General features: G+C 71.7%; 54 protein-coding genes (2 of these 54 only partly in view). 17 read left to right on the forward strand and 37 right to left on the reverse strand.

The features are described from left to right. The 6 genes from ACQPX6_RS16870 to ACQPX6_RS16895 all read right to left on the reverse strand — a co-directional run. Window positions 1-112, reverse strand: the beginning of a protein-coding gene (locus ACQPX6_RS16870; protein WP_433781415.1) for a hypothetical protein. 209 nt of this gene lie to the left of the window's left edge; 112 of the gene's 321 nt are visible here — the first part of the coding sequence; its start codon is at window positions 110-112; its stop codon lies off the left edge, out of view. A gap of 395 nt (window positions 113-507) precedes the next feature. Next, window positions 508-828 (reverse strand): GNAT family N-acetyltransferase, encoded by a 321-nt coding sequence (locus tag ACQPX6_RS16875; protein ID WP_433781417.1) that lies wholly within the window; start codon window positions 826-828, stop codon window positions 508-510. A gap of 1,112 nt (window positions 829-1,940) precedes the next feature. Continuing rightward, window positions 1,941-2,267: an ANTAR domain-containing protein gene (locus ACQPX6_RS16880; protein WP_433781418.1), complete on the reverse strand. Its 327-nt coding sequence runs from the start codon at window positions 2,265-2,267 to the stop codon at window positions 1,941-1,943. Between the two features lie 209 nt (window positions 2,268-2,476). Further along, window positions 2,477-2,878, reverse strand: coding sequence for an ATP-binding protein (locus ACQPX6_RS16885; RefSeq protein ID WP_433781419.1), 402 nt, complete (start codon window positions 2,876-2,878; stop codon window positions 2,477-2,479). Further along, window positions 2,875-4,467: a PP2C family protein-serine/threonine phosphatase gene (locus ACQPX6_RS16890; RefSeq protein WP_433781420.1), complete on the reverse strand. Its 1,593-nt coding sequence runs from the start codon at window positions 4,465-4,467 to the stop codon at window positions 2,875-2,877. The genes ACQPX6_RS16885 and ACQPX6_RS16890 overlap by 4 nt, the downstream gene beginning before the upstream one ends. Before the next feature lie 7 nt (window positions 4,468-4,474). Next, entirely contained in the window at window positions 4,475-4,876 is a 402-nt protein-coding gene (locus ACQPX6_RS16895) for an STAS domain-containing protein (protein WP_433781422.1), read from the reverse strand. Window positions 4,877-4,998: 122 nt separating this feature from the next. Here ACQPX6_RS16895 and ACQPX6_RS16900 point away from each other — a divergent pair, with 122 nt between their 5' ends. Next, window positions 4,999-5,772, forward strand: coding sequence for a hypothetical protein (locus ACQPX6_RS16900; protein ID WP_433781423.1), 774 nt, complete (start codon window positions 4,999-5,001; stop codon window positions 5,770-5,772). A gap of 209 nt (window positions 5,773-5,981) precedes the next feature. On the opposite strand, the gene ACQPX6_RS16905 is transcribed toward ACQPX6_RS16900, so the two are convergent. Next, window positions 5,982-6,422 carry an STAS domain-containing protein gene (locus ACQPX6_RS16905; protein WP_433781424.1) on the reverse strand — a complete coding sequence of 147 codons (441 nt, stop codon included), beginning with the start codon at window positions 6,420-6,422 and terminating at the stop codon, window positions 5,982-5,984. A gap of 1,064 nt (window positions 6,423-7,486) precedes the next feature. On the opposite strand from ACQPX6_RS16905, the gene ACQPX6_RS16910 reads away from it, so the two are divergent. Continuing rightward, entirely contained in the window at window positions 7,487-7,987 is a 501-nt protein-coding gene (locus ACQPX6_RS16910; RefSeq protein WP_433781425.1) for a MarR family winged helix-turn-helix transcriptional regulator, read from the forward strand. A 104-nt stretch (window positions 7,988-8,091) separates the two neighbouring features. Here ACQPX6_RS16910 and ACQPX6_RS16915 read toward each other — a convergent pair whose 3' ends face one another. Then, complete coding sequence (locus ACQPX6_RS16915; protein ID WP_433781427.1) at window positions 8,092-8,586, reverse strand: Clp protease N-terminal domain-containing protein; 495 nt, start codon at window positions 8,584-8,586, stop codon at window positions 8,092-8,094. 277 nt (window positions 8,587-8,863) lie between these two features. On the opposite strand from ACQPX6_RS16915, the gene ACQPX6_RS16920 reads away from it, so the two are divergent. After that, a complete protein-coding gene (locus ACQPX6_RS16920; RefSeq protein ID WP_433781428.1) occupies window positions 8,864-11,719 on the forward strand; it encodes an ATP-binding protein in 2,856 nt (951 codons plus the stop codon). A 100-nt stretch (window positions 11,720-11,819) separates the two neighbouring features. After that, window positions 11,820-13,508, forward strand: a complete 1,689-nt coding sequence (locus ACQPX6_RS16925; RefSeq protein WP_433781429.1) for a PEP-utilizing enzyme — start codon at window positions 11,820-11,822, stop codon at window positions 13,506-13,508. On the opposite strand, the gene ACQPX6_RS16930 is transcribed toward ACQPX6_RS16925, so the two are convergent. Then, a complete protein-coding gene (locus tag ACQPX6_RS16930; RefSeq protein WP_433781431.1) occupies window positions 13,483-13,938 on the reverse strand; it encodes a nuclear transport factor 2 family protein in 456 nt (151 codons plus the stop codon). The two genes, ACQPX6_RS16925 and ACQPX6_RS16930, sit on opposite strands and share 26 nt — an antisense overlap. Window positions 13,939-14,520: 582 nt before the next feature. Between ACQPX6_RS16930 and ACQPX6_RS16935 the strand changes: the two genes are divergently transcribed. Then, entirely contained in the window at window positions 14,521-15,117 is a 597-nt protein-coding gene (locus ACQPX6_RS16935; RefSeq protein ID WP_433788287.1) for an STAS domain-containing protein, read from the forward strand. 152 nt (window positions 15,118-15,269) lie between these two features. On the opposite strand, the gene ACQPX6_RS16940 is transcribed toward ACQPX6_RS16935, so the two are convergent. The 5 genes from ACQPX6_RS16940 to ACQPX6_RS16960 form a co-directional block, all read right to left on the reverse strand. Further along, complete coding sequence (locus ACQPX6_RS16940; RefSeq protein ID WP_433781432.1) at window positions 15,270-15,536, reverse strand: hypothetical protein; 267 nt, start codon at window positions 15,534-15,536, stop codon at window positions 15,270-15,272. Window positions 15,537-15,741: 205 nt separating this feature from the next. After that, on the reverse strand, window positions 15,742-15,936 hold the full coding sequence (locus ACQPX6_RS16945; protein WP_433781433.1) for an ANTAR domain-containing protein: 195 nt from the start codon (window positions 15,934-15,936) through the stop codon (window positions 15,742-15,744). Between the two features lie 57 nt (window positions 15,937-15,993). Then, on the reverse strand, window positions 15,994-16,737 hold the full coding sequence (locus ACQPX6_RS16950; RefSeq protein ID WP_433781434.1) for a GAF and ANTAR domain-containing protein: 744 nt from the start codon (window positions 16,735-16,737) through the stop codon (window positions 15,994-15,996). Between the two features lie 303 nt (window positions 16,738-17,040). Next, the gene (locus tag ACQPX6_RS16955; RefSeq protein ID WP_433781435.1) at window positions 17,041-17,241 is read right to left on the reverse strand and encodes a hypothetical protein; all 201 of its coding nucleotides are present in this window, start codon (window positions 17,239-17,241) and stop codon (window positions 17,041-17,043) included. A 208-nt stretch (window positions 17,242-17,449) separates the two neighbouring features. Next, window positions 17,450-18,205, reverse strand: coding sequence for an ANTAR domain-containing protein (locus ACQPX6_RS16960; RefSeq protein WP_433781436.1), 756 nt, complete (start codon window positions 18,203-18,205; stop codon window positions 17,450-17,452). A 623-nt stretch (window positions 18,206-18,828) separates the two neighbouring features. Between ACQPX6_RS16960 and ACQPX6_RS16965 the strand changes: the two genes are divergently transcribed. Then, the gene (locus ACQPX6_RS16965; protein WP_433781437.1) at window positions 18,829-19,638 is read left to right on the forward strand and encodes a maleylpyruvate isomerase family mycothiol-dependent enzyme; all 810 of its coding nucleotides are present in this window, start codon (window positions 18,829-18,831) and stop codon (window positions 19,636-19,638) included. 91 nt (window positions 19,639-19,729) lie between these two features. Here the strand turns inward: ACQPX6_RS16965 and ACQPX6_RS16970 are convergent, their stop codons facing one another. Beyond that, window positions 19,730-20,056: a hypothetical protein gene (locus ACQPX6_RS16970; protein WP_433781439.1), complete on the reverse strand. Its 327-nt coding sequence runs from the start codon at window positions 20,054-20,056 to the stop codon at window positions 19,730-19,732. 845 nt (window positions 20,057-20,901) lie between these two features. On the opposite strand from ACQPX6_RS16970, the gene ACQPX6_RS16975 reads away from it, so the two are divergent. Beyond that, complete coding sequence (locus ACQPX6_RS16975) at window positions 20,902-21,471, forward strand: dihydrofolate reductase family protein (protein WP_433781441.1); 570 nt, start codon at window positions 20,902-20,904, stop codon at window positions 21,469-21,471. Window positions 21,472-21,937: 466 nt separating this feature from the next. Next, window positions 21,938-22,777: an alpha/beta fold hydrolase gene (locus tag ACQPX6_RS16980; RefSeq protein ID WP_433781442.1), complete on the forward strand. Its 840-nt coding sequence runs from the start codon at window positions 21,938-21,940 to the stop codon at window positions 22,775-22,777. Between the two features lie 464 nt (window positions 22,778-23,241). Here the strand turns inward: ACQPX6_RS16980 and ACQPX6_RS16985 are convergent, their stop codons facing one another. Continuing rightward, a complete protein-coding gene (locus ACQPX6_RS16985) occupies window positions 23,242-24,060 on the reverse strand; it encodes an SAM-dependent methyltransferase (RefSeq protein ID WP_433781443.1) in 819 nt (272 codons plus the stop codon). Window positions 24,061-24,063: 3 nt separating this feature from the next. Next, window positions 24,064-24,570, reverse strand: a complete 507-nt coding sequence (locus ACQPX6_RS16990; protein ID WP_433781444.1) for a MarR family winged helix-turn-helix transcriptional regulator — start codon at window positions 24,568-24,570, stop codon at window positions 24,064-24,066. Between ACQPX6_RS16990 and ACQPX6_RS16995 the strand changes: the two genes are divergently transcribed. After that, window positions 24,569-25,351 carry a DUF3159 domain-containing protein gene (locus ACQPX6_RS16995; protein ID WP_433781446.1) on the forward strand — a complete coding sequence of 261 codons (783 nt, stop codon included), beginning with the start codon at window positions 24,569-24,571 and terminating at the stop codon, window positions 25,349-25,351. The two genes, ACQPX6_RS16990 and ACQPX6_RS16995, sit on opposite strands and share 2 nt — an antisense overlap. Window positions 25,352-25,386: 35 nt before the next feature. Further along, the gene (locus ACQPX6_RS17000; RefSeq protein WP_433781448.1) at window positions 25,387-26,640 is read left to right on the forward strand and encodes an FAD-dependent oxidoreductase; all 1,254 of its coding nucleotides are present in this window, start codon (window positions 25,387-25,389) and stop codon (window positions 26,638-26,640) included. A gap of 17 nt (window positions 26,641-26,657) precedes the next feature. On the opposite strand, the gene ACQPX6_RS17005 is transcribed toward ACQPX6_RS17000, so the two are convergent. Further along, window positions 26,658-26,897: a hypothetical protein gene (locus ACQPX6_RS17005; protein WP_433781450.1), complete on the reverse strand. Its 240-nt coding sequence runs from the start codon at window positions 26,895-26,897 to the stop codon at window positions 26,658-26,660. 700 nt (window positions 26,898-27,597) lie between these two features. On the opposite strand from ACQPX6_RS17005, the gene ACQPX6_RS17010 reads away from it, so the two are divergent. After that, window positions 27,598-28,140 (forward strand): hypothetical protein, encoded by a 543-nt coding sequence (locus ACQPX6_RS17010; RefSeq protein WP_433781451.1) that lies wholly within the window; start codon window positions 27,598-27,600, stop codon window positions 28,138-28,140. A gap of 75 nt (window positions 28,141-28,215) precedes the next feature. Here ACQPX6_RS17010 and ACQPX6_RS17015 read toward each other — a convergent pair whose 3' ends face one another. Further along, window positions 28,216-30,018, reverse strand: a complete 1,803-nt coding sequence (locus ACQPX6_RS17015) for an AMP-binding protein (protein WP_433781453.1) — start codon at window positions 30,016-30,018, stop codon at window positions 28,216-28,218. 484 nt (window positions 30,019-30,502) lie between these two features. Between ACQPX6_RS17015 and ACQPX6_RS17020 the strand changes: the two genes are divergently transcribed. Both ACQPX6_RS17020 and ACQPX6_RS17025 read left to right on the forward strand, forming a co-directional pair. Next, the gene (locus ACQPX6_RS17020; RefSeq protein WP_433781454.1) at window positions 30,503-31,900 is read left to right on the forward strand and encodes an MFS transporter; all 1,398 of its coding nucleotides are present in this window, start codon (window positions 30,503-30,505) and stop codon (window positions 31,898-31,900) included. Between the two features lie 24 nt (window positions 31,901-31,924). Next, on the forward strand, window positions 31,925-33,154 hold the full coding sequence (locus ACQPX6_RS17025) for a cytochrome P450 (protein ID WP_433781455.1): 1,230 nt from the start codon (window positions 31,925-31,927) through the stop codon (window positions 33,152-33,154). Between the two features lie 45 nt (window positions 33,155-33,199). Here ACQPX6_RS17025 and ACQPX6_RS17030 read toward each other — a convergent pair whose 3' ends face one another. The 7 genes from ACQPX6_RS17030 to ACQPX6_RS17060 form a co-directional block, all read right to left on the reverse strand. Continuing rightward, a complete protein-coding gene (locus ACQPX6_RS17030; RefSeq protein WP_433781456.1) occupies window positions 33,200-34,069 on the reverse strand; it encodes an SGNH/GDSL hydrolase family protein in 870 nt (289 codons plus the stop codon). A gap of 921 nt (window positions 34,070-34,990) precedes the next feature. Continuing rightward, window positions 34,991-36,643 (reverse strand): AMP-binding protein, encoded by a 1,653-nt coding sequence (locus ACQPX6_RS17035; protein WP_433781457.1) that lies wholly within the window; start codon window positions 36,641-36,643, stop codon window positions 34,991-34,993. A 15-nt stretch (window positions 36,644-36,658) separates the two neighbouring features. Beyond that, a complete protein-coding gene (locus ACQPX6_RS17040) occupies window positions 36,659-37,279 on the reverse strand; it encodes a TetR/AcrR family transcriptional regulator (RefSeq protein ID WP_433781458.1) in 621 nt (206 codons plus the stop codon). Then, complete coding sequence (locus ACQPX6_RS17045; protein WP_433781459.1) at window positions 37,276-38,052, reverse strand: SDR family NAD(P)-dependent oxidoreductase; 777 nt, start codon at window positions 38,050-38,052, stop codon at window positions 37,276-37,278. Before ACQPX6_RS17045 ends, ACQPX6_RS17040 begins: the two co-directional genes overlap by 4 nt. Next, window positions 38,049-38,939, reverse strand: coding sequence for an acyl-CoA dehydratase activase (locus tag ACQPX6_RS17050; protein WP_433781460.1), 891 nt, complete (start codon window positions 38,937-38,939; stop codon window positions 38,049-38,051). Before ACQPX6_RS17050 ends, ACQPX6_RS17045 begins: the two co-directional genes overlap by 4 nt. After that, complete coding sequence (locus ACQPX6_RS17055) at window positions 38,936-40,276, reverse strand: 2-hydroxyacyl-CoA dehydratase subunit D (RefSeq protein ID WP_433781461.1); 1,341 nt, start codon at window positions 40,274-40,276, stop codon at window positions 38,936-38,938. Before ACQPX6_RS17055 ends, ACQPX6_RS17050 begins: the two co-directional genes overlap by 4 nt. After that, window positions 40,273-41,460, reverse strand: coding sequence for a 2-hydroxyacyl-CoA dehydratase subunit D (locus tag ACQPX6_RS17060; protein ID WP_433781462.1), 1,188 nt, complete (start codon window positions 41,458-41,460; stop codon window positions 40,273-40,275). Before ACQPX6_RS17060 ends, ACQPX6_RS17055 begins: the two co-directional genes overlap by 4 nt. Window positions 41,461-41,676: 216 nt before the next feature. Here ACQPX6_RS17060 and ACQPX6_RS17065 point away from each other — a divergent pair, with 216 nt between their 5' ends. Genes ACQPX6_RS17065 through ACQPX6_RS17075 form a run of 3 tightly spaced genes read left to right on the forward strand, consistent with a single transcriptional unit; the run spans window position 41,677 to window position 44,518 of the window. Next, window positions 41,677-42,477: an enoyl-CoA hydratase-related protein gene (locus ACQPX6_RS17065; RefSeq protein ID WP_433781463.1), complete on the forward strand. Its 801-nt coding sequence runs from the start codon at window positions 41,677-41,679 to the stop codon at window positions 42,475-42,477. 8 nt (window positions 42,478-42,485) lie between these two features. Then, window positions 42,486-43,622 carry an acyl-CoA dehydrogenase family protein gene (locus ACQPX6_RS17070; protein ID WP_433781464.1) on the forward strand — a complete coding sequence of 379 codons (1,137 nt, stop codon included), beginning with the start codon at window positions 42,486-42,488 and terminating at the stop codon, window positions 43,620-43,622. Next, window positions 43,619-44,518: an SDR family oxidoreductase gene (locus tag ACQPX6_RS17075; protein ID WP_433781465.1), complete on the forward strand. Its 900-nt coding sequence runs from the start codon at window positions 43,619-43,621 to the stop codon at window positions 44,516-44,518. The genes ACQPX6_RS17070 and ACQPX6_RS17075 overlap by 4 nt, the downstream gene beginning before the upstream one ends. Here the strand turns inward: ACQPX6_RS17075 and ACQPX6_RS17080 are convergent, their stop codons facing one another. Genes ACQPX6_RS17080 through ACQPX6_RS17120 form a run of 9 tightly spaced genes read right to left on the reverse strand, consistent with a single transcriptional unit; the run spans window position 44,519 to window position 53,437 of the window. Beyond that, a complete protein-coding gene (locus tag ACQPX6_RS17080) occupies window positions 44,519-45,325 on the reverse strand; it encodes an enoyl-CoA hydratase/isomerase family protein (protein WP_433781466.1) in 807 nt (268 codons plus the stop codon). Beyond that, on the reverse strand, window positions 45,322-46,380 hold the full coding sequence (locus ACQPX6_RS17085) for an LLM class flavin-dependent oxidoreductase (protein ID WP_433781467.1): 1,059 nt from the start codon (window positions 46,378-46,380) through the stop codon (window positions 45,322-45,324). The genes ACQPX6_RS17080 and ACQPX6_RS17085 overlap by 4 nt, the downstream gene beginning before the upstream one ends. Window positions 46,381-46,406: 26 nt before the next feature. Next, window positions 46,407-47,183 (reverse strand): enoyl-CoA hydratase/isomerase family protein, encoded by a 777-nt coding sequence (locus ACQPX6_RS17090; RefSeq protein ID WP_433781468.1) that lies wholly within the window; start codon window positions 47,181-47,183, stop codon window positions 46,407-46,409. 10 nt (window positions 47,184-47,193) lie between these two features. Then, the gene (locus ACQPX6_RS17095; RefSeq protein ID WP_433781470.1) at window positions 47,194-47,952 is read right to left on the reverse strand and encodes an SDR family NAD(P)-dependent oxidoreductase; all 759 of its coding nucleotides are present in this window, start codon (window positions 47,950-47,952) and stop codon (window positions 47,194-47,196) included. Then, window positions 47,949-49,169, reverse strand: a complete 1,221-nt coding sequence (locus ACQPX6_RS17100; RefSeq protein ID WP_433781471.1) for an acetyl-CoA hydrolase/transferase family protein — start codon at window positions 49,167-49,169, stop codon at window positions 47,949-47,951. Before ACQPX6_RS17100 ends, ACQPX6_RS17095 begins: the two co-directional genes overlap by 4 nt. An 8-nt stretch (window positions 49,170-49,177) precedes the next feature. Continuing rightward, complete coding sequence (locus tag ACQPX6_RS17105) at window positions 49,178-50,353, reverse strand: thiolase family protein (protein ID WP_433781472.1); 1,176 nt, start codon at window positions 50,351-50,353, stop codon at window positions 49,178-49,180. Continuing rightward, complete coding sequence (locus ACQPX6_RS17110) at window positions 50,353-51,108, reverse strand: SDR family NAD(P)-dependent oxidoreductase (RefSeq protein ID WP_433781474.1); 756 nt, start codon at window positions 51,106-51,108, stop codon at window positions 50,353-50,355. The genes ACQPX6_RS17105 and ACQPX6_RS17110 overlap by 1 nt, the downstream gene beginning before the upstream one ends. Window positions 51,109-51,121: 13 nt before the next feature. Further along, the gene (locus ACQPX6_RS17115) at window positions 51,122-52,288 is read right to left on the reverse strand and encodes an acyl-CoA dehydrogenase family protein (RefSeq protein ID WP_433781475.1); all 1,167 of its coding nucleotides are present in this window, start codon (window positions 52,286-52,288) and stop codon (window positions 51,122-51,124) included. Between the two features lie 48 nt (window positions 52,289-52,336). Beyond that, entirely contained in the window at window positions 52,337-53,437 is a 1,101-nt protein-coding gene (locus ACQPX6_RS17120) for an acyl-CoA dehydrogenase family protein (RefSeq protein ID WP_433781476.1), read from the reverse strand. A 77-nt stretch (window positions 53,438-53,514) separates the two neighbouring features. Here ACQPX6_RS17120 and ACQPX6_RS17125 point away from each other — a divergent pair, with 77 nt between their 5' ends. Continuing rightward, on the forward strand, window positions 53,515-54,273 hold the full coding sequence (locus ACQPX6_RS17125; RefSeq protein WP_433781477.1) for a FadR/GntR family transcriptional regulator: 759 nt from the start codon (window positions 53,515-53,517) through the stop codon (window positions 54,271-54,273). A 17-nt stretch (window positions 54,274-54,290) separates the two neighbouring features. Here the strand turns inward: ACQPX6_RS17125 and ACQPX6_RS17130 are convergent, their stop codons facing one another. Beyond that, window positions 54,291-55,472, reverse strand: a complete 1,182-nt coding sequence (locus tag ACQPX6_RS17130; protein ID WP_433781478.1) for an acyl-CoA dehydrogenase family protein — start codon at window positions 55,470-55,472, stop codon at window positions 54,291-54,293. A 5-nt stretch (window positions 55,473-55,477) separates the two neighbouring features. Beyond that, window positions 55,478-56,019: the end of an acyclic terpene utilization AtuA family protein gene (locus tag ACQPX6_RS17135; RefSeq protein ID WP_433781479.1), read on the reverse strand. The gene runs 1,204 nt beyond the window's last position; 542 of the gene's 1,746 nt are visible here — the last part of the coding sequence; the start codon falls outside the window, past its right edge — the gene reads right to left on this strand; its stop codon occupies window positions 55,478-55,480.

The raw sequence follows: 56,019 nt of genomic DNA on the forward strand, positions 1-56,019 counted from the left end.
CGACGGACGAGCCGTTGACCTGCTTGACCTCGAGGACGGAGAACCGTCCGCCGTCGCCTGGTGCGGAACCGTCGGCCAGCCCCAGGCGCTCGTCGCCCTCGGTGACGGACATGTCGACGTCCGCCCCCGACCTCGGCCTGGGCCCGGACGAACACGGTGCGACCCGGGAAGAAGATCCCCCGTTGGGGAGTCGTGCGCGAGCATGGGCGCGACCTCGCGGTGGGCGCATCGCCCGTCGGTGAGCTGCACAGCTTGGACGTCACCGATCCCGACCAGATCACGACGGAGACGTTCCCCGAGTTCGGCGAAGACTGGCTGATGGGCTTCGACGTGGCGCCCTACGCCGACCCGGAACTGAGGACCGTCGACTTCACCTACCGTCCACGACCGAAGCGCCACACACCATCCGACGCCACGGACGACACGACGGACCATGAGGTGCCAGGACGGACGGGGCTGGGCGCAGCCTCCGCAGCGCGTGGAGACAGACGCCCGCCAGGCACTCTCTCAACTGCGGGTATCGCTCGGCAGGAGGGAGTACATGAACATGTCTTTCGGCTCGTCGTCGACCGCTTCCCAGCGCCGCATCAGACCCTCGCGCACGAACCCGACACGTTCGGCGGTTCGCCAGGAGCACTCGTTCCACGGTTCGACGTAGAGCTCGAGCCGGTGGACGCCTGGATGGTCGACGCCCCAGGCGCTGATCAACCTGAGCGCCTCGGTCGCGGCGCCGGCACCTCGAAACCGTGCTGCGAGCCAGTAGCCGATCGTGGCGCCCCCGTCCGTGGCGATGCGGCCAGAAGCCGATCTGGCCGAGGGCACGGTCATCCGCGGCCCTCGCGATGCAGAACGAGTAGCCGAGATTGTCGCTCCGGCGTCGATGCTGGCGTTCGACATAGGCCAGTGCGTCCTCGGCGCTGCCCGCGGCAGGCACGGTCGTGATCAAGGGAATCAAGGGGTCCCTGCCGGCGTCCACCACCACAGGTACATCGCAGCGGTCGAACTCCCGCAACACGATCTTCCCGCTCTCGAGCCGCGGCATCGGTAAGAGCACACTCATCCCGCCGAGCATGGCGAACGGGCATCACGAAGACGATCGGGATCCCGGCTTTCCCAGCCCGGCCACGACGGGCACGAGGGCAGGAATTCGTCGAGCAGCACAGAGCTGGCGAACAATGCGGTGAGGGCCCAGCGCGTCTGTCGCGCTGGTGGAGGTCGGGCCGAAGAGCCCGCCGCTCCCTCGTGGCGATGCGGTTTCGGATGCAGTGCGGCCGTGGCTGTAGTGGGCTGAGGCGTCGAACCCGGGAACCGACCCTCCGCGGGGAACGACCGCCTACCGTGTCGATCACGCCACCTGCGCCCGAATGTGCTCGGGGAGGCTCGCGATCAGGTGCTCGCGGCCGCGGGCAGGGTCAGCGGGCCGGCCGCCGGCGTGGTGAGCGACGACGAACCCGACCAGGGTCTCGCGTCTTGCGTCGAAGACCTCGAGGACGTGGGGCAGGCAGTGACACCATCCGCCCTCGCCGTCGTGCTCATCTCCCGGCGCTCCGGGGACGACGTGGGCGGTGTTGTGTCGGGGGTCGAGCCTCACGGGCATCCTCGTGGTCGGTCGCGCAGGACGACGGATGCCCGTTCTCGAATTCGGTGTACCACGGCCTGGCTCAGCGACGCAGCCTGGCTCGGACCGACGCATTCGGGCGCGCCACCGACGGTACGGGCGCGTGCCCGTGCGAACCGCGCACGGCAGCGAGGTCCGCTTCGCGGGTGAGGCAGGCGCAGGTGCGGCCCAGCGCGCCCTCGACGCCGGACCACGACGAGAGCGATGTCGTCCTCGGGACCGCGTCTTGGTCGACGCCGCCGTGGAGTGCGGTGACGCGGCCGGTGTCGGTGCGCGCGATCTCGTAGCTGATACGAGCGCACCCTCCGCGGCGCGGGTCGGCTCAGCGCGCTGGCCTGGCTGCTTCGTCGATCACCTCGGTGGCGATCTCAGCCGGTGTCAGCGCCGCATCCTCAGCACGTCGCTGGATGGCGTTCACGGCCTCCTCGACGCTGGTGTCGAGCCTGGCCGCGAGCATGCCCTCGGCCTGGTGGAGCTCGTCGTCCTCGTGCCGGCTTGGGCCATCGAGATGCCGCCGGCGTCCGCCCCGGGGACGACGTCGCGCCGTCGCCACGATCTGGGTCAGGGTCGCGTCGAGGTCGCGGACGCTGCGCTTGCCGACCAACTGTTCGCTCGCTGCTCGCAAGGATGCCGCGAGTTCGTCGTGCACGGGCGCCTGTCCTCTCGCTCCTCGCCGACGACGATCGGCTACACGCGCCGACTCCCGCGATGTTCGACGAGCGAACGAGCGGGCCTGCTCCGGCTCGGTGTGCTGGCAGATCGCTGAGACACCGGGCCACTGGTCGACCGCACGCGGAGGTTGATGGTTTCGAGCCCATGTCCTTGCGCGGCGACCACGCCCCCAGCCGACGGAGCGAGCTAGACCGGCGCGAGTCGGAACCGCATCTCGACGGTAGTGCCGTCGTCGTGGTGGACCGTCGTGCTCGAGTCGGCGAGGAACCCGATCATCGAGCGGCCGCGGCCCCGGATCGTCTCGTGGGGGTCCGGTGGTTTCCAGCGCCCCTCGTCGGCCACGACCACCATCAGCTCGTCCGCCTCGCAGCGGGCCGTGACCTGCACTGGGCCGCCCTCGCCGTCGGGGTAAGCGTGCTCGGCGGCGTTCGCCATGGCTTCGTACGCGGCGAGTACGACGTCCTCCTGCCGTTCCTCCGGCAGCGGTGTCGCGGCCGCCCACCGCACGAGCTCCTTCCGCAGCTCGGCCAAACGGTCGGCCGTCGCCCAGAGCCGCAGGTGCAGTTCCTCGCCGCCCGTCGACCTCATCGGGTTTCCTCGACGGCGTGGTGCACGTAGACGAGGGCGATGTCGTCGTCGTGGGTGCCGCCGGTCAAGGTCTCGACGAGGCCGTCGCAGGCCTCGGAGGTGAGGGGGCGGGGTAGTCGTGCGAACTCCTCGAGCAGCCGATCGAGGCCCTCGGTGAGGTCGCGGCTGCCGCTCTCGACCAGCCCGTCGGTGTAGAGCAGCAGGTCATCGCCGGGCGGGAAGGTGGTCGTGCTCTCGGGGAACTCGCGCCCGACGCCGAGCGGTTGTGCCACCGCTTCGCCGAGCCGTTCGATCGTGCCGTCGGCGCGCCGCAGCAGCGCCGGCAGGTGCCCGGCGTTGGCGTAGGCCAGCCCCTCCCCCGCGGTGTGCACGGCGTAGAAGCAGGTGACGAAGGTCGGCTCAGCGAAGCCGTCGACCAGGGTCGCGACGTGCCGCAAGACCTCTGACGGGGCCAGCTCGAGCAGCGCGTACGAGCGGATCGCGGTGCGGACCTGGCCCATGACCGTGGCGGCCGGCACCCCGTGCCCGACGACGTCGCCGATGACGAAGGCCGTCGCGCCGGAGTCAAGGGGGATGACGTCGAACCAGTCACCGCCGATCTTCGGTCCCGTCGACGCGGGCAGGTAGCGGGTGACGAGGTCCAGGCCGGGCACCGGGGGCGCGTCGGGGAGCATGCTGCGCGAGAGCTCGCGGGTGAAGTTCCGCTCGCGCTCGTAGAGCCGGGCGTTGTCGAGCGCGATGGCGGAGTACCCGGCGATGCCCTCGGCCAGGTACTCGTGCCGGTCGGTGAACCGGCCGGGTTCGGGGTGGCCGAAGAAGAAGCCTCCGAGCACCTCACCGTTGCTGGGGCTGATCACCGACACCGCGAGGTAGCTGCGCACCGGCAGGTGTCCCGCCGGCATGCCGTGGTACGGCGCGTTGTGACCGAAGCGCCGGTCGACGGTGATGTCGTCGCTGCGGAGCGTGCCCTCCCCGTCGAAGGTGGGCGCGAACACCTGCGTGTTGCGCGGCATCGGGAACCGCGAGAACGCCTCGCGGGGCACGCCGGACAGCGTGTAGAGGGTGTAGGACTCGCCGAACTGGTTGACCAGGTTGTAGAAGAACGCGCCGAACGCCGCCCCGACGGCTGTGGTCGCGGCGTCGGTGGCGTCTTGCACGAGGTTGTCGAGGTCGAGGTGGGCGGTCAGGCGGCGGCCCACGCCCTGCAGGGCGTCGATCACCGCGGCCTCGATGCGCAGGGCGCCGACGGCACGGCGGAGCCCGCCGGTCGCCGCGGCCACGGCCTCGGCCGCGACCACGTGCGTCCGGCTCACCGCAGTGCGGGCCACCAAGGCGGTCGCACCGTCGCTGTCGAGGACGACGAGCGCGGCCGTGGCGTCCGGGTCCAGCGCGGCGAGCTGTGTGTCGTCGGGAACCAGGATTCCGACCCCGTCGGTGGACGGCAGGCCAGCGACCTGCTCCGCGGCGAGCGGCAGCCGCTCGACCGGCGCGGGGCGCCCGTCCGGAGCGGTGAACGTCGAGGCGAGCGCGGTCAGCAGGGCGTCGGCCTCTTGGCGGGGGCGGTCGCTGCTGGGCGGCGCGGAGGTCATGTCGGGCTCATCCCGCGGCGAGGGCGTCGGCCAGGGTGGAGTGGATCGCGAGCTCGTCGGTGAGCCGGGTCAGCTCGAGCGGGCGCAGGACCAGCCGTCCGCTCGCCACGACGTGGACCGAGCACGTCCCCCTCAGATCCCGGTTCGCGCGGACGAGCTCGGCCATGCCGACCGAGGCCAGGAAGGTCACCTCGGTCAGGTCGATGACCAGGAGCGCCGGCCGCAACCGCGCGGCCCGCTCGACGGTGCGCCGCAACTTGGGCGCGCCCGCGAGATCGAGCGGCCCGGTCACGGCGAGCACGACGCCCTCCGGCACCTCCACGAGCGCCACAGAACCCGCAGACTCCCCGTCGAGACCCGCAGGCTCGTCGTCGAACGGGCCCCCGCCGACCCGCTCGGGCTCAGTCATGACGCCATCCTCGCGTGCCCGGTCGAGTGCGTCAGCACCGGACGCGGATTCCAGCCCTGCCCTCGGAGACCGAGCCCCTGGGGTGCACGGCACGTATCCCCCTTCCGAGGGGGACGAGGTGCATGGCGACCCTCGGGCGTGATGAGGCGGTCCGCGCCCGGTTCGGCGTCCCGCCCGGCGAGCGCCTCCGGGCACTGGCCGGCCAGACCGGTGGGGTGCCCGTCCGCCTCACCGTCCTGCTCGACGGCCTCGACCGCCGGGGCCGGGTGCGGGTCGACGAGGTCGCGGAGCTGGTCGATCCCGCGGAGTCGGGCGCCGCGGCCGGCGCGCACCTCGGCCTGCTCGACACGGTCTGTCTCGAGCTGCTCCGCGTGCTCGCCGCCGGTGGCGGCACGGCCGCGCCGAGGACGCTCGCCGCCGTCCTCGACACGACGCCGGCTCCTGTGGACCCATGTGAACCGCGGGAGGTCCCCCGACGTGCACGGAGCGCAGTGCGCACTCGCTTGGGTCGTGGCGTACATCCGACCGCGCCGGCGACGGCTGACACGGCAGCTCCGAAGCAATGGCGTGCGACGGGCGAACTGATCGTCTGCGGCGCATTGTCGCGCAGTGACGCGTACCCCGAGTCCGACTGGTGGCGTGAAGCCGGCATCGCGCGCCTCGACGGTCCAGAGCGGCGCCGCTGGTGGGGACAACGGTCGGCCTACGGATGGACGACGGCCATCCCTGACGGAGCGGCGCTCGCGCTGAGCTGGGCGATGGGCTTCATCGACGACATGCCGCCGGTACTTCCACGCCACCTCGAGGACGGGTCCCGCGCGACGAGCACCCTCCGCCAGGAGTGCAGGACGATCATCGGAGAGGCGTTGGCCCGCCCGCGTTCCCAGGCGGCGTGAGCGATGCCCGCGAGCTCGGCGACGCCGCCGCGACACTGGCCCCCGATCCTCGCCCACCACGTCGAGGCGACCGCCGCGGCCATGCGTGCGATCGGGCTCGAGGACGAGGTCACGGGGAGCTGACGCAAAGCCGGCGGTCCAGGAGGTAGCGGGACCGTCGACCTCCGCCCAGCACCGCCCCGCCTACTCAGAGCTGACCCCCGGCCTGCTCATCCCAGTCCTGATTCGGTGAGCCAGCGGCGCGCGTCCGGCGCACCGAGATGCACGAGATGCATGGTGACATCCCTGAGCCGGGCTCGGTGCCGAGCGCTCGCGAGGATCTCGACTCCGATGGGTTCACAGGTCGGGACGTGCGAGAGATCGACGACGATCACGCTCAACCCGCGATCGAGCTCCGCCCCGAGGTGCTTCCCCAGCGCGGCGGCGCCGACTGACTCGAGCGGCCCCGCCACGGTGATGATGACTCCGTGCGCCGCATCGACCTGTCGGACCTCGATGTCGGCGTAGGCCCCTCGATCTCCCGAGCGAGCGTCCGACTCGCCCCTCGGTCCCGATCGCGCTCGCCGTGACGGCGTCCTGTCCAGGAGGAGCCCGGGACCCGGCGGTGGTGTGGGGTGTGGCCCGACGTGCTCGGGCTCGCCAGCGGTCATCTGTCTCCGCCCAGCGTGGTCTCGATGGGACTCGGCTGGGGGTTCAACCGCGACGTGCGAGCCTCCGGTACCCACCCGTTGACCCGGGTGCACGCCGCTCCGCGCGATAGGTCCGTTCGGCGGCGCGCGACACGACCGGCTGGCCCACGCTTCTCGTGCATTGCACACATGTTGGTCGTGAGCGATAACGAGTCCGAGCGCGGCGCCGATCCTGCGGCGGAGTTCGTCGGGGTGACCGACGCGTGGTCGCTGCGCCGCCGGGTCGCACGGCGTGGTTCACGGCGTCGCTCTCACCACCGGCGCACCACCTTGTGTTCCGGTCCGACGGGGGCGCGCATGGATCACCCGACAGCATCGCTGTACGACGGAGGCGACGGAGGCGACGACGAGCGACACGCGCGCTCGCCGGCACTCGGCGATCACCTGGTGTGGAACCAGGAGCTGATCTGTCCGGGTGACCCGTGTCGCGGTCGCCTCCGGTCGTTCCCGCCGGGGATCCTCGTCGACGGAGGCCGAGGCGAGCGTCGCTCCTGCCCGGCCTGCGGGGCCGGCGTCACGGCGCCGGCGTTCTACGTCGGGGAATCGGCTCGCGCCCGGTGGGCGCACCGGGAGTCGGAGAACGGGCGCCGCGAGTCGCGGCACCCTCGCTTCGGTGACGGGGATGGCTGATGAGGCGCGCTCTGACCGCCTCCGTGGACTTCGTCCCGCATGCGCTGGGCGGACGGTCACGGTGAGCGAGGCCGTCACCGGGGTCGGGTGGTCACGGTCACCGGACCTGTGGACCGCGAGCTGATCCGTTGGTTCCGTGAGCAATCGAAGCCCTGGCGCGGTGGAGCCCTCGACCGGTCGTGTCGGATCCGCGTGCAGTGGACGCCTGGTCAGCGATCGATCACACCGAGACGGTCGTGTACCCGACCTTGAGTGCCGCGCTGGAGCCGCGAGCCTGACCCGCGTCGATGTGCGAGTCGGATCGCGATGGGTCCCGACAAGCTGCGTCTCGGCTCGGCGTGGAGCCCCGCGCGGTGATTGAAACGCATCGTGACCACTCGCCCTACCATCGCGTCGTGGCATCTGCGGAGCTCCTGGCGCTCGACGCGGCGATGATGCGACTGCGTCGGGTGTGGGCCGTGCCTCCGGCCCGGTCACCCAAGGTGCCCGACGGGATGGGTCACGTCGACCTGTCCACCGTCCTCGTCGTGGAGGCCTGCGCCCGTGGGAGTGAGGAAGCCACGACGACCGTCGCGGACGTCGCCACGTTCGCCGGCGTCGCCCCGAGCACGGCGAGCCGGTTCGTGACCAGGGCCGTCGAGGCCGGGATGGTGACGCGCGAGCAGCAAGCCACCGACGGTCGGCGCGCGGCTGTCGGGCTCACCGACGCCGGCCGAGCGCTCCACGGGCGTGGCCTGGCCGTCCGCCTCGAGCGGCTGCGATCCACCCTCGAGGGCTGGACCGACGCCGAGGTCCTGGTGTTCGTCGACCTGCTCGGCCGCTTCGCGGAGGCGGCCGTGGACCCGGCCCGAGGGGCGCCTCTCGTGCCGTCGTACGACGACGGTGACGACGCCTAGGGGCGCGCTGCGCGTCGACCACGATCAGTGTACGGTACATAGACCTTGGTCGGCAGCGAGGCGCACCGGCATGTCCCCAGCGATATCGCGGACTTCGCCCGTGACTACGTCGCGGAGTGGCGGCCGGTCTGATCCAGCAGTGAGCGCTCGATGGCGTCGACCGCCTCGTGCTGTTCGAGGACCAGCCGGGCCAGGCCGGGCTCCGCTGAGGTGACGAGCGCGAGCAGGACGTCCACGTCGTCGGGCGTCGCCGCGCCGGCCGCGGTCGAGGGCTGACCGATGCCGACCCGTCGACCCTCGGCGAGGACCACCGCCCGGCCCAGGATCACCCGAGCGCGATCACCGGGCACGACCCCGTCGAGGGGCAGCGGCTTCGACGGCGCCGAATCGGGGCCCGCGATCGCCGCCAAGGCGCGCCGGACGACCCCGAGGACGAGGCCCGCGGACGTCAGCGCCTCGCGGGCGGGACCGGCCGGGCCGTCGGCCAGGGCCAGCAGCAGGTGCTCCGTCCCCGCCCGCTCACGGCCCTGGGCTCCCGCGAGGCCGGCCGCGCGGACCCACCCCGGCCAGGCGCACGCGTCCTTGCCTCGGTGGCGCATGCCCAGGGCTCGACCCTCTCCCGCCTTGCCAGGAACGACGGACTGGGGCACGAGGGCGAGGCGTCCGACGAGAAGGCGCAGGGGCACCACGTGCACGATCGTGTGCACCCTACATGCCGTCCTGAAGCGCTGACCGCGGTCGTCGTCGAGGGCTTCGATCGGGTGCGTCGGCAGCTCCTCCACCGACAGCGCGGCGTGTCAGACCCCCAGCCGTCACGTTCTTCCCGAGGACGGAGGCTCTGTCCTAGTGTCCGATCGCGTCGGAGGGGGAGACCGCATGCCCGGGCTGCTTCGTGCTCGCGGCCGCATCGTGGGGCGGGACGACGAGCGAGCCCAGCTGCTCTCCCTGGTCAGTGGGTTGTCGCGCGGCATCGGAGGCGCCGGGCTCGTCGTCGGGTCGGCCGGCGTGGGCAAGTCGCGCCTGGTGAACGACGTGGTCGCGCGGGCCGGCGACGTCACCGTGCTGCGTGTCCAGTCCGCGGAGGATGCGGTCGAGGTGCCGTTCTCCGGACTCGTCGGCGCGCTGACCCTCGTACGACGCTCGCCGGGGTGGCCGGCCCTGGTCGAGGGGTTGCCGCGCCTGCACGCACTGTGGCCCGGGGACGTCGCGCCGCCGTCGGCGGTGGCCGATCCGGAGCTGGAGCGGGCGGCTCTCGTCTACGCCCTGGTGGATCTGATCCGCCGCCTCGCCGATCGCGAACCGGTGCTCCTGGTCGTCGACGACGCCCAGTGGGTGGACCGCGCGACGCTCGAGGTCCTGCGGCACCTGGCTCCGGCCGCCGAGGACCATCCCGTCGCGGTCCTCGCCACTCGGCGCACCGATCTGGTGGGGAACGGTGACGATGGGCCCACGCCCGGCTCCGTCACCGGTTGGCTCGACGCCTGGCCTCGATCGCGACGGCTGGAGTTGACCCGCCTGTCTGACGAGCAGACCAACACCATGCTGCACGACCTGATCGACGATCACCCGCCCGCGGACCTCGTGCGCCTCGTTCGCGACCACGCGGCCGGCGTGCCTCTGTACGTGCGGGCGTTGGTCCTGGCGCTGATCGAGACCGACGGTCTGCACCACGACGGTCGGGCGTGGGTCCTGACGAGGGACCCCTCCGCGGAAACGCCCGCGACCGTGCGCCTCCTCGTGCTCGACCGCCTGGCTCTGCGGGACGAAGCCGACCGCGTCGTGCTACGGACCCTCTCCCTGGGTGTTTCGGGCGTGCCGTACGACGTGCTCGCCCACGCGCTCGACCTCTCGCCGGAGGATCTGCTCGCCGCCCTGGCCCGGCTCACGGCAGCCGGGCTGGTCGACGAAGAGGCCGACGACGAGGTCGTCTACCGGGTGGAGCATCCGCTGGTGCGCCGCGCGGTCGCCGACGATCTCGGCGTCCTCGTGCGCCGGCGCCTGCACGCCCGGCTCTTCCAGGGCTTCGTCGACCTGCACCCGGAAGCCGTCCACGACCAGGCGTCCCACGCGGTCGCCGCCGGCACGGAGGTCGATCCCTCCCGAGCGCTGTCCGTGGTCCTGGACGTGTTGCGCTCGACGGCGGCGCTCGACGACGTCGTCGAACTCGCCCTCGCGGCGCGTCGCCTCGCGCAACGCTCCCGGGCCCACATCGGCGAACTCGTCGAAGCCCTCGAGCTCCTCGGCCAGGCCCTCGAGTACCGCGGTGAGCGCTTCCGCGCCGGCGCGGCCTGGGACGAGGCGCTCCGGCACGCAGAGGGGATCGCGCCGAGCACAGCGGCGCGCCTGCACCGGCGACGGGCCCTGCTGGCCTGGGATCGCCTCGACGTCGACACGGCCCGCGACCACCTGCAACGAGCGCTGGCCGTCGCTGCGGACGACGGCCCGGAACGTGCCGCCGCCCTGCACACGCGGCTGATGTTCGCAGATCCAGGGGCGAGTCCGGCGACGGTGGCGGACGACGTCGCGGAGCTCCGTCGTCTGCGGGGTGACCCGCAGCGCGACCCGGTCGAGGGCCTCCTGGGGCAGTGCTGGTCTGAGCTCAACGGCGGCCGCTTCCACACGGCGCGTCTGGCCGCGGAGTCCGTGCTGTCCTCGCGCACTGCTCGGGACGATTCCGCGATCGCCCGTCGGGCTCACCTGGAGACCACGCTGGCCTGCTGGATGCTGGGCGACCACCGTGGACTCCTGGCCCACGCGCAGCAGGCGACGGCGGACGATCGCGTCACGGATCCGGCGCTGCGAGCCCAGGCGGAGTTCCGGGTCGGCATCGCGGAGATCATGGCGGGCGACATCGAGCACGCCACCGAACGGCTCCGACCGGCGGTCGCCGCGGCCGAGCACGCGGGCTCCGGCCGGATCCTCGTGGCCTGCGCGGGGGTGCTCTCCGCGGGCCTCAGCCTCGCGGGAGATACCGCAGCGGCGAGAAAGGAACTGCACCGCGCTCAGAGGCTCGCCCGGGACGTCCCAGGCTCTCGAGCCATGCTCCTCGTCGACTGGGCCGCAGCCATCCTCGCGGTCGACGGCGACCGGGCCGGGCGGAGTGAGGACTCCGTCCAGGCCGAGGAGGTCGTTCCGCGGGGCTGGGAGCATTTCCCGCCGTTCGCGGTACTGGCCGTTCGCCACGCTCACCGTCGCGGCGACAGAACGGCGCTGCGCCGGCTGGAAGGCACGGTCGGGGCCAGTGACGGTCCCTACGCGGCCGGGGTGGCGCGCCTCGCGGCCGGGCTCGTGGCGGATCTGGACGGCGCGCCGGAGTCCGTCGCGATCACGAAAGAGGCAGCCGCCGGGTTCGAGGCCCTGGAGCTGCCCCGGGAGACCGCCATTGCTCGGTTCCACGCCGGCGACGTCGAGTCGCTCTTCGCCGCCTGGGAGGGCTTCCGGCGTCTGGGCGACCGCTGGTGGGCAGCACGGTGCCGGTCGGCGCTTCGGGCCCTGGGAGTTCCCGCAGCACGACTGCGGACACCCGGGCGAACCGGCGACGCGCTCAGCCCGCGGGATCTGGAGGTCGCTCGACTGGTGGCCGCCGGGCACACGAACGCCGCCGTGGCCCGAGAGTTGACGGTCAGTGTCCGCACGGTGACGTCCCACCTCGAGCACATCTACCGCCGGCTGGGCCTGCCGTCCCGCACCGCGCTCGCCTCCTGGCTCCACGACCACGACGACGATCCGTGAGACACCGCGCTCCGGCACATGTCGGTAGATCTACCGATGCCGACCGGCGGGGCAGGTGCCCACGATCCACGTCACTCCCGTCGAGCCCGAGGAGGCGACGTTGGCCGAAGCCGAGCCGACCGTGCCGGAGGGCTTCTGGCAACGCGACGTCGCCCATTGCCCCCGGCCGCTGAGCACCTTGATGGCGACGGCCGTGCTGCCGCTGGTCGGAGAGGCGTCCCGGTGGTGGTTCGCCGGAGTCGGCGCCCTCCCCGAGCGACTCGACTGGCGCGAGATCGGTGGATGGACCTACCTCCGCCGCGTCGACGCGGCCGGTACCGCCGCCCGCGCCGCCGCCGCCGTCACACGCGGGGACGAGGTCCTCGCCGAGGACCTGGCGGGCGCAGGCCTTCGGTCATGGCGGCAGGCCTGGCGTCCTGCGCTCGAGGCCCGGAGCCGGGCGTTGCGGGCGATCGACCGCACGCGCCTCCCCGACGACGCCCTCGCCGAGCACCTCGCGGCAACCGTGACCCACCAGAGCCGCGCACTCGAGGTCCACTTCCAGGTCCACGCAGTGATCACGGCAGCCCTCGCGGAGCTGCGGCACACCGCCCGCGAGGTGCTCGGCGACGACAACGACGTGATCCGCCTCCTCGGGGGCAGCGCGCCGGCACTCCTCGAGGTCCCTGCCGCACTCGATCACCTCGTTCGACTCGCCGGTCGCGAGCCGGTCCGGGCCCTCCTCGACCAGAGGCTGGGGGCGGACGTCGAGCCACCGGCAGGAGATCCGCCCGCTCGGGCCGATCTCGTCGAGAACCCCGACGTCACGGCCTTCCTCACGGCGCTCGACGCGTATCTCGAGCGCTACGGACACCGCACTCCGGGCTACGAACTCATACACCCCACCGCTGCGGAGGCACCCACGACGGTGCTGCGGGCGGTGCACGCACGCCTCGACGCCGGGTCGCCGACGGCGGTGCCGGTCCCGTCATCACGGGTGCTCGTGAGTCAGGAGGGGCCGGCTCCGGTCCCCGACGCCGTGGACGGGCCGGCGCGGGTGCGGCTCCAGCGAGCCCGGGCGCGGGCCGCCGCTGCCTATCCCCTGCGCGAGGAGTCGGGTCCCGTCACGTGGACCGAGCCACTCGCCCTCATCCGGTACGCCGCGCTGGAGGTCGGGCGACGGGCCCGTTCCCGGGGCACGCTCGACAGCATCGAAGACGTGTTCTGGCTCGACCACGACGAGATCCGCGCGCTGGCTTCGGGGATGACGGTGGACCGTCGCGTCCCGGCCACACGCCGGCACGACGCCACCCTGGCCGAGCACTCCACCCCGCCCCCGCTCCTCGGCCAGAACCCGGGCCCGCCCCGGATCGACGACCTCCCGAACCCGGCCCGCTGGCTCAACGAGGGGATGGTCTGGCTCGTCGGGCGGATGCTCGAGCCCTCACGACTGGCGGCGCGAGCCGTGGTCGACCGCGACGTCGACGGCGTGGCAGCGGCCCGCGGCCGCGCCACGGGGACCGTTCGCGTCGTCCGTCACGACCGGGACCTCGAAGAACTGCGACCAGGCGACGTCCTGGTGTGCCCGACGTTCGCCTCCGCGTGGACCGTCGTCCTCTCCACCGTCGGCGCGCTCGTCACGGACAGCGGCGGCGTCCTGTCGCACTCGGCGATCATGGCCCGCGAGTTCGGCGTGCCCGCCGTCGTCGCCACCGGCGACGCCAGCCGGGTGTTGATCGACGGCCAACTGGTGGAGGTCGACGGCGACGCCGGGCTCGTGAGGGTCACGGGATCGATGGCTGCGCCGTGATGAGCGACGCCAGCAGCCGGGAGGAGTCGACGATCTCCTCGTGGCTGGTCACCCGGCCGTCCCGCACGCTCCAGACCTGGGCGAACCTGGCCTCGACCGAGCGCCCGGTGGACGCCGCCCGCCCTCGGTACGTGCCGACGACCAGTCCCTGGTGAGCGGCGCTCGCGATCACGTCGACATCGACCTCCCACGCCGGCCAGGTCTCGGCCATGCGGCGCAGGAGCACGCTCACCTCGTCCGGCCCCCGATAGCTTCCCGCGTACGGGCTGCCGACGGCGGCGCGCCAGAGCACGTCGGGGTCGAGGTGCTCATGCAGGGCCTCCTCGTCCCGGTCGGCCCAGGCGCGACAGGCCGCACGGACGACGTCTGTGGTCGCAGCATCAGTGGTGAAGGGTGCGTCGACCGCGATGGACGCGGTGGGCAGGGACATCGGGACTCCTGGGTGGAACGGCGGCTGATGCCCGTGACCGTTCTCCCCTGCGGCAGCTGCGACATCGGAACAATTGCCGATGCCACACCCAGGGACCGCGCCGGCCGCTGAGGTGGCCGCCTGCGTCACCCACCAGTGGTCATCGCGTGACGGCCGATGATCGACACAACGACGAGCGTCCCCCCGGACGTGCCCCCATCGACGTGACCCACGAGCTGAACGACGTACAGCCGCCTCGATCGAACCGTGCCCTGGCGCTTCAGCCGTGGCCCGCACGCCCGCAACGTCGAGGTCGCCGCCGGCCACTCGGGCTGCTCACCGAGCCGGCGGCCTTCCACGAGGTGACCACTGCACTGACCCGATCAATGACCGGGTCGGTCCGGCCTCCTCGTCACGCCGTCGTCGTCTGACCACATCCAGGTGGAGGACGGACCCGAAGTGCCTCGCCGTACCGGGTCCATTTTCTCGGCTTCCCGTCCGAAGTCTTCGATTGCGCCCAACCGATCGGTATGCTCCCGGGTGGGCGGGTCCACCAGCGAGCTCGCCGCCGTCAGTTCCCCTCGGAACGCAGAGGCCGTCCCCATGCTGGAGCTTCCTGTCCCGCTGTTCACCGCCCCGACTCGCGAGAGCCAGCCGGCCCGCCCGCGCCGGAGCGCAGCCGGCGAATGCCTCACGCGCGATCGGGGCTCTTCGTCGAGGCCCGGATCACCAGCACCCACGGCCGCGAGCCCGGTCGGCGAGGACATCAGGGCTGGCGCGCACGCCCGGCACACCAGAGCCGATGCGGCCGGCGGGTTGATCGTGGCCCCGGTCCAGCCACGGCGAGGTGAGATCATCGTGCGGGCGCACGGCGAGGTCGACCTGGCCACCACCTCGCGTCTGCAGGCAGTACTCGAGCAGGCCGTCACCGCGGTGGCCTCCGAGAGCCGGGTCGACGCCTCACAGCGGCGAGGCGCCGCCCCGCCCCGCGTCGTGTGCGATCTCGACGCAGTGACCTTTCTGTCCGCGGCCGGGCTCACCGTCCTGCTGCGGATCACGGAGTTGGCCGCAGCCCACGGCGTGGGCTGGATGGTGATCGCCAGTTGCCGCCCGGTCTGCCGCGTGGTCGAGCTCACCAACCTCGACCAGCTGCTGCCGCTGCGGCCAGCCGACCGAGGATGCTCGCGCCCGACCGCGTGACACCGCTGACCACAGGGCCCCGCACGGCATCGACTACGGCTCAGGAGACGGCGATCCCGCGGACGCGAGCGACGCGCTCGGACCCAGAACAGATCGGTCCGAGAGAGCTGTCACAGGGCCTGCTGTCGCTGTAGCCGATGTTGCCGTGGAGCTCAGCGATCGCCACTGTCGGGGCCGGACGGCCGGGGCTGCGGCACCCTCTCCACGCCGCCCAGGTGCTGCTGGAGAACGGCCTCGGTGGCCGGGTCGATCTCCATCGGCCCGGGGTGCTCCCGCTTCAGCGGCGCGTGCAGCGCGATCTCGTCGTCCGGCTCCGGGATGACGTGCTCGGCGACGATCCCACCGGCACTGACGTCGACGATGGCGGCGTGCGCCTGTTCCAGGACTCTCTCGACGTCGATCGACCCGTTGCCGGGCATCGGTCACCTCCGAGTGTGCGGGCTGCTGGTCGGACCAGAAGTCGGCACCGTGGTGGACCGTTCCGCGTACCTTGTCCGATCGGGCGCGACGTCAACACACCCCGGGCGGCGTCCCGTGGAGTTGACCCTCCGCGGTCCACGCTCTGTCGTTGCTGGCAGCCCGTGCAGGTGTGGCCGGGCCCGACCCGGGACTCGACGGTCGAACTCAGCGCGCTCCACCGCCTCGGGGAGAGCACCCGAGGCGTCGGCGTTGTCGAGGAGCCACTGGGGCGACGGCGGTCAGCTCCACGTTGGTGTTCTGGGAGGACTTGACCAGCATGCGGAACGCGTCCTCGTCGTCGACCTCGAACCGCTCCCGGAGCAGACCCTTGGCCTGCCCGATCAGGTCGCGGTGCGGCACGCGCGGGGCTGCCCGACGAGGCATTCGCTGTCCACCGAACGCGTGCGCGACGGCGAGTCAGCCGGGCGTCTCGGAGTTGATTCCGGTCCCGGTCGAGCCGGGCTTCCGGCTGGTGAGCCACCCCGCGACGGCGGTGAGCTTCATGTTGGTGTCCTGGGAGGACTTGACCAGCATCTGGAATGCGGCCTCGCCGTCGATGCTGAAGCGCTCCATGAGGATGCCCTTGGCCTGCCCGATCAGGTCGCGGCTGTCCACCGCCTTCTGCAGGTGCGTGGCCTGGCCGGCGCCGTAGAGCAGCAACGCCGCCTGGACCCCGAACAGCCCGGCCATCGTGCGGCTGTGCTCGTCGAACGCGTCCGGGGCGTGGGAGTAGAGGTTCAGCGCCGCCCGGGGTCCGCCGTTGGTGGACAGCTGCGTGGAGAGCAGGGCCCGGAAGCCGGCGTCCACCGCGCGCGGCGCGAACCGTGGCCAGAGCTCGGCGTCGGTGCCGGCGAAGTCCTGGGCGACGACGATCCCGCTCTCGGGCGGGTCCTCGATCGCCTCGATGCAGGGGCCCTGGCGCAGCTCGCTCTGGGTCTCGTCGAGCTTGCGGATGACCTCGCTGGTGGGGTGGCGGGTCTCGATGCGCCCGTGCTCGGTGATGGAGATGCTGCCCGCGTCCACTCCGGGGACGGTGTGGACAGCGGAGGTCACGATCTCCTGCAGCGTTTGCTCCAGGTCGCGGATGCTGCGGCGCTGGGCGAGTTCGCGGGAGGCGTGGCGCAGGGCGATGAGGAGCTGGTCGTTCTGACGGGGGTCCATGGGGGTCCCACCTCGTACTTCGCGGCGGGGACGAACACAGCACCTCGACGAGGCGGTTGCGCCGAGCAGAGCCGAAGCGCCATGGCTGCGTTCTGCCCGCCACCCGGAGGCCGGTCGGGACGCGCATGAACAACGGGACCACCGGGAGCGCTCGTGCCGAGCGGAGCGCTCCGCGTCCGGTCAGCGCCCGTCACGTCGACCGCTGTGACCGTCACCGTACAGAGCCCGGACGATCCGTGCGGGGGCTGGCCCCGATCGACGGGGCTGCACGTACCCGGCACGGCGGGATTCGGGGAGACGCTCTCAACGTGTTGGTCTGGGCGCTTCGTCGAGCATCTGGGTGGCGATCTCCGCCCGGGTGAGCGCCGACGCCTGCGCCCGGCGGTGGATGGTGTGCACGGCCTGCTCGATGCTGATACCGAGTCGCACCGCAACCCGGCCCTCGGCCTGGTGGAGCTCGTCGTCCTCGTGCCAGGTGAACTCGTAGCCGTCGGACGTGTCCATCGGTCCACCTTCCGTCGCAGCTGCGTTGACACAGCGGGCGGCGGGGTCCGGGCCGGGGCTGACCACCCCACCGTGACTGACACATCGCGATCCGTCCAACAACGGACAACGGCCGGCTACGGGGTCTTCCCCTCGGCGGCGCGGGCTGTGTGCCGGGCCGCTGGTGCTCGGGCTCGTCGGCTCCACCGGACCAGGACCAGCGCGACGATCAGAGCTCGCGGTGGCGACGCGCGAGCGTGTCAGCGATGTCCCGCAACTTGACGTTGAGCTGTTGGGAGGCGCGTGTCAGGGCGTCGAAAGCTCTGTCGGCGTCATAGCCATGACGCTCCATGAGGATGCCCTTGGCCTGCCCGATCACGTCTCGGCTCGACAACGCCGCGCGCAGGTGGGCGGCCTCGAGCTCCGCAGCGGTGCGTGCGGCGGTGTGGTGTAGCGCCACCCCGGCGAAGGAAGCGAGCAGCAGGGCCGTGTCACGGTCGGCGTGATCGAGTGCGTGGGGCAGCGACGAGTAACAGTTGAGCGCCGCCTGTCGGGGCGGCTCCCCGTCGGGGAAGATGCCGGTGGAGAGCACACACCGCACCCCGAGCGCGACGGCTCGCGGCCCCCAGGTCGGCCAGGGCACGCCGTCGCCCTCTCCGGGGGCGGCCTCAGCGTCCACCGGGTGATCGGGGACGGCGAGGTCAGGGTGATAGGCAAGCCCCAGACCCGAAGTGATCGTCGCCGCGAGGCACGGTCCTTCCCCTGCCTCGTACTGGGCTTGGTCGAGCTGTCCGGCCACGACGTCGGTCCGCGCAGGCGTGGTGAAGGCACCGTCGTCGAGGCGCAGACTCACGCTGACCATCTCGGCGCCATCGATCATCTTCAGCGCGGCGTGAGCGACTCGGTCGAGCACATCGACAACGCCGCCGGTCTCGCCGACGGGGGCGCTGAGCATCCGGGCGACCGCCGAGAACTCCCGCGCCACAGGACCGACGGTCGGGTCTGCTGCTTCCCTGGCGGGCGCCGTCGCGGGATCGCCTCGTCCATCGCGAGACGGAAGGTGCTCGGCGAGCCACCGACGGGGCCGCAGCCCTGTCCTGTTCTGGGCGGGCCTGGTCGTGTCGGGGCCCGCGCCGTGCTCGTCCACCGCCACCTCCAGCTGATCGCCTGCGTTCCCGCGAGCATCAAGCTCCACGACGCCCGCTGGAGCTCCTGGTCCCGGTCCCGGAAGGGGCGGGCGAACCGCTCACGGCGACCTTACGTGTACTGCACAGGCTCGCCTACGCCAGACGAAGGACCTCGACGCCCCCGAGTACGGCCGTCGGGGCTCTTCACGGCGTCGTCAGCAGGTCTTCGGCGAACCCGCTCTACGACACGCCGAGGGCCCGAGCATCGGCACGGATCTTCGCTCCTCGTCGTCGCATTCGTGCTGGACGTGCTCGGCCATCGGGGCTCCTCGGCGACGCGCTCCGCGTTCTCGAGGTCGGTCCCGAGAGGCCCAGGTCGACGAGACGCACCTGGTGGCGGGGGCGGACTCGATGGCTTCCGCCGCACAAGCGGGTCTGGCCTACTGACCGCACTCCGCCACGAGACGAGAGGTTGCGGGCGATGACCGAACTGACGCTGGAACGGTACGGGCAGGAGTTGGTGGACCAGACCGCTCAGTTCGCCGCCACCGCGCGTCGCGCCGTGGCAGATGCACCCGTGCCGACGTGCCCGGGATGGAGCTTGCGCGAGCTCGTCGAGCATCTCGGTCAGACCCAGTACTGGGTGGGCTCGATCGTGGAGGACCGGGTGTCCGACCCCTCACAGCTGCCCTCATCGGTCGCGGAACTGCCAGCTGACCAGGACGCCTGGGCGTCGTGGCTGGCCGAGGCCGCATCGCGGCTGGCTACCGCCGGCATCGACGCCGACCCGGACGCGCCGGTGTGGAACCCGGCGGGGGACGATCGGTCGGGGATCCAGTTCTGGCTGCGCCGCGTGCTGTGCGAGACGATCATCCACCGCGCCGACGCGGCGGCCGCCGCGGGTGTCACCTACCGGCTCGACGCCGAGCTCGCCGCCGAGGCGATCACCGACCACCTGGCGATGATGACCTCGCCGGGATGGGCGGCACAGCGGCCGGACTCCGCTGAGGCACTCCGCGGCAGCGGGCAGACACTGCACCTGCACGCCGGCGACGAGCCGAGTCTCGGCGAGGCCGGCGAATGGTTGGTCGAACGCAGCGCCGAGGGAGCGACGTGGCAGCACCGGCACGCCGACGCCGACGTCACGGTCCGCGGGCCGGCGACCTCGTTGCTGCTCGTGCTGACCAGGCGTCGGTCGATCTCGGCCGCGACGGACGACGGCGTGCAGGTCTCGGGCGACCTGGACCTCTTGACCCATTGGATCGACCACACCGCCCACCAAGCCGGCTGAGTCGAGGAACCCGGCCGCGAGCACGGTTGCACGTACGTCGGCTCTGCGGGCCTGCATTTCTGCCCCCATCAGCGTCTGGAGGTCGGGCGGCTCACGATGAGGTCTCCCGACGGCGGCAACCGTTCTCCTCTGGAACTGTGGCCGGGCTCGCGAGAACAAGGTCGAGACGCGGCTGCCGATTGAGGGCCCGGAGGACACCTACCAGCACGCCGAGTCCCGTGATCTTGCCGCGCTCACCCTGGTAGAGCAATCGGTTCAGGTCGCGCCCCGTGACCCCGAAGAGCTCGTCGAGCAGCGACGAGCCGGGCAGCGGGAGGCTGGTCGGGGTGACGACGTCGCTGAGGAGATGCCGGCACAACAGCACCGCCGCCTCCACCACGGTGGCCACCGGGACGGCGGCCTCCGCGTCGCGGAACACCCGAGCTGTGTGGCCCAGATCGATGCCTCGAAACTCACCCTTGAGCAGCTGGAGAATCGTCTCGACGAACCTCGCGACGTCGTGGGCGGGATTGCGCGCCCGATGGTGCGGGCCCCCGAAGCCTTGCTTCTGGTAGTCGATGACCCCGTTCTTCGCGGCCTTCTCGAGGTTCTTGAAGAACGATCACCGCCCGCAGGCGAGGAACGTACTCCTCGGCGTTGGGGCAGCCGTCGAAGTAGAGCACCTCAATGTCCACGCCCAAGGATCACCGACGTCGTCGTAGCACGCACACGGTGCGATCAAGACGGCGACGTCTTCCCGTCCCGGCGCGGCTTGGTCGGCCTGATCTCTGTCCGCCGACGGGGTCGGCCGAGGGCCGCAGCACGACCAAGCGCCCGCGGCCGAGGCTCTCGTGACCTCACGCTGGTGCTCGCGCTAGGGCGTCGTCGCCGACGGCGCCGAGGTCATACAGGAGCGAGCGAGAACCGGGCAGCGGGATTAATATGGAATAGAGGCCTCATAACACGCAACCGGAACAAGCGCTCAGCGTCTCGGTCGGGTGAAAGGCTGAGCCGGCCCGCAGCGACGTCATTGTCGGCGTGTGGCAGGGATGTGGTCCGGCTCTTGCTGGTGAGAGATGGACGGATCACGCTCACGGGCTCTCAACATCACCGCATGCCGGAGACGGGTCCAACAGACCTGTCGACCGTATGGTCACCAGCCGCAGTCAGATTCCCAGGACTCGCTCAGAAGACCTCCCAGGACGGAGCCGGAGGCGCGCTCGATCGAGCTGACCGACATGGTCTCGTCCCTGGAACGACATCGCCGACCCTGAAGGACAACTGATGCGCAGGCTCGTGGTCTGCTCGATCGTCTCCCTCGACGGGTTCTCGGCCGGCCCCGGCGGAGACGTCACCGCGCTCCCGTTCGACGACGGCTTCGACCTCTACTGCGCCGAACGACTCCGCGCCGCCGACATCGTGCTGACCGGACGCTCGTCGTACGAGCTGTTGCGCAGCTACTGGCCCGGCGTGGCCGACGACCCGAACGCCTCCGACAGTGAGCGCGAGGTCTCTCGGCAGCACAACGCAGCCCGCCAGGTCGTGGTCTCCGACTCGCTCACCATCGGCGAGGACGAACCGTGGTCGGCCACCACGACCGTGGTTCGACGGGCCGACGCCCACGCGACGGTGCGGGAACTGCTCGCCGCCAACGAGATCCTGGTGTTCGGCAGCGGGACCGTCTGGAACGACCTGCTCACCGCGGGCCTGGTCGGCGAGTTGCACCTGCTCGTCGGGCCGACGCTTCTCGGCGCCGGCATCCCGGTGTTCCGCGGACCCCCGACACCGCTGCGGCTCCTCGAGGCGCGTCAGCTCGACGGATCATCGCTGGTACTGCACCGCTACAGCGCATAGAGCACCCCGCAGCACCTGGGGGCCATGACGCCGCAGCCCCAGAGCCGACCGGGACGCTGGCCGCCAGGAGCTTGACAGTCCTGGGCGCTCTCGGGTCACAGATCCTGCGTCGAGGGCCTCCGCCGCTGACGTCAGCGCCCGGCGCTGCGCATGGTCTGGCGGAGCTCGGCGACGAACGCGCTGGGCTACTCGAGAGCTGCGAAGTGGCCGCCGACGTCGAGGACGCCGTAGTGCACCAGGCGCTCGTAGCGCGCCTCGAGCCATCGGCGTGACGCTTGCGGGTTCGCGAGGAAAATGCTCACCCCGGTCGGCGTCCGGTTCCGTCCCTCGGGAGCCGACGCTCAGGCCCCTTCCCAGTAGAGGAGGCGCGGTGAGCAGAACATCCGGGGGCCCGGGGCGATCCGCAGGCAAGCACCAGTGTGGTGATGCTGTCGCCGGCCAGCGTCGAGGTGGATACCGTCGCCGCATGGAGCCCTCGCGCAGAGGTCATCTGCCGATCAACGGCCTCCAGCTGTACTACGAAGTGCACGGCGATCTCGCAGCCTCGGGGGCCGTGCCCCTGCTGCTCGTTCCCGGCGCCTTCCAGTCGACCGAGTTCGTGGAGCGGTGGGTGGCGGCCTTCGCTGCCGAGCGCCCCGTCATCGTCTTCGACCAACAGGGACACGGCCGCACGCCCGACACGCCGCGCGCCATGTCGTACGAGCAGTTCAGCGACGACGCCGCATCGTTGCTGCACGCGTTGGAGGTCGAGCGCTGCGAGGTGATGGGCTACTCGCAGGGCGGCGCCGTGGCGTTGCAGCTGGCGGTGCGTCACCCGCAGCTCTGCCGCAAGCTCGTCATCGTGTCCGCCACCTACCGCCCCGACGGCTGGTACCCGTCGGTCCCCCGGGCGATCGCAGGTCTCACCGGCGACGACTTGGCGGACACCCCGATCGGCGAGACCTTCCGCCGGCACACCGTCGATCCTCGCGCGTTCGACGCCTACGTCGAGAAGATGAAGGTGCTGGGCATCGAGGACCACGACATCAGCGACGCCCAGATGCGGTCGATCCAGGCCCCGGCGATGGTCATCGTCGGAGACGCCGACGGCCTGAAGCCCGAGCACGCCGTGGCGATGTTCGAGCTGCTCGGTGGCGGCGACGAGGAGGCGGCCGCGACGGGAACGATCGCCTCGGTCCCGCGGGCCAGACTCGTCGTCCTTCCTGCGACGTCGCACATCTCGATCTTCGGTGGTGTGCAGGTCCTCGAACCGATGATCACCGCCTTCCTCGACGACGTGCCTCCGGCCACCTCGTCGCTGTGGTGATCCGATCGCGATGTCGCGGCCACCCGAACATCGTCGATCTCCCGACGCGCCACCCTTCGACGTTTCGCGCGCTTGTCGCGCTCAACCGGAGCTCGAGACCGGCCCTGCTCGTGGGCGCACAAATCGACCCGAGCGAGCAAGAGAGCGTCGTGATGCGTCCGGACCTTGAAGACCAGGTTCCGTAGCCCACAGGTCCGCCAGCACCCGGGTCCTCGGACGCGGAGTTGCCCGCGACGGTAGGCGCTTGGTCGACCTCGCCCCTGCCTCGGCTCCTGCGCCGGGGCATCCCACTCGGCCGGCGAGGACGGACCCTTCCTCCTCGACCGCATGCGGCGCCGAACTCTGCTCCGGGAGACACCACGACGCGGAGGCGCTGCCGTCGACGGCCACGCCCGCCTCGACCCCGACCCGCCGAGAAGCGGACGACCCCCCAGGGCACCGGCTCGCGCCGCGTACCGGGCGGCTCAGAGAGTGGCGGTCACGAGCCAGTTGTGGGTGCTGTCGGCCCGGCCGGGGTCGAAGCTGGGGTGGACCGAGCGGCCGTGGTCGGCCGCGATGTCGGCGAGTTCGTGGACCTCGGGGTTCCAGCCGTGTCGGGAGAGCCATTGGCCGGGATCTCCGGGCCCGCCGCGCCAGAGCGCGTCGAGCGCCGGGTCGATCTCACGCAAGGCCGTCCGGAAGCTCGGCGAGGCTTCGAGGTGGTCGAAGGCGATCGTGCTGCCCGGAGCGCTGGCGGTGGTGATGCGATCGAGCAGGGTGTCCGCCGCGGGCTCGTCGAGGGCGTAGAGCAGTCCCTCGGTGAGCCACGCGGCGGGACGGGAGGCGTCGAAGCCTGCCGTCAGGAGTGCACCGACCCAGTCATCACGCAGGTCGACACCCACGGTCCGGCGCCGCGCGTGGGGTGTGGCCGCCGCGGCCGCGAGGACGACGTCCTTGAACGCGAGCACCGGGGCCTGGTCCACCTCGAACACGGTGAGCTCGGTGGTTCCTCCGGCCGGCCAGTCGAGACGGAAGACCCGGCTGTCCATGCCGCAGGCCACCAGCACGACCTGATCGCGACCGCCGGCCGCGGCCTCCAGCAGGGCGTCGTCGAGGAAGCGGGTGCGCACCGCGACCTGCTCGGCCATGTGCTCGACGAACCCGTCCGCGTGCGGCGGCAGGCCGTGCCCCACGGCCCGGATGAAGCTCACCGCGTAGGGATCGGCGCAGATTCGGTCGGGCCGATCGGTCTCGCGAGCGCGGAGCGCGGCGGTCATCAGTGATGTCGCACCGATCTGGTCCATGGTTCAGCCCTCCGGAGGAGGCGGGTACGTGAAGCGCGTGAGCACGTCCATGAGCTGGTCGTACTCACCGTCGCCGAGGTGCTCGACAAGGCCCTGGAAGATGGCCTGCCCGTTGTCGTGAGCCGCGTCGAACACCTCGAGACCTCGCGGAGTGATCTCGACCTCGCGCACCCGCCGGTCACCGGGGATCGGCTTGCGGACGGCCATGCCCCACTTCTCGAGGTCGTCGACGACACGCACGACCATCGCCTTGTCCATTCCGATGGTGGCGCCGAGATCCCGCTGGTTGATCGGTCCGGACTGGTGGAGCTCGATGAGGACCGCGAAGTGCCGCAGCTCGACACCGAGCGGCCTCAGGGCACCGGAGAGCGCCGCCGCCGCGTGGTCGTGCGCACGACGCAGCAACAGGCCGATGGCGAAGGGCGAGGTGTCTCCGGGCCGGTCGGTGGCGCGTGGGGTCCGAGCTGGCCGGCCGGTCGCCGGCCCGTCCTGCTTCGAGGAGACAGTCATGCGCTCGATCCCGTCCTGGTGCGAACAGCTCGACGGTGGTCTCGATCGAGACGGTAACACTCGAGAACACACAGTGTCGACAGAGTTAGTATCATATGAGACTGTCTTATTCATGACCACTCTGCCGCGTCCGTTGTCCCCTGAGGTCTCCCCGCCCCCGCGGGACGAGCCCCTCACCGTCGGGGATGCGGCCCGACGCGCCCTCGAGAGCTCCGGCGGCCTCCCCGGCATCGCCGTCACCGCCGCCCCGACCGTCGCCTTCGTGATCGCCAACGCGCTCGGCGGACTGACACCGGCGCTGATCAGCCTGGCGGGCACGGCATCGGCCGCGTTCGTCCTCCGGATCGTTCGCCGCGAGCGGCTCACGGCGGCGCTCGTCGGCCTGGTGATCGCGGCAGTGAGCGCGCTCGTGGCCGCCGTCACCGGCGAGGCCCGCGCCTTCTTCCTCCTCCCGATGCTGCTTCCGGTCGCCGTCCTGGTGGGCTGTCTCGGGTCGGTCCTGATCCGACGCCCGCTCACCGGGCTGCTGCTCAACCGCGTGGTGGGCGGCCCGAGCCAGTGGCGCCGACATCGGGGCCTCATGCGGGTCTACATCGTCACGACGCTGATCGCGGTGGCCGTGAACGTCGTCAACGTCGGCGTCCAGGCCGTGTTCTACCTGGCCGACCGGCCCGCGGTGCTGGCCGCCGCACACGTCGCCACAGGGCCCGTGTTCGCCGCTCTGGTCGCCGCCACCGTCATCGCCGCCCGACGACAGCTCACACCCGAGCCCACCGTCTGAGCGTCCACGAACCTCACGCTCCACCGGGAGAGACCATGCGAGTCATCATCATCGGCGCCGGGCTCGGAGGGCTCACGCTCGCCCACGGCCTCCGAGGCGCCGGCATCGAGGTCGCGGTCTACGAGCGCAACCTCCGCGCAGGCCCCCAGCCGGCCAGCTACGGAATCCACATCAACGGTCATGGCAACCGGGCCCTGCACGCCTGCCTCCCCGCGGAGAACTGGGACCGCTACGATTGCGGTGCCGTGCCCGCGCCGGACGTCGTCCGGTTCCGTGCACCCACCCTGGCCACGTTGACCGCCCTCGAGCTCAGCTCCCTCACCGAGAACGCCGACCCGATCGGGCACCGCCGCGCCGTTCGGCGTCAACCCCTGCACCAGGCGCTGCTCCACGGGCTCGAGGACGTCGTGGAGTGGGACAAGACCTTCTCGTCGTTCACCCGGCACGTCGGTCGACGGGTCCAGGTCCAGTTCGCCGACGGCACCACCACCGAGGGCGACCTGCTGGTCGGGGCCGACGGCAGCAACTCGCGGGTCCGCCACAAATACCTGCCCGCACTGGTGCGCCACGAGCTGGGGATCCTCAACGTCGCCGGCCGACTCCCCCTGAGCCATCCCGCCGCCCGAGCCTTGCCCCGCGACATGACCGACGGCTCGGTCAACAACGTGGTCCCCCGACGGGCGGGCTGGCTGTTCGCCTCCACCTGGCCCGCATCTCCCCGCGACACCGCCGCCGCCGCGCCCGACGAGGACTTCCTGGTCTGGGCCTACGCCGCCGGCCGCCGCGCCTACCCCGACGACGTGGACTCCCTCGGGCCCCGCGAACTGCAGCGCTGGGTCGCCACACGCGTCAGCGACTGGGACCCGCGGGTGACCGCGATGATCTCCGCCAGCTCCCCGGACACCATCGCCCCGGTGCCGCTGCGCAGCATGACCACGCTTCCCGACTGGTCTCCCTCGCAGATCACCCTGCTCGGTGACGCCATCCACAACATGACGCCGATGGCCGGGATCGGCGCCAACACCGCGCTCCGTGACGCCGACGCCCTGCGCCGCTCCCTCACCGGCGCCGAGCCGGTGAGCCTCGTCGAGCGCGTCGCACGCTACGAGGACGAGATGCGCGCCTACGCCAACGAGGCCCTCACGCTCTCGACCCGCAACGCCCGCAACGCTGCCTCCGACAAGCGTCTGCCGCGCCTCGCGTTCCGCACGCTGCTCAAGGTCACCGATTCCGTCGCGCCCATCAAGCGGAGGGTCTTCCCCGGCGCTGTCCCCACCTCGACGGCCTAGCGAGCTCACCGGGGTCCTCAGTCGCGGTCACGATGCTTCGGAGCCTTCCTCCGACCCCAGAAATCGAAGCAGGCCACGCCGATGCCGATGAGCCCGATGAGCCCGAGAACCATCGCCAGGCCTGCCAACCACCGGATGACGCCGCCGCCAGTGCTGACGCCGAGAACGAGCACGGCGCCGACCACCGTGATGAATACCGTGCTCCCGATCTGGCCGACGTCCCGCCAACCCAGGCGCTTCGGGTAAGGGGAATCCACCATCGGAATCGGCGGCGTCCCCGATAACCGGCTGTTGATGTCGACATCGTCGTCACCTGTCTGATCGTGCGTCCTCGCCGGTCACCCCGGCCCAGTCCGCGCCGAACACCGCGACCTGGCGCCATCCCCCAGAGAGGGGCTGGCGTGACCAATGGCCCTCGTCGACAGCGCCCGCGTACCAGTACGGATTGCCGCCCAACGCATAGGTCTCCAGGCGGTGCCGTGTCGAACTCGGCCGGCCGCAGTCGCGGAGCGCTGAAGGCGCCGATTACGAACTCCACGGCCTCGGCCGCTTCGGACTGCCCGTCCAAGTCGTCGCCAGCGAAACGACCGTCTTCTGCGCCATGGCCGAGATCATCCGCACCCGCCGCACACAACGTCTCGGGTCACGACAGCTAACCGCTTCTGCGGAGGATAAGTCCGCCGAGCGGGACCACTACCAACCCCTGCGCGACGCATGCTGGCGTCACGCGCACCGCACACTTCATCGCCGAACGGGAGTCGGTGGGACCGGGTGATGTTCGCTCGCCTGCCCTGATCGCGGTGTCGCGGGGCACTGATTGTTGGAGACCTACGCCCGTCGCCACGTCGTCATCGGCGGCAACCGGCCGATCATAGCCCTGACGCGGGGCTTCGGACGCAGCTCTCGTGCAAGATGGTATTGACTGAATTGAATTGTTGGTGTCGAGGAGCACTCGCCATGTCGTTCATCTCTCCGTCGAGCGCCGAGGTCCGCGCCACCCTGCCCGGTGATGACCTCGTACCCGATGCACAGGTCACCATGGACCGCGCCTTCGACCTTCCGGTGCCACCGAGGTTGGCTTGGCCGTGGCTGTCCCAGCTCGGTAAGAACCGCGCCGGGTGGTACTTCCCGCACTGGATCGAGCGCTTCCTCCCGCCCGGCGGACGCGGACTCCGCCACGTCGACCCCGCGCTGCAGCACCTGGCCGTCGGGGATGTCGTCGACGACTGGGGCGGCGCAGACGCCACCTTCGAGATTGTGGTGCACGAGCCGCCGAGCACCCTGGTCCACTGGTCCCGTCGCGGCGACGCCCGAATCAGCTGGACGATCGTGGTCTCGTCGGCGACCGGAGAGACATCGCGCGTGCACCTGCGATTCCGCATCGCCGGCGTTCGGCGTGTGTGGCTGGTCCGCACCGGTGGGGAGCTGATCGACGGATTGACCGTGGCGAGCCTGGCCGCTGGGCTGCGTGAACGCGTCGTCGAGGCCCGATGCGTCTGACGACACTTCCGAGCCGGAAGCGTTTCCAATCCTGCCGCGCCCATCAGGGGTTAGGCCTATCCGTACTCGGTCATGTCATGCAACCTCGCGGCCCGTCGAGAGGCGCGGGGGGATGTCGTCGAAACCGCTGAGCAGGTGCAGATCGGCCTCCGCGCGGCGGTCGCCGTCAGGGCCGCGGCGAACAACCGACCCGCCGCGTCCCGGCCTGTACCGCCTTGGTTTCCCTGAGCGCTCGCGACATCGTGCGTGAGGCAACGGCGATGGTGTTCTGGGGTCACGCTGGTCTGACGCAGCCCGAGCACGCGAGGTTCCACCCGCATGTTCGGGTGGGAGCCCGGCGGCGACCTCACCGCCCGGCGTCGTCCTTCCCGTCCTGCGCAAGTGCCCGTGTCCGAGCCGGTCGAGGTGGGCGCGGATCGTGCCGTGGGCCCGGTGGGCGCGGGACTTGACGGTCCCCCCCCCCCCCCGACCCCGACCCCGAGCAGCTGCGCGGCTTCGGCGTGGGTGAGGTCCTAATCGTCGCCGCGGAGGCGGCGAGGCCCAAGCCCGCATGCCCAGCCGTCCACGTTTCCGAGGACGGATGCTTTGTCCTAGTGTCCGGTCGGGTCGGAGGGGGGACCGCATGCCCGGGCTGCTTCGTGCTCGCGGCCGCATCGTGGGGCGGGACGACGAGCGAGCCCAGCTGCTCTCCCTGGTCAGTGGGCCGACGTCCCGGCCCTCGTCGTCGACCAGCCGCATCTCCATGCCGGCCACCGGCGTGCCGATCGAGCCGGGCTTGCGCTCGGCGTGCGGGTGGTTGAACGAGGCGACCGGCGAGGTCTCGGATAGCCCGTATCCCTCGAGGATGATGCAGTCGAAGGCCTCCTCGAACGAGCGCAGCACCTCCACCGGCATCGCCGAGCCGCCCGAGCAGGAGGTTCGCAGCGACGACACGTCGTACTGGTCGCGGTCGGAGGCGTGCAGCATCCCGGAGTACATCGTTGGGACGCGCGGCGACCCTGCCTCTGTTGCACTCGGCCGCGTCTGACTCGTAGTCAGATTCGTAGTTATGGAGGCGATCGTGCATCGACCGCGCACCTCATCAGGCAACGCGCACTGACGCGGCCCGCAAGCCCGGAATGTGTTCGAAGGAGCCGCAAGCGCGACCGCCGGATGGGCCGTCCTCCGCTCACACTGCCTCGAGCAGCAACTCTGATGACGATGGAGAGCCGGCGACGACCGCCGTCGCGTCGCGCGACGCCAATGCCGCCAGCTGTACATCCCAACCGTCGGGCGATTCTCCCAGTCCGAGAGCGCGTCGATCACGCCCGCATCGAGGTCCTCGCCGCAGACCAACGGTAACGACGACGGCGCGGAAGTCGATCGAGAGGGGTAAACATCTCGAGGGGAAGTGGAACTTGTTTGGCAGGAAGTCACGGCCAGCAGCCGAGTCCGCCCCGACTCAGGCAATGATGATCGATATCTACCAGTACAGCGGCATGGGTTATACGTCGTTGTGCACGTTCGGTATGCAATGTCCGTTGTCGCTCCAACGGGGTCAGCTTGTCGGAATCCTGCCCGGGTACACCTCGCGGGAAGACGCAGGCTCAGCCATGGTCGAACATCTCGCGAACGATCACGGAGTCGATCCCTCGGTCCCCCGTTGGGCGCCGGACTGAGCGGTGCGCCGCTCAGCGGTCCTCGCCGAACCGGTTGCGCTTCAAGATTCGGCGTCCTGCTCGCCCTATGCTCGCGATGAGAGTAGGCCTTCAGGGTGGGTGATCTGTCACGACGCGGGTATCGGACTCTCGGATCGATCTCGAACGGGCTTGCCACCCCCAGACTAGGAGCAGCGCCACCAGTTCGGCCCGCGTCGTGCAGTGTGTCGACCGGGTTCATCTCGGCGGTTTCGGCGATCGCATGTACTGGGACCTGACGAGACCCCCCCCCCCCGGGCCGACGCGATCACCATGTCAGCCACCCGTGCTGGGTGAAGCACATCGCCGTGGATGACGGCGACCTGCAAGGTGTTCACCCACCTGCAGATCGATCCCCGCCTGAGCGACCACCGGGGTCGCCGCGATCGCACCGGCCACGATCATCTCGGCGGCATGCTCCTGCGCGCCAGGGGTGGAGCAACTGCTGCGCTGCGGCATCCATCGCCGTGACCAGGTCCTCCCCCGAGTACGACGACCCGCTCACACCGTGTCCCCGCGCCACCTTCGCCCACCTCTCCTCGGCCCGTCACCGCGGCGGGGACGCAGAGCAGGCCATCCTGCCCAGCTCGAGGGCGGACGGCGGGACCGGACGGACCCGTGCCGTCATTGCTCCTTGGTGCTGGGCGCTGCAACAATCGCCGCGTTCCTGCGTCCGAAGGGACCACATGGCCGGGACGGTGAGTACAGCTCGGCTCGTCGCTCGGTTCCTGCCCGTCGGTGCGGCGCTGTTCTGCATCCAGCTGGACTTCTTCTCGCTGAGCCTGGCGCTGCCCTCGATCGCGGCCGACCTCGGGACCTCGACGACAAACCTGCAGTGGCTGATGAGTGGCTACATGATCGCGGTCGGCGCGCTGCTGATCCCCGGGGGACGGCTCGGAGACGTGGTGGGGCGGCGCGCGGTGCTGCTCGGTGGCATCGCGACGTTCGGGGTGACGTCGCTGGTGTGCGGCCTGGCCTCGTCGGTGCCGGTGCTCGTCGCAGCGCGCATCGTGCAGGGCGCGGGCGCTGCGGTGGTGCTGCCCACCGCGTTCGCGCTGGTCACGAACGCTACGACCGAGGAGGTGCGCCCGCGCGTCATCGGGGCGCTCATCGGGATCGGCGGGGTGGGCACGGCACTCGGCCCGGTGGTCGGGGGTGTGCTGTCGTCGTCGGTCAGCTGGCGATGGGTGTTCCTGCTCAACGTCCCGGTCGCGGTCCTAGCCCTGCTGGGTGGGATGCGCCTGCCCGAGTCGAGGACCGGCTCCGGGCCGCGACGGATCGCCGGGCTGGACTGGTGGGGCGTGGTCACGGTGGTGGCCGGACTCGCGCTGATCAGCGTGGGCATCGACGACGTGGGGGCCCGGGGCTTCACCAGCGTCCGGACCCTGGGGGCGCTGGCCCTCGGGGTCGTGCTGCTCGGAGTCTTCGCGATGATCGAGACTCGGGTCGCGGAGCCACTGGTGCGCCCGGAGCTACTGCGCGACCGCGCTTACGTGGTGCTGGTGGTCACCGCGACCCTGGCGAACATCGGCACCGTGGTGTCGATCCTCGCCGCGACCCTGGAGCTCCAGGACGTCCGGGGACTGTCCGCGGCCACCGCGGGCCTGCTGTTCTTCGTGGCCTCGGTGGGGCTGGCGGTGTGCGGGCCGCTGTCGGGCAGGCTCAGCACTCGTCACCCCGCGGGCCGGATCATGGCCGTCGCGCTGCTGCTCGCCGCGCCCGCGCTGGCGCTGCTGGCGTTCGCCGGCCCGCTCCCGATCTACGCGCTCGCACTCGCCCTATGCGGGATCACCACCGGCATGGGCTACTCGCTGGGGGAGCTGGCGGTGCAGAACACACTGCCCCCGGAGCGCTCAGCGGAAGGCACCTCGGTGCTGCTGACGGTCCTGACCGCGGTCGGCGGGATCGGCGTCGTCGTGGCCTCCGCCGCCATCGAGGCCGTGGGCAACCAGCAGATCACCAGCGGCGGAATCGCGGCCGTCCTCGTGGCCGCCGCGCTGCTGCTGCTGCTGGCCGGGCTGGTCACCGCGCTCGCGGAGCTCCGGGCCGCCCGCCGCTCACGCGCCAGCGCTGTGACCGGTTGAGCGCGGATCGACGAAGGGTTCGTCATGGCACTGTTCGGCGACGCCACCGTGGCCGACCCCTACCGGGTGTTCGGTGAGCTGCGCGAGCGCGACCCGGTGCACTGGAGCGACGAGGTGGACGCCTGGGTGCTCACCCGCTTCGCCGACGTCCGCGCGGTGCTGCACGATCAGCGCTTCTCGTCCCGGGTGCTCGACGCGACCCCGCACGCATCCGCGGCCGGCCCCAGTGGTCCGGCGGCGGGCACCAGGACCTCCCGGGTGCTCGCGGGGGCCTACACGTTCGTCAACAACAGCCTGGTGTTCTCCGACCCCCCGCAGCACACACGGCTGCGCCGCCTCGTCGGTCAGGCGTTCGTCCCCGCTGCCGTGGACGCGCTGGCCCCGGCCGTCGAGCACCACACCCGCCGGCTGCTCGACGCCGCCGGTCCACGGTTCGACGTCGTGGCCGACCTCGCGGAGCCGCTGCCGATCGCCGTGCTGGGCGAGCTGCTGGGCGTTCCGCTGCTCGACGGGGACGCCCACCGGCTCAAGACCGCCTGTGACGACTTCCTCCTGCCCTGGGGTCGCGACGTCTCGAGCCTGTCCGAGGACGAGAACGACCGCGCGGTCGCCGCATCGGGGGCACTGGGCGCCTTCGTCGAGACCGTCCTCACGCAGCGGGGAGACGCGGCGCCGGACGACGTGGTGGGACGGCTGCTGGCCGGCGAGACCGACGAGCAGCTCACCCACGAGGAGCTGTTCGCGACGATCGTCCTGCTGCTCATCGCCGGCCACGAGAACCTGACGAGCATGCTCGGCAACGGCGTGCTGTGGCTGCTCGACCTGCCGGAGCTGCGTGCGCGGCTGCGCGACGAACCCGACCGGTGGGCGGCGGTGACCGACGAGCTGCTCCGGCTCATCACCCCGAACCAGTTCATCCGCCGCGTCGCCCGCGAGGACGTGACGCTGGGCGGGCGGTCCATCCGGGCCGGCGACGCCACCGTGCTCGTGCTCGCCGCCGCGAACCGGGACCCTCAGCACTTCCCCGACCCCGACCAGTTCGTGCTCGACCGCACCGAGCGACGCGACGTCGCGCTGGGGCAGGGTCCGCACTACTGCCTCGGCGCCCCGCTCGCCCGGCTCGAGACCCGGATCGCCCTGCGCGAGCTCCTCGAACGCCACCCCTCGCTGACCATCGCCGGGCCGCCCTCCTACGCCGCCAACCTCAACCTACGGCTGCTGACCGCGCTGCCGGTCTCGTCCTCTCCGGAGTAGACGCACCCACACCTCAGGACGACCCCGTCGCTCGTTCCCGAAGAGTCAGTCGAGCCCGAGGGCTGCTATCGCCCGATCCGCCATGGCGCTCTCGCCGAGCGCATTGGGGTGCACCGGGATGAAGTTCGTCGACCCCACGACCGGCTCGACCCACCGTGTCCCGATCGGCTTGCAGGCGTCGTGGCCGGTCGAGACGCCCGCGACGTCGATGAACGAGACACCGGTGCGGGCCGCCGCACGCCTGACCGCGTCGTTCAGGGTGGCCTGGATGTTGTTGAGGTAGGGCACGTCTCCGGACGCGATCGGCATGATCGGGTAGCAGCCCGTCGTGGGCGGCAGGATGGTCAGGTAGCCGGAGATCGCGACCCTGGCGTTGGGCGCATTGGCCCTGACCTTTGTTAGTGCCGCCACGAGGTTGGGGTAGGTGCTGCGGTTGATGGTGTTGACGAACGAGTTGCCGTACGTGTCCCGGCACGGGCTGCCCTGACCTGCGGTGCGGGCCCCGGCCGCCCCGCACTTCTGGATCGTCCCGACGAAGACGCCGTTGTCGTTGCCGCCGATGGTCATGGTGACCAGTTGCGTCTGCCGAGACAGCGCATTGAGCTGGGGCGCGACGCCGGAGTACTGCGCCGTCGTGTAGTCGTCGGTCTCGGCGCCACTGCAGGACACGTCGGTCAGCTGGTACCCGCGCGCAGCGGCGATGTCATGGCCCCAGTTGAGGGCCGACTGTGCGCAGGCGGGAGGATAACCCGGCGCCGGCGGAACGATCCCGGCGCCGGCGCTGTAGCTGTCACCCATGTTGACGTAGCGCAGCGCGCTCTGCTGGGCCACCGCGGCGGCGGGAACGACGACGAGGCCAAGCACAACGAGGAAGGCCACCCCCGCGCGCTGGAGAAGTCGAACGGACAGGCGCATCAGCGGGTCCCCTCAATCGGGCAGACCTACAGGTGGCTCCTCCAGGCATTGCAGGATCGGAGGAGCCCGAGGCTGTGTTACGCGACGCGGCTGTTCGGGAGGTCTTGGTGGCCGGTGGCACGCAAACCCTCAGGAGGCGGATCGTGACGGTGCGGCCACGCACGCCCCGACGGCAGGACTGAACCGCACCGGCGTATCCGAGATCTGATCGTCTGAGGAGACCTCCTCCGCAAGCCATCTCGCCGCTCGCGCGGCGCCCGCATCGCAGAACTCGCGCGCTGGCTCGAATGGGCCACGACGAGCTACGCCGCCCTGCGGCTGGGCGCGGCACTGGTTCTACTGGGCTCGCCATCGCTCGCAGCAGCCTCCTCCCGGGCTGGTTGGGCGCACTGTTCGCGCTGTCCGGGGCGCTCGACCTCATCAGTGGCGTCGTGGTCGGCGAGCAGGGCTTCTCGACAGCGGCGACGGCAGTGTCGGCCCCCACGGTGATCTTGCTGCCCGCCCACAGTGATCGCGCTCGCCGTCATCGCCTTCCGCTGGAGGCAGCCCACCATGTGATGGCCCCGAGAATTGGCGGTGGGCGCACCCGCAGTTGATTCCGACGTCCGAGGCAGCGACCGGGCCTCACGACGAAGTCCGGACTTGAGTGCGTGGCACGGCTCGTGGCACGAACTCCAGGGCACGAGGGGCTCAGCGAGGCACGTGCTGCGATCCTCGGACTGCTGAGAGGCCAGGTAGGGCGCTCGAGCGCACCGGGTCGCCCGGCCTCCGGAGGCGGTGGCCGATGCTCGAGACGGTGACGGAGGACCGGCGCGAGCGCCCACGGCACACCGGAAGTCGCCGGACGCGTACCCGGCGAGCGAGCTCCTCGCCCTCTACGTCGCCGACCTCGGAGCCGCTACCGCAACTGCTTCGCGAACCTCAGGCGATGACAGCCTGCTCCGTCGTGCCGGGTTCGGCGGTGGGGCGGACTTCGTCGAAGGTGAGCAGGCCCTTCACGACCTCCTCGCGGAGGACGAACTTCTGAATCTTTCCGCTGGGGGTCATCGGCAGATCGGACCGGTAAGCCCAGAACACCGGCGTCTTGTGTGGGGCAAGCTGCCCGCGGAGGAATGCGGTGAGCTCGTCGACCGACGGACGCTCGTGGGTCGGGCGCACGCGCAGGACGGCGCCGACCTGCTCGCCCCAGGTGTCGTCCGGCACCCCGATCACCGCGGCGGTCTCGATCGCCGGGTGGCCGGTGAGCACGGCCTCGATCTCGGCCGGGTAGAGGTTCATCCCGCCGCGAATGATCATGTCCTTGATCCGGCCGGTGACCTGGAGATACCCGCGCGCATCCATGTTCCCGATGTCGCCCAGGTGCAGCCAACCGTCGGCGTCGATCGTCGCGACGGTCTCGTCCGGGAGCGCGTAGTAACCGAGCATGTTCTGGTAGCCGCGGCAGCAGATCTCGCCCTGCTCCCCGATCGGTGCCGGCTCGCCGGTGACAGGGTCGGCGATCTTGACCTCGAGCTGCGGCAGGGGTTGGCCGACGGTGTTCGCCTGGTCCTCGGGCTCGTCGGTGACCCGCGTCTGGCTGATGACGCCGTGGGTCTCGGTCTGGCCGAACAGGATGCTGAAGCGGCAGCCCAGCAGGTCCATGGTCCGCCGCACGAGGGCTGCGGGCACAGCCGCGGCGCCACTGAGGATGGTCTGCACGCTCGAGAGGTCGCGGCGAGGGCGGTCGGGGTGGTCCAGCACCGAGATCAGCATCGTGGGCACCAGCAGCGCGTGGGTGCCCCGGTAGGTCTCGAACGCTTCGAGCAGGTGTCCCGGGTCGAAGCCGGGAAGGATCACGAAGGTGCCGCGCTTGGCCCAGGCACCGAACGACGTCACGGCGCCGCCGCCGATGTGGAACATCGGCATGGCGTTGATGTAGACCCCGCCGTCGTCGAGCCCTGACCGGTCGGCCACGAACGTCGCCTCGTTGACCAGCCCCTTGTGGTGCAGCATCGCGCCCTTGGGGAAGCCGGTGGTGCCGGAGGTGTACTGGATCTGCAGAAGATCGTCGGGCGACACCGTCGGCAGGGTGGTGGAGGGGTCTCCGGTCTCGAGGAACGCGTCCCAGTCGGAGAAGGAGAACACCTCACGCAGGTCGGGCAGGTCCGCCCGGAGGTCCTCGACGAGGTCCCGCATCGCGAAGTCGCGGTAGGAGTCGACGCAGAACAGCCCGACCGCACCGGACTGCCGCAGCACGTACTCCAGCTCGCGGGCACGGTAGGCCGGGTTGAGCGCGACCATCACCACGCCGGCCAGGGCGGCGCCCTGCTGCAGCACGACCCACACCGCACTGTTCGGCGCCCAGACGGCGATGCGGTCGCCGGGGGCGAAGCGGGCCAGCAGGGCCCGGGCCGTGCGCTCGGCGTCGGCGAGGAACTCGGCGTAGGTCCATTCCCGGCGCGCGGCCGGATCGGCGACGCAGTCGACGAGCGCGAGGCGGTCCGGCACGGTCGCCGCCGCGTGGCGGATGGTCTCGCAGACGGTGACGTCGCGGACCTCGCCCGGCTCGGCCGGCCAGTAGGAATCGGTGGGCATGGGAGGACCCCTTCGTCAGCTCGGCTCGTCGGCTCGATCAGCGGCCATGCCGCGGTAGATGACGGTCGTGATGCCGTCGGTGGTGCGGTCGATGGAGAAGTCGCCCTCGCCCCGCAGGTAGGCCCACGCCTGGTGCTCGATCGCCCCGAAGACCATGTCCCGGAGGAGCTCCACCCCGACGTCGTCGCGGAGGTCGCCGCGGACGACGCCGTCGCGCAGCACCCCGGTCACGATCCCGGTGAAGCGCCGGTTGAGGCGATGGATGCTCGTTCCCCGGAACCCGGGGTCGGGACGGAGCTCGTTGAGGATGTAGCGCGTCAGGGTGGGCTCGCGGCGCACCACCTCGACGGCGTAGCGCACGACGTAGCGCAAGCGCTCGTGGGTGCTCGCCTGCTGGGAGACGCCCGGCTCGAGCGCGACCAGGACCTCGTCGAACCAGTCCTCCGCGACCCGGACCAGCAGCTCCCGCTTCGTGGGGAAGTAGCGGTACACGGTCGCCTCGGAGACGCCGCAGCGCCGGGCCACTTCGGCGGGCAGGAAACGCTCGTAGCCGACCTCGCCGAGCAGGGTGCGGGCAGCGGCGACCAGCTCCGCGATGCGCTCGTCGGGCCGCAGCCGGGCCCCGGTGCGGGTCACGCGACCGAGATCCCGCCGTTGACGCTGATCACCTGGCCGGTGATCCGCGCGGCGTCGGGGCTGCACAGGAAGGCGATCAGCCCGGCGAGGTCGTCCGGCTCGGTCGCGCCGAGGTGCGCCTGCTGCCGGGCCTTCTCGAAGAGCTTCTTCGAGAAGCCGCCGGCCAGCGCACGCTCCCCCGTGGCCGTGCCCTCGATCAGCGACGGTGTCACGGCGTTCACCCGGATGCCCTCCCGCTTGGCCTCGACGGCCAGCGTCCGACTGAAGGTGACGATCGCGGCCATGGCGGCGCCGATCACGACCTCCCCCGGGGTCGGCACCTTGGCGGCGTCGGAGGCGACGTTGACGATCGATCCGCCGCCCCGTTCGGCCAGCCACGGCAGCACCGCCCGGCACATGTGCATCGGGCCCAGCGCCTGACCGGTGAGGATGTCGGCGATGTCCTCGATCGGGATGTCGCGTAGCAACCCGGGCACGTAGAAGGCGGTCGTGGAGTTGACGAGCACGTCGACGCCGCCGAGGAGGTCGCCCGCCGCGGTCACCGCCGCGAGCGCCTGTGCGGGGTCGTTCGCGTCGCCGGCCACGAAGTGCACGTCGCACCGCGGCGCGGCTGCGGTGACCGCGGTGACCGCCTGCTTGCCGCGCTCGGCGTTGCGCCCGATCAGCGCGATCCGGGTGCCGTCCGCTGCGGCGAATCGGTGGGCGGTCGCGAGGCCGACACCGGAGGTACCCCCGGTGATGATCACGGAGCGGCCCGTGGATCGGTCGTTCACGGCACCGGCACCCCCAGATTCGTCGGGGTCGTCACGTCGCAGGTCGAGCACGACCGCGCCGGCTCCCGGGCGTCCACCGCGGTCTCCCCCGCTCCCCTGGCGGCCCGCCCCGCACCGTCGCGCGCGAGCAGCGCCGCCCCGTAGGCGCCGGTGACCTGCGGCGACGCCGGCACCGTGACCTCGGCGCGGAGCGACTCGGCGAGGAAGTGCACGGCCGCGGCGTTGTGCGCGACCCCGCCCGTCATGACGACCGGCGAGCGGCGACCGACCTGCGCGACCAGCCCCAGCGTGCGGGTGGCGACCGCACGGTGCACCGAGGCGGCGATGTCCTCGCGTCGCTCGCCCTGGGCCAGCAGCGAGATCAGCTCGGTCTCGGCGAAGGTCGCGCACATGCTCGAGACCTCGAGCGCCTTGTCGCCCGCCAGCGCGAGGGCAGCCAGCTCCCCGAGGTCGCACTCGATCGCCCGGGCGAGCACCTCGAAGAACCGGCCGGTGCCGCTCGCGCACCGGTCGTTCATGGCGAAGTTCTCGACGAGGCCCTCGTCGTCGACGGCGATGGCCTTGCTGTCCTGGCCGCCGATGTCCACCACCAACCGCACGCCCGGACTCATCGCCGCCGCGCCCCGGGCGTGACAGGTGATCTCGGTGAACGAGCGGTCGACCCCGGGGACGAGCCGGCGGCCGTACCCGGTGGCGATGGCGCCGGCGACGTCGTCGCGCGTGATGCCCGCCGTGGCCAGGGCCAGCTCGAGTGCCCGCTCGCAGCCCGCCCGGCTCACGGCGCCCATCTGCACCACCTCGGCGGCGCGGATGTCGCCGGCGGCGTCCAGGACGACGACCTTGGCCGTGGTGGAGCCCAGGTCGACGCCGAGGTAGTGGCCCGTCACGTGCGGGCCCGGCGCACGTCGATCACCTCGAGCATCGCGGCCAGCCGGCTCTCGAGGACCTCGTCCTTGTAGAACGAGGCGTCGGCGATGTCGCCCTCGAAGAACATCGTGGCCAGACCCCGCTTCTCCTGCGCGGCCTTGGCCATCAGCCGTTGCGGGTTGGTGAACGCCCGGCAGGTGCGCGTGGAGTGGAACACGATGCCGTCGACGTCGTAGAAGTCGCAGTCGCGCAGCACCAGACCCGTGGTCGTCTTCGTGCTGTGGTTCATCGGGCAGAGCAGGTTGTTCTGGGCCTGCCCGAGGAACGGGTCGTCCGCCTCCGGGTCGAGCAGTTGCGGCTCCTGCCAGAACGCGTGGTGGGTGTAGCGACCGGCGACCACGGCGACGTCGTGGGCGGCGAACTTCCTCGAAAGCAGGCCGAGGTGGTTCCAGTTCATGAAGCCGTCGAAGTACACCCGGTACCGCTCGTCGGCGATCGCGCCGACGCCGTCCGCCACCCGCTGCTCGACCTCCGCCAGCACGGCGGCGAAGAAGTCGACCAGCTCCTGGTTCGCGGGCAGGAAGTTGATGTGGGCGACGTTGCCGATCCAGTCCCAGAACGTCGCCGGCGCCGGGGTGAGGCGGCACAGCTTCATGGCCTTCTGCCGCAGCTCGGAGGCCTTCTTGATGTAGGCCATGTTCTGCCGGTAGGCGTCCCAGTCGAAGGGGCGACCGGTGACGGACTCCAGGAACGGCACCAGCTCGTGGAGCTGGTCGGCGACGTAGCGGGACGAGCGCTCCCACTCCTCGCCGACCATGTAGCCCTCACCGGACCTGTTGCTCCACATGTAGGGCATGGAGACGTTGAAGATCGGCACGTCCTTGCCGAACACGCGGAAGGAGATGTCGTCCCACTGCTGCCCGGTGCTGCACCCCGCGTAGGCGTTGACGAACACGTCCGGTGTGGGCAACCGGCTCGCGAGCTCCGCCTGCTCCGGCAGCCCCACCATCCCGGGGCCGTTGCCCGAGCCGTTCGAGCGCTCCTGGCTCAGGACCGCGCAGCCGAGGTGGGTCCGGGAGTAGGAGCAGAGCTCGCCGACGTAGCCGTACTCGGCCCCGGCGAGCTGGGCCGGGCCCTCCAGGTGCTGTGCGGCCAGCCGGGCGGAGAAGGCCTCCCCGTGGCACCACGCCATCCCGGCGGCCTGGAAGATCGGGTTGAGAGCCGAGCCGTTGTACCAGACCACCTTCTGACCACGCTCCCGCGCGGCGAAGACGTTTTCCCAGTAGTCGGCGACCATCTTGCCGCCGGCCTTGTTGATCGCCAGGCGGTTCAGCTTGCCGGTCGTGGCCGTGGTCATCGGGTCGCCTCCAGGGCGCGCGGAGCGGTGTTCCTGCGGATGCGTTCCAGCAGGGCCTCGACGCGGGTCTGCACGGTCTCCACCGGCAGGCCCTCGTGCTCGGTCTCGATCAGCAGGTGCGGGATGTCCCGCTCGTTCATGCGTTTGCGCAGCTCCGGGTAATAGAGCATGTGGGGTTCGCAGAACCGCACCATCAGAACGATCACGCCCTGGGCGCCCGCGGTCTCCACCGCGTCGACCAACAGGTCCTCCCAGTCGGTCTCGTGCTTGACCAGCGTCGGGCAGGGGGCGACCGCGTCGCGCCGCAGGTACCACTCGGCCAGCGCCTCGACCGGATCGCCGTCCTCGGGCACGTCGGTGGAGATGTAGCGGCCGCCGGTGAACAGGTCGTCGTCGACGACGATGGCGCCGCAGTCCTCGATGGCCGCCAGGAGCTCGGGCCGCGGGGCGTGGGAGAGGTGACCGGACAGGTACAGACGGACCCGGTCGTCCCGCGGAGTCGCGGCCAGGCCGGCGACGACGTCCCGCAGCAGCGCGGTGTGCTCCTGCTTGTCCATCACCATGCTGGACTTCACCAGCGCCTGCATCTGTGAGGACGACAGCGCGGCGTTCCCGGCCCGCCGGGAGGCGTACACCTCCCGGAGCAGCCGCCGGTTCTCGTTGGACACCGCGATGGCGTCCGCCAGAGCCGCATCGGTGACGGGAGCCCCGGCGAAGTGCCCCACCTCCTCCACGAACGACCGCATGGTCGCGAGGGCCCGATCGCGGGCCCAGGGGTCGGACATCGACGTCGGGAGCTGCCCGAAGAACACCGGCGCGTCGGGCACCTCGGACCGCACCACGTCGACCGCGCCGAGGAGCTGGATGCAGTGGTCGGCCTGGAAGAAGGCGTCGTAGATGTCCAGCGTGCCCTTCGCCGCCTGGTCGGCGAGGTTGCGGGTGTAGCCGCAGTAGAACTCCGCCAGCAGGTTGCGGCCCAGGCTGTCCGGCTCGCGGTTCTCCTGGATGACCACCGGCAACGCGCCGGCCGCCTGGGCGATCTCGGCCGGGAAGTTCATCGGGAACACCCCGATCGCCCGACCGCCGGTGCGCTCCTTCCACCGGACGACGTAGGCGTCCGGGTCGTCGGCGACCTCACTCAGCGCGGCGAGCGCGTCGGCCGCGGATTGCGTCGCGGGAGCCATGCGGTCCCCTCCCCTTGCCTCGTCGAGAGGATCCCGACGCTAACTGAGTCGCACTCAGCAGACAAGACTTTGGACAGACCATTAGCCGTGTCCGCCACAGCTGCGCCCGTGGACACCCCCACGGACTGTTTCCTGCGGGCTTTGGTCGATGGTATGAAGGTCAGGCCAAAAAGCGCCAGGGCTCGTGCCCTCGCTCCGCGTCGAGGAAGAGGTCCGATGAAGCCCGAGGAGTTCACCGACGTCACCTACGAGGTCGAGAACGGTCTCGCGTGGATCACGATCAACCGGCCGGACCGGTTCAACGCCTTCCGCGCGCGCACGGTCGACGAGCTGGTGTTCGCGTTCAAGCTCGCCTGGGCCGACGACGAGGTCGGGGTCGTGGCCCTCACCGGCGCCGGGGAGAAGGCGTTCTGCGCCGGCGGCGACCAGAAGCAGCGGATGGAGACCGGCGACTACGGGCCCTCCGAGACGGGCCTGTTCGAGGTCGAGGCCCTGCACCGCGTGATCCGCGACGTGCCCAAGCCCGTGATCGCGGCGGTCAACGGCATCGCCATCGGCGGCGGTCACGTGCTGCACGTGCTCGCCGACCTGTCCATCGCCGCCGACACCGCGACGTTCGGCCAGAACGGGCCCCGGGTCGGCTCCTTCGACGCCGGCCTCGGTTCCGCCTACCTCGCCAGGGTCGTGGGCGAGAAGCGGGCACGGGAGATCTGGTTCATGCTCCGCCGCCTGAGCGCCGAGGAAGCCCTCGACTGGGGCCTGGTCAACCGGGTCGTCCCCGCGGCCGAGCTCAGGGACGAGGTCCGCAGGTACGCCGACACGATGCTCGCCTACTCGCCCACGGCGCTGAAGGTGCTCAAGCAGTCGTTCAACACCGACACCGAGCACATGATCAGCATCGGGAACATGGCGTACACGACGCTGAAGCTCTTCGGCGAGACCGAGGAGGCTCGCGAGGGCATCACGGCGTTCAACGAGAAGCGCGACCCGCGGTTCGCGGCGTACCGCACCCACTAGGAGACGCCGTGCGGTTCAGCGTTGAGCAGCAGGGGTTTGCCCGCGAGGTCCGGGCGTTCTGCGCCCGGGAGTGCGGCACGGCGGAGCAGCGCGACGCGCTGACCGCGGGCGGGACCGACCACAACAGTCCCGAGCTGCTGCGCCGGTTCGGTGCGCTCGGGTGGCTCGGCATCTCGCTACCGGCCGAGGATGGCGGGGTCGGCGGGTCGTTTGTCGACGAGTGCGTCTTCATCGAGGAGGCCTCGCGCGGGCAGGCGATGATCGACGCCTACTGCACGGGACTGACCGCCGCCCAGACCTACCTGCACTGGGGCGACGCCGAGCAGCGCCGCACGGTGGTGTCCACTCTCTGCGCCGGCGGGGTCGAGGCGATCGCCCTGAGCGAGCCCGGCGCGGGCTCCGACCTCGGCTCCGCCCGCCTGCGGGCACGCAGCGAGGGCGACGAGTACGTGCTCGACGGGCAGAAGACGTGGACGTCGGCAGCGCACCTGGCCGAGCACGTCCTCGTGCTCACCCGGACCGACCCGACCGGCGGCAAGCACGACGGGTTGACGCTGTTCATGGTCCCCGCCGACGCCCCCGGCCTCGAGATCCGCGGGATCGAGACCATGGGCGCCCGCGTCGTCAACGACCTGTGGTTCACCGACGTCCGGGTCCCGGCGTCCGCCGTCGTCGGCAGTGCCGGCAACGCCTGGAAGCAGCTGATGCGCGGGCTCGGGGTCGAGCGCGTGATCATCGCCGCGATGCAGGTCGGCGCCGCCGAGCGGTCCCTGGACGACCTCCTGACCTACGTCACTCAGCGCGAGCAGTTCGGCCGCACCATCGGCAGCTTCCAGGCGATCCGCCACCGCATCGCCGATCTCGCCACGGAGGTCGCGCACTGCCGCGCGTTCCTCTACGACGTCGCCGACCGCATCGACGCCGGGGAGGAGGCCGACCTCGCCCGGGACAGCTCGATGTCGAAGCTCAAGAGCACCGAGACCGCGAAGCACGTCGCGCTCGAGGCGATGCAGATGATGGGCGGCTACGGCTACGCCTCCGAGTACGGGATGGAGCGCCAGGTCCGGTCCGCGCTCGCGCCGCCCATCTACGGGGGCACCAACGAGATCCAGCGCGAGATCATCGGGAAGGGGCTGGGCCTGTGAGCGGGACGAAGAGCCCGTTCGCGCCGGACCTGCTGGCGGGCAAGCGGGTCCTCATCACCGGGGGCGGGACCGGCCTGGGTCGCGGCGTCGCGCGCCACCTCGTCGACCACGGAGCCGAGGTGCACCTGTGGGGTCGCCGGCAGGGTGTCCTCGACGAGGCCGCGGCCGAGGCGTCGGCGTCGCGTCCGGGATCGGTGCACGTCCAAACCGTCGACGTCCGCGACGGCGACGCCGTCGACACCGCGATGGGCGTCCTGTGGGACACGCACGGCCCCCTCACGGGCGTCGTCAACAACGCGGCCGCCAACTTCATCGCCCCGACCGAGTCCCTGAGCCCCCGAGCGTTCGAGGCCGTCACCGCAACGGTGATGAAGGGCAGCTTCCACACCACCCATGCCGCCGGGCGCCGCTGGATCGAGGCCGGGCTTCCGGGCTCGGTGCTCTCCACCCTGACGACCTGGGTGTGGACGGGGTCGGCGTTCGTCACCCCTTCGGCGATGGCCAAGGCCGCCGTGCACTCGATGACGATGTCGCTCGCCGTGGAGTGGGCGAAGTACGGCATCCGACTCAACGCGCTGGCCCCGGGGCCGATCCCCACCGACTACGCGTGGGAGATGCTCAACCCCACCGACAGGAGCGCGGTCGGCGCGACCCAGGCCGACCAGATCCCCATGGGTCGCACCGGCACCATGGAGGAGCTGGCCCACCTCACGATGTTCCTGCTCTCCGACGCCTGCGACTACCTCACCGGGCAGACCATCGCCATGGACGGCGGCCAGATGCTCGCCGGCCCCGGGACCTTCGCCGGGCTGACCTCGCTCACCGCGGAGGACTGGGCCGAGGCGCGCGAGAAGAGCAAGGCGGCCACGGCGGCGAGCAAGGCGCAGCGCGCCTGATCACCGCGCGGTGAACATCGGCGGGCGCCGTTCGCGCATCGCAGCGAGGGCCTCCCCCATGTCCTCGGTCCGGGTGAGCAGGGCCTGCCCGCGGTTCTCCAGCTCGAGCGCGGCCGCGTACGACGTGACCTCCATGTTGGCCTGCAGGGCGCGCTTGGACAGCTGGACCCCACCGGGCGAGTTGGCGCAGATTTGTTCCGCCATGGCCAGCGCGGCGTCGAGGAGCTCGTTGGCGGGCACGATGCGGTTGACCAGCCCCCGCCGTTCCGCCTCGGGCGCCTCCATGAGCCGGCCCGTGTAGACGAACTCCGCGGTCGCCGCCGGCCCGATGAGGCGGGGCAGCAGCCAGGACGTCCCCAGGTCACCGGCCGAGAGGCCGATCGTGACGAAGGCGGCGTTGAACTTCGCCGTCGGCGCGGCGAGACGGATGTCGGCCGCGAGGGCGAGGGCCATCCCCCCGCCGGCGGCGGCACCGTTGACGGCCGCGACCACCGGGACCCGGATGCCCCGGACCGCGGCCAGCGCGCGCGCCGCGCGTTCCTGCAGGTCGAGCATCCCCAGCGCGCCGAGCGAGGGCAGCGCCTCGGCGTCGGCGAGGTCGTAGCCCGCACAGAACGCCCGGCCGGCGCCGGTGACCACGAGGACGCGCAGGCCCTCCTCGCGATCGAGGGCCAGCGCCACCGTCTCGAGCTCGGCGAACATCGTCGCGGTCATGGCGTTGAGCCGGTCGGGCCGGTCGAGCGTCAGGACGACGACGCCCTCGCGGGGCCGATCGAGCCGCAGCGTGGTCCAGGGGCCGTCGGTCACGGCGCGGTCCTCTCGAGCGCGGGGGTCAGGGCGTCGAGGATGCGGCCCGTCGCCTCCTCCAGTTCGTCGTCGTCCAGGCCCCAGGGCGGGGCGCAGAGATCGAGGTGGCCGAACGGCTCCGCGTGGCGGGCGACCCGCTCTCGGAACGCGTCCGGCCGGCACGCGATCCCGATCGCGTCGATCGCCTCGTCGGGCACCTCGGCGGCCATTCGCCGCGGGTCGCCGTCGCGCGCCGCCGACCGGATGCGCTGCTGGGCGGCCTCCCAGCCGTGGAGGGCGAAGAGGCGGTCGTAGACCCGGGAGGCGGCGTACTGGCTGATCGCCACGGCGAGCCGCCACCGTGCGGCCTCCTCGTCGTCGTCGACCGCGCACATCCGCATCCCCTTGACGACGAACCCGTCGAGCGATCGCCCGGCCTGCTCGGCGCCGCGCTCGAGCTCCGGGCGGATCGCCTGCTCCAGGTACGCGGGTGTCGTCATGGGGTGCGCGACGAGCCCGTCGGCGACGCGGCCGGCGACCCGCACCATCGCGGGGCCGACGCCTGCGGTCCAGATCGGGAGGTGCTCGCGGAAGGGCGGCTCCACCGTGGCGGGGGGCGCGACGTGCACCGTGTAGAAGCGGCCCTCGTGGTGCACGGGTCCCTCGTGCAGGCGCCACAGCGCCCGCAGCACGGTGACCAGCTCCTCCATACGGGTCGCGGGTGACGAGCCGTCGGTGGACAGCCAGTTCTTCATCATCCCGCTCGTGCCGTTGCCGAGCCCGAGGACGAGCCGACCCTCGGTCAGCTCGTCGAGGTCGCGGGCCTCGACGGCCCACACCAGCGGCGCGCGCCCGACGCCGTAGGCGATGTTGGAGCCGACCGCGACGCGCTCGGTAGCGAGCCCGAGCGCCGCCATCGGGATGGTCGCCGAGCGGCTGTACAGCTCCCCGGTCCACACGGCCCCGAAGCCGGCGTCCTCCGCGCGACGGGCGAGCTCGCCGGCCCGCCGAAACCGCTCCCGACCCCGGCCACCGGTGAAGATCGTCAGACCCAGGTGCCCCAGCCCGTCACGCATCGTCGCGCTCCTCTTCCAGCCGTCGGTCAGGCGAACTTCGGGGGGCGCTTCTCGAGGAACGCGGCGATCCCTTCCGCGGCCTCGCCGTGCTCGAACAGCTCCTGGATCTGCGCCACCTCGTACCCCAGGCCCTCCGGCAGGGGCCGGTCGAACGCGGCGTCGACGGTCCGGACCACGGCGGCCAGGGCCGGGCGCGAGAGCGCGCCGAGGGTGCCCGCCAGCTCGAGCGCCACGTCGCGTGCGGTGCCCGCCGCGACGTGCCGGTCGACCAGCCCGATGGCGGCGGCCTCGGACGCAGGGACCTGGCGGGCCGTGGCCATGATGTCGATCGCCCGCCCCCGACCCACGAGGCGCGGCAGGCGCTGGGTGCCACCGGCGCCGGGGATCAGCCCCAGGCGGACCTCGGGGAGACCGAAGCGTGCGTCGTCGCCGGCTACGCGCATCGTGGCCGCCATGGCGAGCTCAAGACCGCCGCCGAGGGCGACACCCTCGATCGCGGCGATGCTGACGAGGTCGGCGGCGGCCAGCCCTTCGACCACGGCGCGCAGGCGGTCGCCGTAGGCGGTGAACGATGCGGCGTCCACCGCCCCCAGGTGCTTGATGTCGGCGCCCGCGACGAAGAACCCGGGGACCGCCGAGGTCAGGACGAGGACGCGGACGTCGCGGGCGACGGCGTGGTCCAGGGCCGCGTCAAGGCCCTCGATGATCGGTGGGCCGAGGGCGTTGGCGGGGGGCCGCGCGAGGGTGACCACGAGGACGCCGTCGCCGGCGTCTGTCCAGGTCACGACGGGTTCAGTGCTCATCGTCGTCCCCTCAAGCCATCGTCAGGCCGCCGCTGACCGACAGCGTCTGGCCGGTGACGTAGCCGGCGGCGTCGGACGCGAAGTAGGCGACCGCGCCCGCGACGTCGGCGGGCTGGGCGAGGCGGCGCATCGGCACCGCGCGGGTCATGCCGCCGAGGACCTTGTCGGCGTCCTGGCCCGAGGAGTCAGCGAACTTCCGGAGGGCCGGGGTGTCGGTCGGGCCGGGGCACACGGTGTTGACCGTGACGCCCTTCGTCGCGACCTCGCGGGCGAGGGTCTTGGAGAAGGCGATGATCCCGCCCTTGGCCCCGGAGTATACGGCCTCCAGGGAGGAGCCGACACGGCCCGCGTCCGAACCGATGTTGACGACACGACCCCAGCCGCGCTCGACCATGCCGGGGACGACGGCGTGGGCGACCCGCAGGGCGCCCTTGAAGTTGATGTCGAGGATGCGGTCCCAGAAGTCCTCGGTGGTGTCGAGGAACGTCATGAAGTCGTCCCAGCCGGCGTTGTTGACCGCGACGTCGACGGGGCCGAGCTCCTCGGTGACGGTCTTGACCGCGGCCTGCACCGACGCGGTATCGGTGACGTCGGCGGCGACAGCGACGGCGGTGCCGCCGGCGTCGGCGATCGCGGCCGCGGTGGCCTGGGCGGCCTCGAGGTTCAGGTCGACGACGGCGACGCCGAAGCCCTGGGCGCCGAGAGTGGTCGCGATGCCCTGGCCGATGCCCTGGGCGCCGCCGGTGACGAACGCGGTTCTCTGGCTCACGGTGACCCTTCCGTCGGTGTCTTCGTCAGGAGCGCTTCGCGGTGCTCGGGTGCGGCGATCGCGGCGAGGCGCCGGCCGCGCTCGGCGAGGGGGCAGCCCCGCAGGTGGGCGACGCCGTGCTCGGTCACGACGACGTCGGCGTCGGCACGCGCGGTGGTGACCGGGCCCCGCAACGCGGGCACGAGGGTTGACGCGCCGCCGCTCGTCGAGCGCAGCGCGATGATCGAGCGGGCCCCGGTCCGGGCGGCGGCGCCGGAGAAGTCCGCCTGCCCGCCGACGCCGCCGAGGTAGCGGCCGCCGGCGATCTCCGCGCCGACCTGTCCGGTGAGGTCGACCTCGAGTGCGGAGTTGATCGACACGAGCCGGCCGAGGCGCGCCAGGACCCCGGGGTGGTGGGTGTAGCTCGCCGGGCGGAACGCCACGGGCATCTCGCCCAGGCGCGCGTAGAGGTCGGCGCTGCCGATGGCCGTGCCGGTGACGGAGACGCCGGTGTCGATCTCCTTGCGCGCGTTGGTGAGCACGCCCTTGTCGACGAGGCGCAGGACGCCGTCGGTGAGCAGGCCGGCGTGGAAGCCGAGGTCGCGGTGACTCGAGAGGCCGTCGAGGATCGCCGCGGGCAGGGCGCCGACGCCGATCTGCACGGTGTCGCCGTCCTCGACGAGCGCGGCCACACCGGCGGCGATGGCCTCGTCGACGACGTCCGGGGCACGCTCCGGGGCCGGCGGGAGCGGGCGGTCGGTCTCCACCACGGCGGCGAAGCGCTGGCGGGGGATGCCGTCGGTGCCGGCGGTGGCCGGCATCCGGTGGTTGATCTCCGCGATGAGCGTCCGGCTGTGGCGTACGGCGTCGGCGGCGTAGTCGGCGCCGATCCCGAGCGAGCACCGGCCATCGGGTCCGGGCGGGGACACCTGGACGAGCCCGACGTCCCCGGGCAGCGTGCGTTCGGCGAAGAGCCGGGGCAGCACGGAGTAGTGGGCGGGGATGACGTCGAGGCGGCCGGCGGCGCTCGCGCCGCGCAGCTCCCCCATCGCGCCGTAGGACACGAGCGAGAGCTCCGCGGGCGGGTCGGCGAGCCGCCGGTTGAACGTCAGCCCGCAGAAGGCGCGGACCGCACCGATGTCGCCGAGCTGGTCGAGCAGGGCGTCGACGAGCGGCGTGGCCTCGGCGCCGGCCTGGCTCCACCAGACGCCGTCGCCGGCCTGCACGTGCGCCCTCATGTCGAGCATCACGCGGCCCGCTGGATCAGGGTTCCGGTGCCCAGCCCGCCGCCGCAGCACATCGTGACCAGGCCCAGCTCGACGTCCCGGCGCTCCATCTCCGCGACGATGGTGGCCACCAGGCGCGCGCCGCTGGCGCCCACGGGGTGCCCGAGCGCGATCGCTCCGCCGTTGACGTTGACGCGCTCCGGGTCGGGTTTCAGCTCGCGCTCCCAGGCCAGCACCACGGAGCTGAACGCCTCGTTGACCTCGAACAGGTCGACGTCGGAGATCGCGAGGCCGTTGCGCTCGAGGAGCTTGTGGGTCGCCGGGATCGGGCCGGTCAGCATGATCACCGGGTCGACCCCGACCGTCGTCTGGTCGAGGATGCGCGCTCGCGGCACGAGGCCGTGCTCGTCGACCGCCGCGCGCGAGGCCAGTAGCACGCCCGCGGCGCCGTCGGAGATCGGCGAGGAGGAGCCCGCGGTGATCCGCCCGTGCTCGGGGCGGAACGCGGGCTGCAGACCGGCGAGGGCGGCGGCGTCGGTGCCCGGCCGCACGGTCTGGTCGCTCGTGCGCACGGCGCCGTCGAGCTCCCACGGGATCACTTCGGCGTCGAAGCGGCCGGCCGCGATCGCGGCGGCCGCGAGCCGGTGCGACCGGGCGGCGAACTCGTCCATCTCCTGCCGGGAGAGGTCCCAGCGCTCCGCGATGAGCTCGGCGCTCTCGCCCTGGCCGACGAAGGCGTAGCGCTCCCACATCGCCGCGGTCCACGGTTCCCCGTAGAGCTCGGAAATCTTTGCGGGCGAACTCATCGGGACGTGGCCCATGTGCTCGACCCCGCCCGCCAGCACGACGTCGTGGGTGCCCGAGGCGATGAGGGCGGCGCCCATCTCGACGGCGGTCTGGGCCGACCCGCACCGGCGGTCGAGCACGACGGCCGGGACCTCGGGCGGGTAGCCCTCCTGGAGCCAGGCGTTGCGGGCGATGTTGCGCGACTGCTCGCCGAAGGGGGCGGTGCAGCCGACGACGAGGTCCTCGACGACGTCGGGGACGACGTCGGCGCGGCTCAGCAGGGCGCGGTAGACCGCGCCGAGGAGATCGTTGGGGTGGGTGTCGCGGAACCAGCCGCGCTCAGGGTGCGACCTCCCGAAGGGCGTGCGCGCGGCCTCGGCGATCAGCACCTCGCGTCCCGTGAGCGGCATCAGATGACCGTCCCGCCGTCGACCGGCAGCACCTGTCCGGTGATGTAGGACGCCGCGTTGGAGGCGAGGAACACGAAGCTCGCCGCGATCTCGGCCGCGTCGGCCCACCGCCCGAGCGGGATGCGCTCGAGGGTCTTGGCCGCCAGCTTCTCGTTGCTGCGAATGTTCTCGGTCATCGGCGTGGCTGCCAGCGGGGCGAGCGCGTTGACGGTGACCTGCTGCCGGGCGAGCTCCTTCGCCATCGACTTGGTCAGCCCGACGATGCCGGCCTTGGCCGCGCCGTAGTTGGCCTGCCCGATGGTGCCGACCAGACCGGCGGCGGAGGTGACGTTGAGGATCCGCCCGGTGCCGTCGTCGGGCAGGTGGGGCAGCACGGCCTGGGAGCAGGTGAACGAGCCGATGAGGTGGATCTCGACGATGCGCCGGAAGTCGTCCTCGGCCAGCTTGCCGAACATCGCCGGGGCGATCGCGCCGGCGTTGTTGACCAGGACGTGGACGGTGCCGCCACCGAGCTCGGCGGCCTGCGCGGCGGCGGCGTCGGCGCTCGCGCGGTCACGGACGTCGAGCGCGGCGCTCCGCGCCGTCCCGCCGATCTCCTTGGCCACCCGCTCAGCCGCGGCCCCGTCGACGTCGGTGACGAGGACCGCGGCCCCGGCGGCGGCGAAGGCCGTGGCCACGGCGGCGCCGATGCCGCTGCCGGCGCCGGTGACGAGCGCCGTGCGCCCGTCGAGTGAGAAGACGTCGAGGGCGGGCATCAGCAGCTCCCCATCAGTAGCTCCGGGGCAGGCCGAGGACGTGCGAGCCCAGGTAGTTGAGGACCATCTCCTGGCTCAAGGGCGCGATCTTCAGCAGGCGGGCCTCGCGGAAGTAGCGCGCGACGTTGTACTCCTCGGAGTAGCCCATGCCCCCGTGGGTCTGCAGCGCGCGGTCGGCGGCCTCGAAGCCGGCGTCGGCGCACAGGTACTTGGCGGTGTTGGCCTCGCGCCCGCACGGCTCGCCCCGGTCGTAGAGCCAGGAGGCCTTGCGCAGGATCAGCTCGGCGGCGTCGAGACGTGCCAGTGAGTCCGCGAGGGGGAACTGCAGTCCCTGGTTCTGGCCGATGGGCCGGCCGAACACCTCGCGGTCGTTGCCGTAGCGCACGGCGCGGTCGAGGGCGACGCGCCCGAGCCCGAGCGCCTCGGCCGCGACGAGCATCCGCTCCGGGTTCAGACCGTCGAGGATGTAGCGGAAGCCCTCGCCCTCCTCCCCCACCCGGTCCTCGACCGGGATGCGCAGGTCGTCGATGAACAGCTCGTTCGACGAGACCGCGTTGCGGCCCATCTTCGGGATGGCCCGGATGTCGATGTGCTCGCGGTCGAGGTCGGTGAGGAACAGCGTGAGCCCGTCGGTCTTGCGGGCCGCGTCCTCGAACTTCGTGGTGCGGGTGAGCAGGAGGACCTTCTCGGACTCCTGGGCCTTGGAGATCCAGACCTTGCGCCCGTTGACGACGTAGTGGTCGCCGTCGCGGCGGGCGAAGGTGGTGATCCGCGTGGTGTCGAGGCCGGCGCCGGGCTCGGTGACCCCGAAGCAGACGTGCAGGCTGCCGTCGACGATGCGCGGCAGCGTCCGGGCCTTGAGCTCCTCGGAGCCGTGCTTGATCACCGGGTGCATCCCGAAGATCGACAGGTGGATCGCGCTCGCGGCGTTCATCCCGCCGCCGGAGCGCGCGCACTCCTCGATCAGCAGGCACGCCTCGCTGATGCCGAAGCCGTGGCCGCCGTACTCCTCGGGTGTCGTGATCCCCAGCCAGCCGCCCGACGCCAGGGCGTCGTAGAACTCGGTCGGGAAGACGTGGTCCCGGTCCTTCTCCATCCAGTAGTGGTCGTCGAACTTGCCGGCGAGCTCGGCGACCGCCTTCCGGATGATCGCCTGGTCCTCGGTGAGGTCGAAGTCCACGGTGCACCTCCAGCTTCGGACCGACACTAACAAAGGACTGACCAAAAGTCAGGGCACGAGGTCGAGGCTCACAGCGAGGCGTTCGTTCCACGCGGCCGGCGTCCCGAAGAGGGCCTCGTCGAGCTTGGCCCGCTTGTACGAGAGCTGCAGGTCGTGCTCCCACGTGTAGCCGATGGCCCCGTGCAGGGTCAGCGCGTCGTCCGCGGCGTGCGCGGCGCGCGCCGTCACCTGGGCCTTCGCCGCGGCGGCGTGCGCGGGCGCGTCCGGGTGCCCGGCCTCGACCGACGCGGCGGCCAGGTAGACGATCGAGCGCGCCGACTCGACGGTCACCAGCATCTCGGCCGCCGCGTGCTTGACCGCCTGGAACGAGCCGATGGTCGCCCCGAACTGCTTGCGCTGGCCCGCGTACTCGACGCTCATGTCGAGCATCCGCTCCGCGGCCCCCAGGGCGTCCGCAGCGACGAGCACCGCGCTGCGCAGCGCGGCGTCCTCGAGGTGCTGCTCGGCGTCCCCGGCGACGGGGGTCCCGCGGGCGCCGTCCAGGACCACGTCGGCGACGGAGCGGCTGCGATCGGTGAGCTCGCGGCGCCGGATGGCGACCCCCGGGGCATCGGCGTCGACCAGCACGAAGGCGATGCCGTGCCGGCCCTCGGACTCTCCCCCGTCGCTCCGCTCGCCCTGGACGGGCACGAGCAGGCGCCGCGCGCGGTCCGCGCCGAGGACACCGGAGACGGTGCCGCTCACCGACGAGCCGTCGTCGGAGACCGTCGCCCGGGCGGTCGGGACCGACCCGGCCGGCGCGGCGAGGACGGTGACGACACCGTCGGCGAACAGCGCCTTCGCCTCCTCCGGGGCGGCAGCCAGCGCCGGGACCGCGAGCATCGAGCCGAGCCAGCCGGCAGCCGGGGCCGTCCGCCGTCCGAGCTCCTCGGCCGCGAGGGCGAGCTCGACGAGCCCGCCGCCCTGCCCGCCCAGGTCCTCCGGGGAGCCGACGGCGAACCAGCCCTCGGCCATGAACCGGTCCTCGAACGCGGACGGGTCCCCGGCGTCGAGCCATCCCCGCACCTCGGAGGGCCCGCACCGGTCGGCGAGCCACTCAGCGAGCACGGTCCGGAAGTCGGCCTGCTCCTCGGAGAGTTCCCAGCGCATTGCTTGCTCCTCGCGGCGGATTCGATCGTCGATGCTAAATTGGGTCAGACCTTTGGCCCAGTAACCCGGGAGCCCGGATGACCTCGAGCGAGGCCCGACCCGCCATCCGGCTGTCGCCGATGGCGGTGCCCAAGGCGTCGGACGTGCTGGCCACAGAGCTGCGCGAGCGGATCCTGTCCGGCGAGTACACCGAGGGCACCCCGCTCCCGCCCGAGCGCGAGCTGGTGGTCCAGACCCGCATGAGCCGGACCACGGTGCGCGAGGCGCTGCGCATCCTCGAGGTCCAGGGCCTCATCCGGATCAAGGCCGGACGCGCCGGCGGTGCCTTCGTGCAGCACCCCGGCGAGGAGTCCGTCGCGGACTCCCTCGACCTGCTCATCCGCGGCCGCCGCATCCGTCTGTCCTCGATCCACGAGACCCGCGAGGCCATCGAGCCCTCCTGCGCGCGGCTCGCCGCGCTGCACCGCACCCCGGCGGACCTCCGCCGACTGGAGGCCGCGAACGAGACCATCGCGACCAGCGGCAGCCTCGACGAGTTCCTGCAGGCCAACGTCGACTGGCACGTCGCGGTGGCCGGCGCGAGCCACAACGAGATCCTGACCGGGATCATGATGGCGCTCTCCCGGGCCATCTACACGGCCACGCACAACGAGGGCTTCGTCAACGAGGAAGTCCGCTCGATCGCGGTCCGGGCCCACAAGTCCGTGACGCGGGCGATCAAGGACAAGGACCCCGACGCGGCGGTCCGGCGCATGAGCCGCCACGTCCACGCCTACGCCGAGGCCGCGCTCGAGGCCGAGGACCGGACGTCGATCACCCTGCCCGACCCGGAGTGACTCTGGCCCCCACCTGGTCATGACCGGGGCAGGCCGAGGATGCGCTCGGCCACGATGTTGCGCTGGATGAAGGTCGATCCGCCGGCGATCGCGGTGCCGCGTGCCTGGTAGGCGAGGCGCTGCCAGCGGCTCTCCCCCGCCGACTGCTCGTCCGGCGCCAGCTGCCCACCGAGCGGTGAGAGCGACTGGCGGAAGTCGGCGAGGTCCTCGACCAGCGGGCAGAAGTACAGCTTGCCGATCGACGTCGCTGGGCCGGGTGGGCTGCCGTCCGCGGCGGCGGTGAGCACCCGCTGCCCGATGGCGTGGTGCACCAGCGCCCGGCTGTAGAGGTCAGCGACGCGTTGCCGGACCGCGGCATCGGCCCCGAGCGGGCGGCCCGCGTCGTCGGTCATCGCCCGGACGTCGGCCACGATGTCGTCGACGGCGCGACGGGTGTTGACGCGCCCGGTGGCGATGGCGACCCGTTCGAACCCGAGGGTGCCCATCGCGACCTTCCAGCCGCCGTCGACCTCACCGAGCACCAGGTCGTCGGGGACGAACACGTCGTCGAGGAACACCTCGTTGAACTCGGCCTCGCCGAGCATGTGCGCGAGGGGCCGGACGGTGACCCCGGGGCTGTCCATCGGCAGCAGGAAGTAGGTGATCCCCCGGTGGCGCGGCTTGTCCTCGCCGCCGGTGCGGGCCAGCAGGATCGCGTTCGCGGCGATGTGGGCGCGGCTCGTCCAGATCTTCTGGCCCGAGATGCGCCACCCGCCCTCGTCCCGCACGGCGCGCGTGCGCAGCGACGCGAGGTCGGAGCCCGACTCCGGCTCGGAGAACAGCTGGCACCAGAGCTCGTCGCCGGTGAGGATCGGGGTGAGGAACCGGTCCTTCTGGGCCTCGGTGCCGAACGCGACGATGGTGGGGCCGGCGAAGTCCTCCCCCACGGTGTTGAGCCGCTCCGGAGCGCCTGCCCGATCCGCCTCCTCGGCGAACACGGCCCGGATCTTCGCGTCCACGCCCTGGCCGCCGTGGGCCCGCGGCCACGTCAGGCCGGCGTAGCCGCCGTCGAACAGCAGGCGCTGCCACTGCCGCCAGAACGGCAGCTTGTCGGTGAGCTCGACGGGCTCGGGCCACGGCAGCCGGGGCAGGCTGTCGGCCAGCCAGTCCCGCACGCGCGCCCGGAACTCGGCCTCCTCCGGCGAATCCGCGAGGTCCACGGCGGTCAGTCCCCTTCCTGGGTGGCACCGGGCGGGAGCAGGGCGACGGGCACGTCCACGACGCGGCTGCGCAGGTACTCGCCCAGGCCCTTGGCCTGCGGATCGGGGCGGGTGGCGGACGCGACGCCGTCGCCGAGCAGCCCGTGCACGACGAGGTTGATCGCCCGGAGGTTCGGGAGCTCGTACCGGTCGATCGCGAGGTCGGCCGCCTCGGGGCCGAGCAGCGCGCGGATCCGCGGGACGGTCAGGTACGCCCGCAGCCACGGGTAGGACGCGTCGTCCCGGGTCCAGAAGCCGACGTTGGCGTCGCCACCCTTGTCGCCGGAGCGGGCACCGGCCACCCGCCCCAGGGGCGCGCGTCGGGTCGGGCCGAACCCCTGCGTGGAGCCCTCCCCGGCCGGTGGCTCGGGGACCTCGGCGGTCGCCGGCGGTGCGGGCACCGCCGGACCGGACCCGTCGTCGAGGACGACGCGCTGCTCGACCGCGGAGCGCGGGACCGCCGCCGGCCGGTACACGCCGAAGGCCGAGGCGTCCGTGGGCGGGGTGG

This window comes from Actinomycetospora sp. CA-101289 (genome assembly GCF_050955895.1).
Classification (GTDB): domain Bacteria; phylum Actinomycetota; class Actinomycetes; order Mycobacteriales; family Pseudonocardiaceae; genus Actinomycetospora.

Coding starts and splice junctions, on each gene's coding strand:
- ACQPX6_RS16965 (WP_433781437.1), top strand. CDS start 18,829: ATGACCGAACTGACGCTGGAACGGTACGGGCAGGAGTTGGTGGACCAG.
- ACQPX6_RS17025 (WP_433781455.1), top strand. CDS start 31,925: ATGGCACTGTTCGGCGACGCCACCGTGGCCGACCCCTACCGGGTGTTC.
- ACQPX6_RS17110 (WP_433781474.1), bottom strand. CDS start 51,108: ATGCCCGCCCTCGACGTCTTCTCACTCGACGGGCGCACGGCGCTCGTC.
- ACQPX6_RS16990 (WP_433781444.1), bottom strand. CDS start 24,570: ATGACTGTCTCCTCGAAGCAGGACGGGCCGGCGACCGGCCGGCCAGCT.
- ACQPX6_RS17065 (WP_433781463.1), top strand. CDS start 41,677: ATGAAGCCCGAGGAGTTCACCGACGTCACCTACGAGGTCGAGAACGGT.
- ACQPX6_RS16875 (WP_433781417.1), bottom strand. CDS start 828: ATGACCGTGCCCTCGGCCAGATCGGCTTCTGGCCGCATCGCCACGGAC.
- ACQPX6_RS16915 (WP_433781427.1), bottom strand. CDS start 8,586: ATGCGCCACCGAGGCAAGGACGCGTGCGCCTGGCCGGGGTGGGTCCGC.
- ACQPX6_RS16950 (WP_433781434.1), bottom strand. CDS start 16,737: ATGGACCCCCGTCAGAACGACCAGCTCCTCATCGCCCTGCGCCACGCC.
- ACQPX6_RS17015 (WP_433781453.1), bottom strand. CDS start 30,018: ATGAACCCGGTCGACACACTGCACGACGCGGGCCGAACTGGTGGCGCT.
- ACQPX6_RS17100 (WP_433781471.1), bottom strand. CDS start 49,169: ATGAGGGCGCACGTGCAGGCCGGCGACGGCGTCTGGTGGAGCCAGGCC.
- ACQPX6_RS17060 (WP_433781462.1), bottom strand. CDS start 41,460: ATGGCTCCCGCGACGCAATCCGCGGCCGACGCGCTCGCCGCGCTGAGT.
- ACQPX6_RS16930 (WP_433781431.1), bottom strand. CDS start 13,938: ATGTCCCTGCCCACCGCGTCCATCGCGGTCGACGCACCCTTCACCACT.
- ACQPX6_RS16940 (WP_433781432.1), bottom strand. CDS start 15,536: ATGCCCGGCAACGGGTCGATCGACGTCGAGAGAGTCCTGGAACAGGCG.
- ACQPX6_RS16885 (WP_433781419.1), bottom strand. CDS start 2,878: ATGAGGTCGACGGGCGGCGAGGAACTGCACCTGCGGCTCTGGGCGACG.
- ACQPX6_RS16900 (WP_433781423.1), top strand. CDS start 4,999: ATGGCGACCCTCGGGCGTGATGAGGCGGTCCGCGCCCGGTTCGGCGTC.
- ACQPX6_RS17105 (WP_433781472.1), bottom strand. CDS start 50,353: ATGCCGCTCACGGGACGCGAGGTGCTGATCGCCGAGGCCGCGCGCACG.
- ACQPX6_RS16975 (WP_433781441.1), top strand. CDS start 20,902: ATGCGCAGGCTCGTGGTCTGCTCGATCGTCTCCCTCGACGGGTTCTCG.
- ACQPX6_RS17120 (WP_433781476.1), bottom strand. CDS start 53,437: ATGCGCTGGGAACTCTCCGAGGAGCAGGCCGACTTCCGGACCGTGCTC.
- ACQPX6_RS16905 (WP_433781424.1), bottom strand. CDS start 6,422: ATGACCGCTGGCGAGCCCGAGCACGTCGGGCCACACCCCACACCACCG.
- ACQPX6_RS16890 (WP_433781420.1), bottom strand. CDS start 4,467: ATGACCTCCGCGCCGCCCAGCAGCGACCGCCCCCGCCAAGAGGCCGAC.
- ACQPX6_RS16985 (WP_433781443.1), bottom strand. CDS start 24,060: ATGGACCAGATCGGTGCGACATCACTGATGACCGCCGCGCTCCGCGCT.
- ACQPX6_RS16935 (WP_433788287.1), top strand. CDS start 14,521: ATGCTGGAGCTTCCTGTCCCGCTGTTCACCGCCCCGACTCGCGAGAGC.
- ACQPX6_RS16995 (WP_433781446.1), top strand. CDS start 24,569: ATGCGCTCGATCCCGTCCTGGTGCGAACAGCTCGACGGTGGTCTCGAT.
- ACQPX6_RS16980 (WP_433781442.1), top strand. CDS start 21,938: ATGGAGCCCTCGCGCAGAGGTCATCTGCCGATCAACGGCCTCCAGCTG.
- ACQPX6_RS17030 (WP_433781456.1), bottom strand. CDS start 34,069: ATGCGCCTGTCCGTTCGACTTCTCCAGCGCGCGGGGGTGGCCTTCCTC.
- ACQPX6_RS16920 (WP_433781428.1), top strand. CDS start 8,864: ATGCCCGGGCTGCTTCGTGCTCGCGGCCGCATCGTGGGGCGGGACGAC.
- ACQPX6_RS17090 (WP_433781468.1), bottom strand. CDS start 47,183: ATGAGCACTGAACCCGTCGTGACCTGGACAGACGCCGGCGACGGCGTC.
- ACQPX6_RS17125 (WP_433781477.1), top strand. CDS start 53,515: ATGACCTCGAGCGAGGCCCGACCCGCCATCCGGCTGTCGCCGATGGCG.
- ACQPX6_RS17000 (WP_433781448.1), top strand. CDS start 25,387: ATGCGAGTCATCATCATCGGCGCCGGGCTCGGAGGGCTCACGCTCGCC.
- ACQPX6_RS17085 (WP_433781467.1), bottom strand. CDS start 46,380: ATGCGTGACGGGCTGGGGCACCTGGGTCTGACGATCTTCACCGGTGGC.
- ACQPX6_RS17010 (WP_433781451.1), top strand. CDS start 27,598: ATGTCGTTCATCTCTCCGTCGAGCGCCGAGGTCCGCGCCACCCTGCCC.
- ACQPX6_RS16895 (WP_433781422.1), bottom strand. CDS start 4,876: ATGACTGAGCCCGAGCGGGTCGGCGGGGGCCCGTTCGACGACGAGCCT.
- ACQPX6_RS17055 (WP_433781461.1), bottom strand. CDS start 40,276: ATGACCACGGCCACGACCGGCAAGCTGAACCGCCTGGCGATCAACAAG.
- ACQPX6_RS16955 (WP_433781435.1), bottom strand. CDS start 17,241: ATGGACACGTCCGACGGCTACGAGTTCACCTGGCACGAGGACGACGAG.
- ACQPX6_RS17035 (WP_433781457.1), bottom strand. CDS start 36,643: ATGCCCACCGATTCCTACTGGCCGGCCGAGCCGGGCGAGGTCCGCGAC.
- ACQPX6_RS17020 (WP_433781454.1), top strand. CDS start 30,503: ATGGCCGGGACGGTGAGTACAGCTCGGCTCGTCGCTCGGTTCCTGCCC.